At 36.7% G+C, this 57,671-nt stretch carries 48 protein-coding genes, 3 pseudogenes and 1 CRISPR repeat array (2 of these 52 running past the window's edge); of the genes and pseudogenes, 31 read left to right on the top strand and 20 right to left on the bottom strand.

The genetic code is table 11. The annotated features are described in order from the left end of the window. The 3 genes in view from AAHI02_RS20905 to AAHI02_RS20895 are tightly spaced (at most 29 nt apart) and all read left to right on the top strand, a layout consistent with a single transcriptional unit that may run on beyond the window. Positions 1–262 carry the 3' portion of a cytochrome ubiquinol oxidase subunit I gene (locus tag AAHI02_RS20905; protein WP_346984814.1) on the top strand. It extends 1,082 nt beyond the left edge of the window, so the window shows 262 of its 1,344 coding nt (coding positions 1,083–1,344); the start codon falls outside the window, past its left edge; its stop codon occupies positions 260–262. Next, positions 259–1,263: a cytochrome d ubiquinol oxidase subunit II gene (locus tag AAHI02_RS20900; protein ID WP_346984813.1), complete on the top strand. Its 1,005-nt coding sequence runs from the start codon at positions 259–261 to the stop codon at positions 1,261–1,263. The genes AAHI02_RS20905 and AAHI02_RS20900 overlap by 4 nt, the downstream gene beginning before the upstream one ends. A gap of 29 nt (positions 1,264–1,292) precedes the next feature. Then, positions 1,293–1,787, top strand: a complete 495-nt coding sequence (locus tag AAHI02_RS20895) for a ClbS/DfsB family four-helix bundle protein (RefSeq protein ID WP_346986648.1) — start codon at positions 1,293–1,295, stop codon at positions 1,785–1,787. A 66-nt stretch (positions 1,788–1,853) separates the two neighbouring features. On the opposite strand, the gene AAHI02_RS20890 is transcribed toward AAHI02_RS20895, so the two are convergent. The 5 genes from AAHI02_RS20890 to AAHI02_RS20870 all read right to left on the bottom strand — a co-directional run bounded on the left by AAHI02_RS20890 (position 1,854) and on the right by AAHI02_RS20870 (position 6,134). Next, positions 1,854–2,621: an OmpA family protein gene (locus AAHI02_RS20890; protein ID WP_346984812.1), complete on the bottom strand. Its 768-nt coding sequence runs from the start codon at positions 2,619–2,621 to the stop codon at positions 1,854–1,856. Between the two features lie 161 nt (positions 2,622–2,782). Beyond that, positions 2,783–4,483 (bottom strand): lysine--tRNA ligase, encoded by a 1,701-nt coding sequence (gene lysS / locus AAHI02_RS20885; RefSeq protein WP_346984811.1) that lies wholly within the window; start codon positions 4,481–4,483, stop codon positions 2,783–2,785. Positions 4,484–4,607: 124 nt separating this feature from the next. After that, complete coding sequence (gene rlmF / locus AAHI02_RS20880) at positions 4,608–5,534, bottom strand: 23S rRNA (adenine(1618)-N(6))-methyltransferase RlmF (protein ID WP_346984810.1); 927 nt, start codon at positions 5,532–5,534, stop codon at positions 4,608–4,610. A 1-nt stretch (position 5,535) separates the two neighbouring features. Next, positions 5,536–5,910 (bottom strand): c-type cytochrome, encoded by a 375-nt coding sequence (locus tag AAHI02_RS20875; protein ID WP_346984809.1) that lies wholly within the window; start codon positions 5,908–5,910, stop codon positions 5,536–5,538. Continuing rightward, complete coding sequence (locus AAHI02_RS20870) at positions 5,910–6,134, bottom strand: hypothetical protein (protein WP_346984808.1); 225 nt, start codon at positions 6,132–6,134, stop codon at positions 5,910–5,912. The genes AAHI02_RS20875 and AAHI02_RS20870 overlap by 1 nt, the downstream gene beginning before the upstream one ends. 339 nt (positions 6,135–6,473) lie before the next feature. Between AAHI02_RS20870 and AAHI02_RS20865 the strand changes: the two are divergent. The 9 genes and pseudogenes from AAHI02_RS20865 (at position 6,474) to lipB (ending at position 14,462) form a co-directional block, all read left to right on the top strand. Continuing rightward, positions 6,474–7,902 (top strand): annotated as a pseudogene (locus tag AAHI02_RS20865) (anthranilate synthase component I family protein). Between the two features lie 16 nt (positions 7,903–7,918). Continuing rightward, positions 7,919–8,548, top strand: a complete 630-nt coding sequence (locus AAHI02_RS20860) for an aminodeoxychorismate/anthranilate synthase component II (protein WP_346984807.1) — start codon at positions 7,919–7,921, stop codon at positions 8,546–8,548. Positions 8,549–8,587: 39 nt separating this feature from the next. Continuing rightward, positions 8,588–9,604, top strand: coding sequence for an anthranilate phosphoribosyltransferase (gene trpD / locus AAHI02_RS20855; RefSeq protein ID WP_346984806.1), 1,017 nt, complete (start codon positions 8,588–8,590; stop codon positions 9,602–9,604). After that, positions 9,588–10,367, top strand: coding sequence for an indole-3-glycerol phosphate synthase TrpC (gene trpC / locus AAHI02_RS20850; protein ID WP_346984805.1), 780 nt, complete (start codon positions 9,588–9,590; stop codon positions 10,365–10,367). The genes trpD and trpC overlap by 17 nt, the downstream gene beginning before the upstream one ends. A gap of 18 nt (positions 10,368–10,385) precedes the next feature. Then, complete coding sequence (locus tag AAHI02_RS20845; RefSeq protein ID WP_346984804.1) at positions 10,386–11,057, top strand: phosphoribosylanthranilate isomerase; 672 nt, start codon at positions 10,386–10,388, stop codon at positions 11,055–11,057. Positions 11,058–11,137: 80 nt separating this feature from the next. Beyond that, entirely contained in the window at positions 11,138–11,590 is a 453-nt protein-coding gene (gene tnpA / locus AAHI02_RS20840) for an IS200/IS605 family transposase (protein WP_346984803.1), read from the top strand. 97 nt (positions 11,591–11,687) lie between these two features. After that, positions 11,688–12,866: a tryptophan synthase subunit beta gene (gene trpB / locus AAHI02_RS20835; RefSeq protein ID WP_346984802.1), complete on the top strand. Its 1,179-nt coding sequence runs from the start codon at positions 11,688–11,690 to the stop codon at positions 12,864–12,866. Between the two features lie 58 nt (positions 12,867–12,924). Next, positions 12,925–13,701, top strand: a complete 777-nt coding sequence (gene trpA / locus AAHI02_RS20830; RefSeq protein WP_346984801.1) for a tryptophan synthase subunit alpha — start codon at positions 12,925–12,927, stop codon at positions 13,699–13,701. Between the two features lie 32 nt (positions 13,702–13,733). Next, positions 13,734–14,462, top strand: coding sequence for a lipoyl(octanoyl) transferase LipB (lipB, locus tag AAHI02_RS20825; protein ID WP_346984800.1), 729 nt, complete (start codon positions 13,734–13,736; stop codon positions 14,460–14,462). A 153-nt stretch (positions 14,463–14,615) separates the two neighbouring features. Then, positions 14,616–18,358: a CRISPR direct-repeat array (repeat unit 47 nt; unit sequence GTTGTGAATTGCTTTCATTTGTCCGTATCTTTGGGATACACAACAAC). 290 nt (positions 18,359–18,648) lie between these two features. On the opposite strand, the gene cas2 is transcribed toward lipB, so the two are convergent. The 6 genes from cas2 to AAHI02_RS20795 all read right to left on the bottom strand — a co-directional run bounded on the left by cas2 (position 18,649) and on the right by AAHI02_RS20795 (position 26,043). Continuing rightward, the gene (gene cas2, locus AAHI02_RS20820; RefSeq protein WP_042721221.1) at positions 18,649–18,987 is read right to left on the bottom strand and encodes a CRISPR-associated endonuclease Cas2; all 339 of its coding nucleotides are present in this window, start codon (positions 18,985–18,987) and stop codon (positions 18,649–18,651) included. Then, entirely contained in the window at positions 18,984–19,877 is an 894-nt protein-coding gene (cas1, locus tag AAHI02_RS20815; RefSeq protein ID WP_346984799.1) for a type II CRISPR-associated endonuclease Cas1, read from the bottom strand. The genes cas2 and cas1 overlap by 4 nt, the downstream gene beginning before the upstream one ends. A gap of 4 nt (positions 19,878–19,881) precedes the next feature. Beyond that, entirely contained in the window at positions 19,882–24,132 is a 4,251-nt protein-coding gene (gene cas9, locus AAHI02_RS20810; RefSeq protein WP_346984798.1) for a type II CRISPR RNA-guided endonuclease Cas9, read from the bottom strand. Between the two features lie 284 nt (positions 24,133–24,416). Then, positions 24,417–24,545 carry a hypothetical protein gene (locus tag AAHI02_RS20805; RefSeq protein WP_346984797.1) on the bottom strand — a complete coding sequence of 43 codons (129 nt, stop codon included), beginning with the start codon at positions 24,543–24,545 and terminating at the stop codon, positions 24,417–24,419. A 308-nt stretch (positions 24,546–24,853) separates the two neighbouring features. Further along, positions 24,854–25,495 carry a DUF6266 family protein gene (locus AAHI02_RS20800; RefSeq protein WP_346984796.1) on the bottom strand — a complete coding sequence of 214 codons (642 nt, stop codon included), beginning with the start codon at positions 25,493–25,495 and terminating at the stop codon, positions 24,854–24,856. 284 nt (positions 25,496–25,779) lie between these two features. Beyond that, positions 25,780–26,043, bottom strand: coding sequence for a helix-turn-helix domain-containing protein (locus AAHI02_RS20795; protein ID WP_346984795.1), 264 nt, complete (start codon positions 26,041–26,043; stop codon positions 25,780–25,782). A gap of 604 nt (positions 26,044–26,647) precedes the next feature. Between AAHI02_RS20795 and AAHI02_RS20790 the strand changes: the two genes are divergently transcribed. The 10 genes from AAHI02_RS20790 (at position 26,648) to AAHI02_RS20745 (ending at position 39,425) form a co-directional block, all read left to right on the top strand. After that, on the top strand, positions 26,648–27,691 hold the full coding sequence (locus AAHI02_RS20790) for a hypothetical protein (protein ID WP_346984794.1): 1,044 nt from the start codon (positions 26,648–26,650) through the stop codon (positions 27,689–27,691). A 31-nt stretch (positions 27,692–27,722) separates the two neighbouring features. Next, complete coding sequence (locus AAHI02_RS20785) at positions 27,723–28,427, top strand: T9SS type A sorting domain-containing protein (protein WP_346984793.1); 705 nt, start codon at positions 27,723–27,725, stop codon at positions 28,425–28,427. Positions 28,428–28,433: 6 nt separating this feature from the next. Continuing rightward, complete coding sequence (locus AAHI02_RS20780) at positions 28,434–31,196, top strand: RHS repeat domain-containing protein (RefSeq protein WP_346984792.1); 2,763 nt, start codon at positions 28,434–28,436, stop codon at positions 31,194–31,196. A gap of 35 nt (positions 31,197–31,231) precedes the next feature. Next, complete coding sequence (locus AAHI02_RS20775; protein WP_346984791.1) at positions 31,232–34,774, top strand: DUF6443 domain-containing protein; 3,543 nt, start codon at positions 31,232–31,234, stop codon at positions 34,772–34,774. 12 nt (positions 34,775–34,786) lie between these two features. After that, complete coding sequence (locus AAHI02_RS20770) at positions 34,787–35,179, top strand: hypothetical protein (protein WP_346984790.1); 393 nt, start codon at positions 34,787–34,789, stop codon at positions 35,177–35,179. Between the two features lie 220 nt (positions 35,180–35,399). Next, entirely contained in the window at positions 35,400–35,822 is a 423-nt protein-coding gene (locus AAHI02_RS20765; protein WP_346984789.1) for a hypothetical protein, read from the top strand. Positions 35,823–36,005: 183 nt separating this feature from the next. After that, entirely contained in the window at positions 36,006–37,151 is a 1,146-nt protein-coding gene (locus AAHI02_RS20760; RefSeq protein ID WP_346986647.1) for an RHS repeat-associated core domain-containing protein, read from the top strand. Beyond that, entirely contained in the window at positions 37,133–37,609 is a 477-nt protein-coding gene (locus AAHI02_RS20755; protein WP_346984788.1) for a hypothetical protein, read from the top strand. The genes AAHI02_RS20760 and AAHI02_RS20755 overlap by 19 nt, the downstream gene beginning before the upstream one ends. Positions 37,610–37,801: 192 nt before the next feature. Further along, positions 37,802–38,806, top strand: coding sequence for an RHS repeat-associated core domain-containing protein (locus tag AAHI02_RS20750; protein ID WP_346986646.1), 1,005 nt, complete (start codon positions 37,802–37,804; stop codon positions 38,804–38,806). Then, on the top strand, positions 38,796–39,425 hold the full coding sequence (locus AAHI02_RS20745) for a hypothetical protein (RefSeq protein ID WP_346984787.1): 630 nt from the start codon (positions 38,796–38,798) through the stop codon (positions 39,423–39,425). The genes AAHI02_RS20750 and AAHI02_RS20745 overlap by 11 nt, the downstream gene beginning before the upstream one ends. Before the next feature lie 10 nt (positions 39,426–39,435). Here the strand turns inward: AAHI02_RS20745 and AAHI02_RS20740 are convergent, their stop codons facing one another. Next, positions 39,436–40,308, bottom strand: coding sequence for a YceI family protein (locus tag AAHI02_RS20740; RefSeq protein WP_346984786.1), 873 nt, complete (start codon positions 40,306–40,308; stop codon positions 39,436–39,438). A gap of 249 nt (positions 40,309–40,557) precedes the next feature. On the opposite strand from AAHI02_RS20740, the gene AAHI02_RS20735 reads away from it, so the two are divergent. The 4 genes from AAHI02_RS20735 to AAHI02_RS20720 all read left to right on the top strand — a co-directional run bounded on the left by AAHI02_RS20735 (position 40,558) and on the right by AAHI02_RS20720 (position 45,885). Continuing rightward, on the top strand, positions 40,558–42,189 hold the full coding sequence (locus AAHI02_RS20735) for a hypothetical protein (RefSeq protein WP_346984785.1): 1,632 nt from the start codon (positions 40,558–40,560) through the stop codon (positions 42,187–42,189). Further along, on the top strand, positions 42,152–42,946 hold the full coding sequence (locus tag AAHI02_RS20730; RefSeq protein WP_346984784.1) for a hypothetical protein: 795 nt from the start codon (positions 42,152–42,154) through the stop codon (positions 42,944–42,946). The genes AAHI02_RS20735 and AAHI02_RS20730 overlap by 38 nt, the downstream gene beginning before the upstream one ends. Before the next feature lie 227 nt (positions 42,947–43,173). Continuing rightward, positions 43,174–45,297 (top strand): Tex family protein, encoded by a 2,124-nt coding sequence (locus AAHI02_RS20725; RefSeq protein WP_346984783.1) that lies wholly within the window; start codon positions 43,174–43,176, stop codon positions 45,295–45,297. Between the two features lie 9 nt (positions 45,298–45,306). Further along, positions 45,307–45,885: an RDD family protein gene (locus AAHI02_RS20720; RefSeq protein ID WP_346984782.1), complete on the top strand. Its 579-nt coding sequence runs from the start codon at positions 45,307–45,309 to the stop codon at positions 45,883–45,885. Between the two features lie 66 nt (positions 45,886–45,951). Here the strand turns inward: AAHI02_RS20720 and AAHI02_RS20715 are convergent, their stop codons facing one another. From AAHI02_RS20715 to AAHI02_RS20695, 5 genes and pseudogenes are all read right to left on the bottom strand, one after another. Continuing rightward, positions 45,952–46,128: a histone H1 gene (locus AAHI02_RS20715; protein WP_346984781.1), complete on the bottom strand. Its 177-nt coding sequence runs from the start codon at positions 46,126–46,128 to the stop codon at positions 45,952–45,954. Between the two features lie 319 nt (positions 46,129–46,447). Continuing rightward, positions 46,448–46,936: a MaoC family dehydratase gene (locus AAHI02_RS20710; protein ID WP_346984780.1), complete on the bottom strand. Its 489-nt coding sequence runs from the start codon at positions 46,934–46,936 to the stop codon at positions 46,448–46,450. Positions 46,937–46,998: 62 nt separating this feature from the next. Next, positions 46,999–47,821, bottom strand: a pseudogene (locus tag AAHI02_RS20705) (alpha/beta hydrolase). A gap of 176 nt (positions 47,822–47,997) precedes the next feature. Further along, positions 47,998–49,434, bottom strand: coding sequence for an SDR family oxidoreductase (locus AAHI02_RS20700; RefSeq protein WP_346984779.1), 1,437 nt, complete (start codon positions 49,432–49,434; stop codon positions 47,998–48,000). Between the two features lie 476 nt (positions 49,435–49,910). Continuing rightward, positions 49,911–50,495, bottom strand: coding sequence for a nicotinamide-nucleotide amidohydrolase family protein (locus tag AAHI02_RS20695; protein WP_346984778.1), 585 nt, complete (start codon positions 50,493–50,495; stop codon positions 49,911–49,913). Between the two features lie 553 nt (positions 50,496–51,048). On the opposite strand from AAHI02_RS20695, the gene AAHI02_RS20690 reads away from it, so the two are divergent. From AAHI02_RS20690 to AAHI02_RS20670, 5 genes are all read left to right on the top strand, one after another. After that, positions 51,049–51,681: an NAD(P)H-dependent oxidoreductase gene (locus AAHI02_RS20690; protein WP_346984777.1), complete on the top strand. Its 633-nt coding sequence runs from the start codon at positions 51,049–51,051 to the stop codon at positions 51,679–51,681. A gap of 19 nt (positions 51,682–51,700) precedes the next feature. Further along, entirely contained in the window at positions 51,701–52,135 is a 435-nt protein-coding gene (locus AAHI02_RS20685) for a MarR family transcriptional regulator (RefSeq protein ID WP_346984776.1), read from the top strand. Next, positions 52,135–52,557: an organic hydroperoxide resistance protein gene (locus AAHI02_RS20680; protein ID WP_346984775.1), complete on the top strand. Its 423-nt coding sequence runs from the start codon at positions 52,135–52,137 to the stop codon at positions 52,555–52,557. The genes AAHI02_RS20685 and AAHI02_RS20680 overlap by 1 nt, the downstream gene beginning before the upstream one ends. 137 nt (positions 52,558–52,694) lie before the next feature. Then, on the top strand, positions 52,695–53,816 hold the full coding sequence (locus tag AAHI02_RS20675; RefSeq protein ID WP_346984774.1) for a lactonase family protein: 1,122 nt from the start codon (positions 52,695–52,697) through the stop codon (positions 53,814–53,816). 32 nt (positions 53,817–53,848) lie between these two features. Continuing rightward, entirely contained in the window at positions 53,849–55,159 is a 1,311-nt protein-coding gene (locus AAHI02_RS20670; RefSeq protein ID WP_346984773.1) for a hypothetical protein, read from the top strand. Positions 55,160–55,166: 7 nt separating this feature from the next. Here AAHI02_RS20670 and AAHI02_RS20665 read toward each other — a convergent pair whose 3' ends face one another. From AAHI02_RS20665 to AAHI02_RS20655, 3 genes and pseudogenes are all read right to left on the bottom strand, one after another. After that, positions 55,167–55,787 carry a peptide deformylase gene (locus AAHI02_RS20665; protein WP_346984772.1) on the bottom strand — a complete coding sequence of 207 codons (621 nt, stop codon included), beginning with the start codon at positions 55,785–55,787 and terminating at the stop codon, positions 55,167–55,169. A 474-nt stretch (positions 55,788–56,261) separates the two neighbouring features. Next, complete coding sequence (locus AAHI02_RS20660; RefSeq protein ID WP_346984771.1) at positions 56,262–57,011, bottom strand: ChaN family lipoprotein; 750 nt, start codon at positions 57,009–57,011, stop codon at positions 56,262–56,264. A 562-nt stretch (positions 57,012–57,573) separates the two neighbouring features. Continuing rightward, a pseudogene (locus tag AAHI02_RS20655) lies at positions 57,574–57,671 on the bottom strand (ChuX/HutX family heme-like substrate-binding protein); it runs 932 nt beyond the window's last position.

Below are 57,671 nucleotides of genomic sequence, written 5' to 3'. Positions count from 1 at the left end.
ACCTTTCGGATATATCGCACTGGAAGCAGGCTGGACAGTAACTGAAGTAGGCAGACAACCCTGGATCATCTACGGAATCATGAGAACAGTAGACGCGGTAACGCCGATGCCGGGAATACAGTATTCTTTCTATTTCTTTACGGCGGTTTTCGTTTCGCTATCTTTTGTCATTATCTTTCTTCTGACAAGACAGATCAAAATGGTTCCGAAGCTTTACGATCCTACCGATCCTCAGTTTAACGATAAACAAAAAAAATTATGATATATGTAGTCATAGGTTTTCTCTGGCTGTCGATATGCCTTTATGTGATTTTGGGCGGAGCAGATTTCGGAGCCGGAATTGTAGAACTTTTTACCAGAAAAAAGAACCGCTCTAAAACAAAGGCCATCATGTACGAATCGATAGCGCCGGTCTGGGAAGCCAACCATATGTGGCTGATTATTGCCATCGTTATTCTTTTTGTAGGCTTTCCGGAGATTTACACTACACTATCAACGTATCTCCACATTCCTTTGGTTTTAATGCTTATCGGAATTATAGCAAGAGGAACCGCATTTACGTTCAGGCATTATGATGCTGTGAAAGATGACTGGCAAAATGTATATGCACAGATCTTTTATTTTTCGAGTCTTCTGACGCCTTTTTTCTTAGGATTAATTGCAGCTGCCACAATTTCACATTCTATTAATCCTGATGCTAAAGGGTTTTTAGATTTATATATTTTCAGCTGGCTGAATTGGTTTGGGGTTGCTGTCGGACTCTTCACCATTGCGATCTGTGCCTATCTGGCTTCCATTTTTGCTTTGAGAGAAACAGCTGACCGAATGGAATTAAGTTTAATGATCAGAAAATCAAAACAGACCATGATTTTTGTAGTGATTACAGGCATATTGGTTTTCCTGACCGCTTATCTTTCTGATATTCCTTTAATTATATGGGTGTTTTCAAAACCTTTAGGTATTATGGCAACTGTTTTTGCAACGATTTGTCTTATATTAATTCTAAGGGCTATGAATAGGCAAAAGCTCCTTCCTGTAAGAGCTTTAGCAGGATTCCAGGTGATTATGATTCTGGTTGCCGCAACCTATCAACATAACCCGAATATTATTCTTTTCGGAAACGGACAGCACCTTTCTTTACTTGAACACGTTGCTGCTCCGAAAACCATTTCTGCTTTGGGATGGGCATTAATGCTGGGCTGTATATTTATTTTACCCTTTTTGTTTTATCTGATGGCATCATTCAGTAAGCTAAGGAAATAATAACTTAACAAGTTCGGAAATGCAGGAATATTCAAGTAAAAAAAGAGCTTACAGCATCAATACAAAAAGCATATATTCTTTATGATCAGGAGTTTGATGATATTCATGAGCATGAAAAAGATTTGCTTAAAGTAAATGTTGACAAAACCCCTTCGCAGAACTTATCTTATCAGATCGGATGGACTGGTTTGCTTTTAGGCTGGGAATCAGATGAGTTAAAAGGCATTGATGTAAAAACTCCGGCTCCTGAATACAAATGGAACAACCTGAAAGAGCTTTACCAGTCCTTTTATAAATCTTACGGCTCATACAGCCTCCAAGAGCAACGTAAAATATTATCTGATCAGGTAAAAGAAATTGTAGAATGGATAGAAAATCTCGACGACGACGTATTATTTCTTCCTGAAAAAAGGAAATGGGCAACAACACCGGCAAAATGGCCTGTCTGGAAATGGATTCATATCAATACTGTCGCACCGTTCAAAAGCTTCAGAACGCAGCTTCGGAAATGGAAGAAGGGATAGAAATATTATAATATGAATAATATTAATGAGTTTCGGGCGGAAGCTTCGCTTCCGCCCGAAACTTTATCACTTTTTAAGCAAAACAATTTCAACTCTTCTGTTTTTAACAAAATCTTCTTCTGTGCGTTCAGGATATGCGACAGGATTAAGATGCCCCATTCCGGTAGCTTTTATTCGCTCGGATTTTATTCCCTGTTTTTCAAGAAATTCCTTGATGGCATTTGCTCTTGTAAATGAAAGGTTGAACGTTTTCAGATCAAGATCTTCCCCATCAAAATTATCATAATCACAGCAAATATGTCCTTGTAGCTCAAGCTCTAACGATGGATTATTTTTCAAAACATCAGCAAGTTTTGCCAAAACTTTATTCCCTTTTGGAAGCCAGATGTGGCGACCTCCGATAAAATTAACGCCCGGCAAAGAGAATGTATCCTTTACTTTCATTTCATAAATCCTGCGGCTAAAGAAGCTTTCGAATGTTTTGCCTGACCTTATCTCTCCTTTTGCCATAACTCTATCAATAAAGATATCTACTCTCCTGTTTTTTTTGCGTAATTCTTCTGTACTGTTGTCATTAATTTGTTTTTCTTTTCCCAGACCGGTTACGCTTTCAAGGTTAATATTATTTTTAATTTTTGACTGTAAATATTTACCCACCGCATTGGCTCGGTTTTCAGATAATTTCTTATTGTATTCCGAACTTCCGGAAACATCACAATTCCCCAAAATTTTAAATTTTAAGTTGCTTTTTAATTGTGATAAACTGTCTAATTTTCGTTGAGAATCTTTAGTAAGCTTGTAGCTGTCATACTCGAAATAGACAGAGGTTAGCATTTGTGCTTTACAACTTATACAACAAAAAAGCAGCAATACAAGAATTTTCACTTTAAAGTTTTTGAGAGAACGTAAAATCGGCAAAAATAGTTTGTAATATTAAAAAGGTTCTGGCGGAAGCTTCGCTTCCGCCCGAACCAAAATTATATGAATTGATAAACTTAAACCAGTTTCATCAAAATATTTTCATCCGTCTTCTCTACTTTCACCAAATTATTTTTAGTCAAAGTTTTTGACGCTTTATCCCATTTTTTACCGGAAAGCTGACTTCTTTCTTTCACTTCAGCTAATGAAAACGGCTCTTCCTGGGAATTCAAAATTTCAAGAATTACTTTTTCATCTTCTCCCAATTCGATCTGCGGAGTCACTTTTTCAGGCTTCATTTGCGGGAAGAACAATACTTCCTGAATGGATGCATTATTCGTCAAGAACATAATCAATCTGTCCATACCGATTCCTAAACCTGAAGTTGGTGGCATACCGTATTCCAAGGCTCTTAAGAAATCTTCATCGATAAACTGACCTGCTTCATCATCCCCTTTTTCAGATAATTTCAGCTGATCTTCGAATCGTTCCCTCTGATCAATCGGATCGTTTAGCTCAGAATAAGCATTGGCAATTTCTTTACCGCAAACCATTAATTCAAAACGTTCTGTAAGTCCTTCTTTAGTTCTGTGCTTTTTGGTCAGAGGAGACATTTCGATAGGATAATCGGTAATAAAAGTAGGCTGGATAAAATTTCCTTCACACTTTTCACCGAAAATTTCATCAATCAGTTTTCCTTTACCCATTGTTTCATTGACATCAATACCAATAGATTTTGCAAAGTCGAACAATTCCTGTTCTGTTTTCCCTGTGATATCAAAACCTGTGAATTTCAGGATAGCATCCGTCATGGAAATTCTTTCATAAGGCGCTTTGAAATCCACTTCATATTCCCCGAAAGTAGCTTTGCTGGTTCCGTTTACCTGAATGGCACAGAATTCCAATAATTTTTCCGTGAAATCCATCATCCAGTTGTAGTCTTTATAGGCTACATAGATCTCCATCGCTGTAAATTCCGGATTGTGTGTTCTGTCCATTCCTTCATTTCTGAAGTTTTTTGAGAATTCATAAACACCGTCAAAACCACCTACGATCAATCTTTTCAGATACAATTCGTTGGCAATTCTTAAATATAAAGGAATATCCAAAGCATTATGATGGGTGATAAAAGGCCTTGCTGCCGCACCGCCAGGAATCGACTGTAAAATAGGAGTTTCCACTTCAAAATATCCGGCATCATTGAAGAAAGTTCTCATGGCATTGAACAGCTTTGTTCTCTTCACGAAAACTTCTTTCACCTGAGGATTTACCGTTAAATCTACATAACGCTGTCTGTATCTCATTTCAGGATCGTTGAAAGCGTCATGTACTACTCCGTTTTCATCTGTTTTAGCCTGAGGCAACGGTCTTAAAGCCTTTGTTAAAAGGGTAAAATTCTTTACCAAAACCGTCTTTTCACCGACCTGAGTGGTGAATAATTCTCCTTCAACACCAATAATATCTCCGATATCTAAAAGATGCTTGTAGACTTCGTTATATAACGTTTTATCTTCACCGGTACAGATTTCATCCCTGTTGAAATATACCTGAATTCTTCCTGTAGAATCCTGCAGTTCAGCAAAAGAAGCTTTCCCCTGGATTCTTCTGGACATTAATCTTCCTGCAATCTTAACCTGTTTATTATCAGCGAAATCCTGTTTTATAGATTCTGTAGTATCTGTAATTACATATTCATCTGCAGGGAACGCATTGATTCCCATTTCAACAAGCTTGTTCAGCTTTTCTCGTCTAATGATTTCTTGTTCTGATAATTGCATTGTATTTATTTAAAATAACGTGCAAAATTAGTGATTTTTAAAATGATGGTCAACGACTTTTTCCAGAAATATAATTTATTTCCGTTAAAATTAATTCAGCTTAAAAATTTTAATCTAAATTTTATCAGAACCAATCAGTGCGATTTTGTTGAGGAATGAACGTCCAGGCTAACATTCTGCTTACTTTCTGTCCCTGAGCCATATCAATTGTTTTGAATTCTATTGCCTTCACTTTTTTCAGAAGTGTCGTTAACTTATACAGGTTCTCCTTTTTTGAAACTAAGCATGTAAACCAAAGAACCTGAGACTTATACAAACAGCTTTCATGAATCATTTTTGTGATAAAAGCCAATTCGCCGCCCTCAAACCAAAGTTCAGATTGCTGTCCGCTAAAATTAAGTAAAGGTTTGCTGATTTTTGATTTGTTGAGATTTCTTGTTTTTCTGAGATTTCCTTTTATGGCAGACTCTTCAGAATCATGAAAAGGCGGATTACACATCGAGAATGTAAAACGATCTTCAGGTTGAATAATATTTTTAAATATACATTCAGGGTGAGACTGCTGCTTTAAATGAATTCCAGATAACAACTCCGGATTATGCTCTAAAATCTGTTGGGCATTCTTTAAAGAATCTTCATTAATATCCGTTCCCAACATCTCCCAACCGTAAGATTGATGCGCTATTAAAGGATACACAAGATTTGCGCCGACACCAATATCCAACCCCTTGATTTTTACGCCTGTCGGAATTTCTCCCTGCCGTTCAGCCAATACATCAGCAATGTAATGAACATAATCTGCCCTGCCGGGAATTGGAGGACAAAGATTATTCTCAGGAATATCCCAGTTTTTAACGTTATAAAAACTTTCTAATAAAGCCTTGTTAAGCAGTTTTACAGCTTTGGGAATACTGAAGTTTATGGTTACCGTTTGATAAGAATTGGTAAACACATATTGTTTCAGTTCTGGTACACAAGAAACAAGCCGATCAAAATCATAAGGATCACGATGCAGATTTCTTGTATGCAGACTGGATTTTTCGGCAGACATTTTATTTTTTCTGTCTTAGAATATATTCTACCATTTTTTTAGCTTCATCTTTCGACACCTGTGTATGAGGAGTCATCGGAACATTTCCCCAGACACCGCTTCCACCTTCTATAATTTTTGAAGCCAAGAGTTCAATATCTTTATCAGAATATTTACCTGCAATTTCCTGGTAAGAGGGTCCTATCATTTTTTCGCTTACCGAATGGCAACCGGAGCAATCCAGTCTTTCGATCAGCTGTTCCCCTGAAAGATTGGTCTTAGCAGATTCTTCGGCAGTTATTTTTTCAGAAGATGCCGTATCGACCGTTGTCCCTTCTTTTTTAGAACAGGAAAATATCAGCAGGCTAAAAATTCCTGTCAAAAATAATTTCTTCATTATTTGGTAAGCGTATCTGCTTTTGCATCTTTTGCAGGAACCGATACGGCAGCATTCACATCAGCTTCCGGCGTATCTCTTGTTGTTGCGCTTGAATCTACTACAGTTGGTGCATCCGGCTCGGGTAACATCGTGTTGCTGTCTTGTAAGTCATGATCCGGCTTTTTTGAACAGTTAGCCACTAATAAACCTCCGATAAATGCGATTGCTAATACTTTTTTCATTTTTCTCTATAAAATTATTAAGCAAAAATATAAAAAATAAAGTTTTAAAATCATGATAAATATTCATTTTAAAGATATTTTCTGATTGTCAGGTCAATTAAAATAGAATTAAATTTTTCGTTTTCATTTTTTGTATTGAAAAAAATATATACATTTGTGGCATGTTTAATATCAGCAACAATAATTGGTGGTGGCTTTCAAGCTCTTCGTCGGGTCTGAAGTTATTGTCGTGTTGTTGATTATGATACAGCGATTTTAATTTAAAATTATATAATATAAAGACTTTGACGTATGCCGTTGAAGTCTTTTTTTTGTTTAAATCATTAAAAACAAACTGTAATGTTCAGTAAAAAAATAAAAATAAAAACCGTTTCTGAAAAAACACTGGGAGATCTCCGGACTCCGATGAATATTTATCTTCAGGTACGCGACAGGTTCAGGGACACCATTCTACTGGAAAGCTCTGATTCTAAGAATATTGACAATAATTTTTCATTCATTGCCATTAATGCAGTCGCCGGAATTGAGATTAAAAACCTTCATGAATTTGAAATCAAACTTCCCGGACAGGAACCTGTAAAACAATTGATTACAGAGAAAAAAATCACAGATATTTTAGAAAGCTTTTCTCATGTTTTCGAATGCGAAAAGACCGATGATCCGATTGAAAAAACAGCGCAAAGCCTTTTCGGATATACAAGTTTTGAAGCGGTTCAGTTTTTTGAGAACTTAAGTTTTAAAGCGCAGAGTCCTGAAGTTGAGATTCCAATCCTTCGTTACCGTTTGTATCAGTATGTCATCGCCATAAACCACTACAATGATGAAATGCACATTATTGAAAATCAGATCGAAGGCGTAAAATCTGAACTCTATTTTTTGGAAAGTTTAATCAGAAACCATAATTCCGTTATTTATCCTTTCGAAAAAAATGGTGAGGAGACTTCAAATATTACCGATGAAGAATATATCGAACTGGTAAAAACAGCACAGAAACACTGCATGAGAGGCGACGTATTTCAGTTGGTTTTAAGCAGAAGATTCGAGCAGAAATTCAAAGGTGATGAGTTTAATGTTTATAGAGCATTAAGGAATATCAATCCTTCACCTTACCTGTTTTTCTTTGATTACGGAAATTACAAATTATTCGGATCAAGTCCTGAAAGTCAATTAATTATTAAAGAAAACAAAGCCATCATTCATCCGATTGCCGGAACTTTTAAAAGAACGGGACATCTTGAAACCGACCTGCAGTCTATTGAAGCCTTAAAAAATGACGAAAAAGAAAATGCAGAACACACAATGCTCGTCGATCTGGCGAGAAATGACTTAAGTAAGCTCGGAAAAAATGTGACGGTCACAAAATTGAAAGAAATTCAGCTTTTTTCCCACGTCATTCACATGGTAAGTGAAGTCACCGCAGATTTACAGGAACACACAAATCCTTTTGAAATGGTCGCCACCACTTTCCCTCAGGGCACTTTAAGCGGAGCGCCAAAGCATAAAGCATTACAATTAATCGATACCTATGAAAAAGATTCCCGCGGTTATTACGGTGGCTGTATCGGAATGATCGGTTTAAACGGAGATTGTAATCAAGCCATCATGATCCGGACTTTTTTTGAGCAAAAACAATACTTTATACTATCAGGCCGGCGCAGGATTGGTTGCAAAATCAAACCCGGAAAGTGAACTTCAGGAAGTAAACAACAAGCTGAATGCATTGAAAAAAGCAGTGGAGAAAGCAGAGAAGCTGGTGGAGAATTATTAACAAAATGAAAAAATAAATGAAACATACCATACCAACAACCAACCAACAACAATCAACTAATAACCAGCAACTATCATCCAAAGTCCTGGTATTCGACAATTACGATAGTTTCACCTACAATCTGGTTCAGATTATCGAAAGAATTCTGGGTAATAAAGTAGATGTGGTAAAAAACGACCAGATCACGTTAAAAGAAATAGATCAATATGATAAAATTGTTCTTTCTCCAGGACCGGGAATTCCCGAAGAAGCAGGAATTTTACTGGATTTAATTAAAGAATATGCACCTAAGAAAAGCATTCTGGGCGTTTGCCTCGGTCAGCAGGCGATTGCAGAGGCTTTTGGAGGAAGCTTAATTAACCTTTCAGAGATTTTTCACGGGGTTGCCACTCCTGCGGATATAGTGAGAAATAACACCAAAATTTTTAAAGATCTTTCAAGCGGGCTGGAAGTCGGAAGATACCACAGCTGGGTCGTGAGTCGTGAAAACTTTCCTGAAGAACTGGAAATCACGGCAGTAGATAAAGACGGAATGATCATGGCATTACAACATAAAACGTATGATGTACATGGGGTACAGTTTCACCCGGAAAGTATTCTGACGCCGCAGGGAGAAATTATTATTAAAAATTTTCTATTGCATTAAGAACAATACCAATTTCCATTCATCATAAAACCTCATTCAATGAAAGAAATCCTTGAATATCTTTTCAACCATTATACTTTGTCAAAATCTGAGGCAAAAGCGATCATGATTGAAATTGCTCAGAATAAATTTAATGCTACAGAAGTAACAGCTTTCATAAGTGTTTTCCTGATGCGGAATATTACCCTGAAAGAACTGGAAGGCTTCCGCGAAGCACTTCTGGACATGACAGTTCCCGTAAATATTGACTCAAAGGATGCGATTGATATTGTAGGAACCGGCGGCGACGGAAAAAATACGATCAATATTTCAACACTGGCGAGTTTTGTAGTGGCAGGAACCGGGCAAAAAGTTACCAAACACGGAAATTACGGAGCTTCAACGATTACCGGCTCATCCAATGTGCTGGAAGAAGTGGGCTATGAATTTAAAAACAATTCTGAAAGGCTGCAGGAAGATCTTGAAAAAGCCAATATCTGCTTTTTACATGCTCCTTATTTCCATCCCGCACTTCAGTCTGTCGGAGCATTGCGGAAATCTTTGGGTCTAAGGACTTTTTTCAATCTGCTCGGTCCTCTGGTAAATCCCGCAAAACCACAGTTTTCGATGATCGGCGTGTACAATCTGGAGATTGCCAGGATTTATCAGTATCTGCTCCAGAAAGATGACCGTCACTTTACTTTAGTTCACGGAATGGACGGATATGACGAGATCAGCCTGACACACGACAGCAAAATTATGACTAAAAAAGGAGAGGAAGTGTATTCACCGGAAGATTTAGGCTTCAATTCTGTAACAAATGAAAGTATAAAAGCTGCTGATACACCGCTAGAAACGGCAAAAATATTCAGGAATATTCTTCACGGAAAAGGGACGGAACAACAAAATTCTGTCGTTCTCGCCAATGCAGCAGTTGCCTTGTATCATACCGATAAATTCGGCAGCTATGATGATTGTCTCTTAATGGCCAAAGAAAGCCTGTTTGCCGGAAAAGCATTAAAAAAGCCTGGAATTATTGTTGAATTAAAGATAAAAGATCATGAATATTTTAGATAAAATCATTCAGAGAAAAAAAGAAGAGATTATTCTTTCAAAATCGAAGATCTCTGTACAGCAGCTGAAAGATTCCGAATTTTTTGGGAGAAAAAGTTTTTCTTTAAAACAAACTTTAAAAGGCAAAAGCGGAATTATTGCAGAATTTAAAAGAAAATCACCTTCAAAAGGCATCATCAATGATAAAGTTTCGCCTGTGGAAGTCGTTTCTGCCTATGAAAATTTCGGAGCAAGCGGTATTTCTGTTTTGACGGACCGGGATTTTTTCGGCGGAAGTTTTGAAGATATTCTGAATGTAAGAAATCATATCAATATCCCGATCCTGAGAAAGGATTTTATGATCGATAAATATCAGTTTTACGAAGCAAAAGCCATCGGAGCCGATGTGATATTGCTAATTGCAGCCTGCCTTTCTCCTCAGCAGGTTCAGGAATTTACGGAACTTTCGCATGAACTTGGATTGGAGGTTCTGCTGGAAATTCATTCCGAAGAAGAATTAAAACACATTAATAAGCACATTGATTTTGTAGGAATAAACAACAGGAATCTCAAAGACTTCAAGGTTGATTTACAACATTCCATTGATTTGAAAAACCAGCTTCCATCAGATATTTTTTCCGTTGCAGAAAGTGGAATTTATAATGAGGAAGATTTCAGGTTTCTGAAAGAAAAAGGTTTTGACGGATTTTTAATGGGTGAATATTTTATGAAAAATGAAGATCCCGGAGATAAATTCAGAAAATTCATTTCAAATGTAGCCGGGTAACAGTTTATTACGATAACAATGACAGATCACAAGAAACATTCAATAAACAGCCATAAGCTAAAACTCAAGGTTTGCGGGCTGACACAATTACAGCAAATTCAGGAATTAATTCCTATGAAAATTGATTTTTATGGCTTTATTTTCTATGAAAAATCACCGAGATATGTGCTCAATCATTTAAGTTTGGAACAAATTTCAACGATAAACCATAATGGCAAAACCGGAGTTTTTGTGAATGAAAATATTGAGAAAATTACTGAAACAGCAGAAACGGCAAAGCTGAATTTTATACAGCTTCATGGTGACGAAAATGAAAACTTCATTGTTGCATTAAGAGAACAATTAAATCCCGAAGTCAGAATTATTAAAGTCATAAGAATCGGAAATCAGAATCCGGATGAATTACAAAAAACCATCAACGATCAGCCATCTGCAGTTAATCATTTACTTTTTGATACCGACTCAAAGGCCTTTGGGGGAACAGGAAAAACTTTTAACTGGAATCTATTGAATGAAATTGAAATCCCCCTTCCCTATTTTCTGAGCGGCGGAATTTCAGAGGAAAATATTCAAAATATAAGTTTGCTGCATCAAAAGCCATTCGCATTGGATATCAATTCAAAATTTGAAACCGAACCGGGAATCAAAGATGTAAAAAGGATAAAAATGTTTAAAAAAACTATTGAATGAGCTAGAGTCCCGAAGGGACGATTTATAATAGAATCGGATGTCAATCCGATTTATATCAACAATTAATAAAAACACAAAAGATGTCACAATCATTGGTAAAAAATTATGTTCACATTGTTTTCAGCACAAAGCACAGAGAAGATTTCATAGACGAAAAAATAGAAAATGAACTCTTTTCCTACATTACAGCCTTATGTAAAAATTTGGAAAGCAATGTTTTACAAATCGGAGGAACAGATAATCATATTCATATTCTTTGTTCGCTTTCGAAGAAAATTGCATTAATGAAATTAGTTCAGGAAATTAAAGCATATTCATCAAAATGGATGAAAACAAAAGGTAAAGCATATGAGAATTTCTTCTGGCAGGATGGCTACGGAGCGTTTTCAGTAACTGAAGAAAATGTATTTTCAATCAAAAACTATATTCAAAACCAAAGACAACATCATCAACAGATTCATTATAAAGATGAACTGATTGGGATTCTAAAAAAACATAAAATGAAATATGATGAAAAATACTTGTGGGATTAACAGGTGATTGGATTGTATCCAATCCTGATATAAAACGTCCCTTCGGGACTTAATCCATGAAGATTATTTAAAAATTTTAATAGATAAAAAACAAAATATGAATTATAGAAATCCAGATGAATTCGGATATTACGGAGAATTCGGAGGTGCTTTTATCCCCGAAATGCTTTATCCGAATGTGGAAGAACTCCAGAAAAACTATCTTGAAATCATTGAATCTGAAGACTTTCAGCGAGAATATCAGGATTTGTTAAAAAATTATGTTGGACGTGCAACCCCGCTTTATTTTGCAAAAAATATAAGTGAAAAATATAAAACAAAAATATACCTCAAAAGAGAAGACCTCAACCATACCGGAGCGCATAAAATCAATAATGCTCTGGGACAGGTTTTATTGGCAAAACGACTTGGAAAGACCAGAATTATAGCAGAAACCGGTGCGGGACAGCACGGCGTTGCAACGGCTACAGCATGTGCTTTACTTGGTCTGGAATGCATCGTGTATATGGGAGAAATCGACATTCAGCGGCAGGCTCCTAATGTGGCAAGAATGAAAATGCTTGGCGCCAGGGTAATTCCGGCGACTTCAGGTTCAAAAACCTTAAAAGATGCTGTAAATGAAGCCTTAAGAGACTGGATCAACAATCCTGTAACGACACATTATGTGATCGGAAGTGTTGTCGGACCTCACCCATTTCCCGATCTGGTGGCGAGATTTCAGAGTGTGATTTCAAGAGAAATTAAAGAGCAGCTTTTGACACAGACCGGCAATGAAAATCCGGATTATATTATTGCATGCGTTGGCGGTGGAAGTAATGCTGCAGGGGCTTTTTATCATTTTGTCAACGAAAAGGAAGTTAAAATCATCGCGGCCGAAGCCGGAGGTTTTGGCGTTACATCCGGAAAGTCCGCGGCCACTACATTCCTCGGAACCTTAGGCGTTCTGCATGGAAGCAAAAGCCTGGTCATGCAGACGGAGGACGGACAGGTCATTGAGCCGCATTCGATTTCCGCAGGACTTGATTATCCGGGAATAGGACCTTTTCACGCCCATCTTTTTAAGGAAAAAAGAGCCGAATTCTTCAGTATTAATGATGAGGAAGCCTTACAATCAGCATTTGAGCTGACAAAACTTGAAGGCATTATTCCCGCTTTGGAAAGTGCGCACGCTTTGGCTGTTTTAGATAAAAAAGAATTTAATGAAAACGACATCGTTGTCATCTGCCTGAGCGGCCGTGGTGATAAGGATATGGAAACTTATTTGAAACATTTATAAATCATTCCCTACAAAGACGAAAATCTCATCCAGAAAGATAAATTGTTAAATCAAATTTATGAATAATAACATCCCATCTCAAACTTCAGGCATTCAGCCTCAAAAAAAACTAAATATATACTTCACTGCTGGAATACCACAATTGGAAGATACCACCGAGATCATCAAATTAATACAAAGTTCCGGAGCAGAAATGATGGAGATCGGAATGCCCTATTCAGATCCTGTTGCTGATGGTCCTGTCATTCAGGAGGCGCACGAGCTGGCACTCAAAAACGGAATGACGATTGAAAAACTTTTCTCTCAGTTAAAATCCATTAAAAATGAAATAAAAATTCCGGTGATTTTGATGGGTTATATCAATCCTGTTTTACGTTTTGGATTTGAAAACTTCTGCAGAGAATGTTCGGAGAGTGGTGTTTCGGGATTAATTATTCCTGATTTGCCACCAGTTGAATTCGAAAAAAACTACCGTGAAATTTTAAAACTATATAATTTACATTTCACCTTTCTGGTAACTCCTGAAACTTCGGATGAAAGAATTTTATACCTGGATTCTTTAAGTTCGGGATTTCTATATGCCGTAAGTTCGTCTTCCACTACAGGAAATGATAATGCTGTTTTAAAAAATGAAGAGTATCTTTCAAGATTAGCCTCTCTCCCACTGAAAAATCCTGTGATGATCGGTTTCGGAATCAAATCTAAAGAAGATTTCAACAATGTTACCGAAAAAGCTGACGGCGGAATCATCGGAACGGCATTTGTCAATATCCTTCTGCATCATAGAGATTGGAAGAAGAAGGCTATAGATTTCATCCATTCCATTAAAGCTTAAAAATCACTAAATTTGAGGAGTCAAAAAATGATATGAATACAATTCAGAATAAAGTCGTAGAATTTGAAGATTTAGGAACCCGGGAATATCAATCGGCCTGGGATTATCAGGAGTCTCTGATGAAAAACATCATTGACCTCAAAATCAAAAACCGCGATCTTCCTGCCGAACAGCACATTATAACTCCCAACCATTTTTTACTGGTAGAGCATCCTCATGTTTACACCCTCGGAAAAAGCGGTCATGAAGAGAATATGCTTGCCGGAATTGATAAATTAAAAGAAATAGACGCCACTTTTGTAAAGGTAAACCGTGGCGGAGACATCACCTATCACGGCTACGGACAAATTGTCGGTTATCCCGTTCTGGATCTTGAGAATTTCTTCACAGACATTCATAAATACATGAGAAACCTGGAGGAAGTCATCATCAGAACCATCGCCGAATATGGTCTAAAAGGAGAACGTTCTCCCGGTGAAACCGGAGTATGGCTGGATGTAGGGAAACCGTATGCGAGAAAAATCTGCGCAATGGGCGTAAAAGCTTCCCGTTGGGTAACGCTGCATGGCTTTGCTTTGAATGTAAATACCGATATGCGGTATTTCGAATACATCATTCCCTGCGGCATCAAAGACAAACAGGTAACTTCTCTGAAAAGAGAACTGGAAAGGGAACTGACTCCCGAAGAAATGGAAGATATCAAAACGAAGATCAGAAAACATTTTGAAGACGTTTTTGAAGCGGAAATTAAATTCAGTTAAGCCCTAAACTTTTCACAAGCATATTGGCATTTTGCTATAAGAATTAAAAATCCAACCGTAAAGTTCAATCTACGGTTGGATTTTTATTATTATCATTTCCGTATCTTTGGGACACACAACAACATCTAATTTGCATATCACCCTAAGCAACGGGTTGTGAATTGCTTTCATTTATCCGTATCTTTGGGATACACAACAACCCCGGAAAAAGCGGTTCGGGCTGTAAACTAGTTGTGAATTGCTTTCATTTATCCGTATCTTTGGGATACACAACAACCTCTAAGTTTTGATCTCTATAGAACTCATTGTTGTGAATTGCTTTCATTTGTCCGTATCTTTGGGATACACAACAACATGTATGAACACCTAAAAAGCCTGTCTGATGTTGTGAATTGCTTTCATTTGTCCGTATCTTTGGGATACACAACAACTCCCAGGTAAATATATGGCTGTAGCCTTTCGTTGTGAATTGCTTTCATTTGTCCGTATCTTTGGGATACACAACAACGAATAGTTAATATTGTCTTTTTGTATTTCAGTTGTGAATTGCTTTCATTTGTCCGTATCTTTGGGATACACAACAACGGCAGGCCGTATATGCTTATTTTTATCGCTGTTGTGAATTGCTTTCATTTGTCCGTATCTTTGGGATACACAACAACCGTTTGGCGCTACGCTAACGACCCTTCGTTGTTGTGAATTGCTTTCATTTGTCCGTATCTTTGGGATACACAACAACGAAAGCTTTTGAATTGGCAAAAGCATTAGGGTTGTGAATTGCTTTCATTTGTCCGTATCTTTGGGATACACAACAACGAAAATTATGATAGGTTGGTGTATCTTGCAGTTGTGAATTGCTTTCATTTGTCCGTATCTTTGGGATACACAACAACTCCTTTTTGCAAAGGATGTCTATCTGCATCGTTGTGAATTGCTTTCATTTGTCCGTATCTTTGGGATACACAACAACCCGGTGGTTTAGATCCGCATGATTATAGCCGTTGTGAATTGCTTTCATTTGTCCGTATCTTTGGGATACACAACAACGGCGTCAAACTTCACAACAAAAACCGCGAAGTTGTGAATTGCTTTCATTTGTCCGTATCTTTGGGATACACAACAACTTGTCGTTTTGTGATGAACTTCCGATCGCGGTTGTGAATTGCTTTCATTTGTCCGTATCTTTGGGATACACAACAACTTGTTCTTCTTACTTGTATAACTCCTTCTTGTTGTGAATTGCTTTCATTTGTCCGTATCTTTGGGATACACAACAACTTCACCCATAACAACTTATTACAGCGGCTCGTTGTGAATTGCTTTCATTTGTCCGTATCTTTGGGATACACAACAACAATTGAGAATATTAATCATTGCCCAAATGAGTTGTGAATTGCTTTCATTTGTCCGTATCTTTGGGATACACAACAACTTGTCGTTTTGTGATGAACTTCCGATCGCGGTTGTGAATTGCTTTCATTTGTCCGTATCTTTGGGATACACAACAACTTGTTCTTCTTACTTGTATAACTCCTTCTTGTTGTGAATTGCTTTCATTTGTCCGTATCTTTGGGATACACAACAACTTCACCCATAACAACTTATTACAGCGGCTCGTTGTGAATTGCTTTCATTTGTCCGTATCTTTGGGATACACAACAACAATTGAGAATATTAATCATTGCCCAAATGAGTTGTGAATTGCTTTCATTTGTCCGTATCTTTGGGATACACAACAACTTCCGGGAGGAAATGTTTTATTCCGCCATAGTTGTGAATTGCTTTCATTTGTCCGTATCTTTGGGATACACAACAACAATTTTTGATGGCACTATCTGGAGTCAAGCGTTGTGAATTGCTTTCATTTGTCCGTATCTTTGGGATACACAACAACTAAGTGGGATATATGGTATCCATGGTTTGAGTTGTGAATTGCTTTCATTTGTCCGTATCTTTGGGATACACAACAACGTGCGGACCGCAGCCCCTGAACGTGTTTTCGTTGTGAATTGCTTTCATTTGTCCGTATCTTTGGGATACACAACAACAAAGTTTATCACTCTTACGCTTCCGTCTGAGTTGTGAATTGCTTTCATTTGTCCGTATCTTTGGGATACACAACAACAAAGAAAGAAAATAATATAAGTATATAATGGTTGTGAATTGCTTTCATTTGTCCGTATCTTTGGGATACACAACAACCATCAATTGTTGCGTGGTTTGATGATTGTAGTTGTGAATTGCTTTCATTTGTCCGTATCTTTGGGATACACAACAACGGACGAAAAAATTTAAGATTGGTGCTCCGGGTTGTGAATTGCTTTCATTTGTCCGTATCTTTGGGATACACAACAACCCGAGATGCAGGCTACTGATGATGAGAACGGTTGTGAATTGCTTTCATTTGTCCGTATCTTTGGGATACACAACAACATCATCCCGCTATTTTATTTGTAACAGACCGTTGTGAATTGCTTTCATTTGTCCGTATCTTTGGGATACACAACAACGAAGAGGGCTCATATCCGGGAGGTATTGTAGTTGTGAATTGCTTTCATTTGTCCGTATCTTTGGGATACACAACAACACCAAGTTTTGCGGAACTTTGCAAGGCTTAGTTGTGAATTGCTTTCATTTGTCCGTATCTTTGGGATACACAACAACCCGCCTAAAAGTTTACAGGAGATCAATATTGTTGTGAATTGCTTTCATTTGTCCGTATCTTTGGGATACACAACAACTTTATTCGCTTTTTGTTGCCCATGTCTTTGGTTGTGAATTGCTTTCATTTGTCCGTATCTTTGGGATACACAACAACTTACCTCTAGTAGATGATCTAGCAGCAGCAGTTGTGAATTGCTTTCATTTGTCCGTATCTTTGGGATACACAACAACTTAAAGTCAGGTTTAAATAGTACGGGTTGTGTTGTGAATTGCTTTCATTTGTCCGTATCTTTGGGATACACAACAACATGAAGTAGTAGGGCAGCTATGGGCAGAGGGTTGTGAATTGCTTTCATTTGTCCGTATCTTTGGGATACACAACAACTAGAAGGCGTGTTAGCGTACGCCGCAAAAAGTTGTGAATTGCTTTCATTTGTCCGTATCTTTGGGATACACAACAACAGCTACGGAGTACGAGGGCCACCACTTTATGTTGTGAATTGCTTTCATTTGTCCGTATCTTTGGGATACACAACAACATGTTTGAACATTTCCACACGCGTAACCTAGTTGTGAATTGCTTTCATTTGTCCGTATCTTTGGGATACACAACAACACTGTCGAAGCTTGGGCGCGTCACCATGTTGTTGTGAATTGCTTTCATTTGTCCGTATCTTTGGGATACACAACAACGGATCAGGGGCAACCCCTTATACAGCCTCTGTTGTGAATTGCTTTCATTTGTCCGTATCTTTGGGATACACAACAACCCTTTTTACTTTTGAAAGGCGCGCCAGATAGTTGTGAATTGCTTTCATTTGTCCGTATCTTTGGGATACACAACAACAAAAGAAATAGAAATAATTATTGAACAAGAGTTGTGAATTGCTTTCATTTGTCCGTATCTTTGGGATACACAACAACGTTTGTATCTTTACAACATCAAACAACAATGTTGTGAATTGCTTTCATTTGTCCGTATCTTTGGGATACACAACAACGTCGACACGTCCTTCACGCTTGTTTTGCTCGTTGTGAATTGCTTTCATTTGTCCGTATCTTTGGGATACACAACAACACTGCGTTTAATAACTGCGTCATAACATCGGTTGTGAATTGCTTTCATTTGTCCGTATCTTTGGGATACACAACAACTCATTACGACGATACCAACGAAGAAAGGCGGTTGTGAATTGCTTTCATTTGTCCGTATCTTTGGGATACACAACAACAGGATTTGAGGGCGACGATTCATTCGACTAGTTGTGAATTGCTTTCATTTGTCCGTATCTTTGGGATACACAACAACCGGATTTTGCCACAAGAAGCGACGCTTTTTTGTTGTGAATTGCTTTCATTTGTCCGTATCTTTGGGATACACAACAACAACAAAGGAGCGAAAGCCAGTGAAGATTTTGTTGTGAATTGCTTTCATTTGTCCGTATCTTTGGGATACACAACAACCTCAAAATTTAACCCACTGAAATACAGTGGGTTTATTTATTATTTAGAATTTAAAAAATCAGAATAATTCGAGCTGCTGGAAGGTCGGTGGCGGCTCTTCTTTATTCCTGGCAAAAAAGATTTCAATGTCGCCAAACTGTTTATCCGTAATGCACATGATGGCTACTTTACCTGCCTTAGGAAGCATAAACTTTACTCTTTTAATATGTACTTCCGCATTTTCACGGCTCGGGCAATGACGAACATACATTGAGAACTGAAATAAAGTAAAACCATCATCTATAAGAGCTTTCCGAAAGCGGTTGGCATCTCTCATATTAGCTTTAGTCTCGGTTGGGAGATCATATAATACTAAAACCCACATAATTCGGTATGCATTAAACCTTTCGGCATTCATATCAGCTCAGGATAAGAGATCAGCCGCTTTTCTCCTGTATAACACTTATAAAGCGAAGATGCGGTAGTTTTCACAGCAACTAACAAGGGCCTGGTTTTATCATCAATACGCACGTCCTTTGTTGCAATCTGCAGAATATGAGCCTTAAACTCTTTTGTAAGCTCTTCAGTTTGAGGATTTAGCTTCAGCCACTGCATGACCAGTACATCTACAAACGGACGGTAAGGTTCCATAAGATCGTCCGCCAGACAGTATGGATTGTACTTATTCTTATGAAAAATCCCCATAACAGGAAGCAGTCCTGTCTCAACAATAGCCCTTGCGACAATGCTCCTCAGAACCGCATATCCGAAATTGAAAAACTGGTTGGGTGAATCCCCAAAACGCTGTCTCAAAAAATCCAGACTGATCAGATATTTCCAGTAGTGCTGCGCAGCGATGCCTTCCATATTGGTGATATCACCTGATTTTACATTTCTTTGATACTCCAGCATCGGTTCATAATAATTTCCCAACTTGATCAGAACGTTTTTCTGGTTTTCGATTTTACATTCCACCGTCTGTTTCCATAATTGTTTCTTTAACGGTTCACTGGCTTCCAGCTGGTCTTTTACCCGATCCGAATGTTCGCTATGTCCGTACAATGGCAGCATGATTCCGTGAGGTAAATGATGGGAATCACAACTTATTACCACCACATTATTTCCCATCATTTTCTGAATGAGATGGTGTGAAATGGTAATCTGATAATGATCCAACATCAGCAAACCCAGATCTTCTACCGGAACACTCCCCTTTTCCGTTTTGGTTTCCGGACAGAGGATTTTCAACTGTTCGTCTTTGAGCTTAAGATAAGCGGGGTTGCCGATGTAGATGGAGCGGGTGATCATAAAATTATGCTTTTGAAATGTTACCTAAACGGTCGACATTAATTTTGATACAGTTTTCCTTAATCATAGAACCATTTATTGCTCTTTCCATTTTATTTAATGTAGAAAATTCAGCTTTATTAACAATTGATGTAGCTATTTCTTGTCTTACAAAAAATATCTGAGTTCCAGAAAAACTCACAACTTTATAAACTCTGTTGTTTTGTTCTTTCTTAAAATTATTAAAATCAATATTGATTTTATTTTCAAGTTCATCCTCAGAAGGAATGTAAACCAAATCATTCGGACATAAATAGAAATCATTCATTCCTTTTAGGTCAACCGCAGATAACCCTTGTTTTTGCCTTTCAATCACTTCATTCAAAGGAATTGTTTCATAATTTCTCTTACCATTTTTATCTTCGTACACTGCAAAAAACAAATTGGTCCCCTTTGCAGCCTCCACATATTTATCTTTTTTATTACCAGTTTGCCCCACCTGAAACTTACTTCCCAATTCAAAAACTCTTACTTTATTGATGGGCTGATGCGGTTTTCCATCATTGTAATTCTCAATATTTTTATTCAGGTCTTCAATTCCTTCTGGTGAAAATGCAAGTTCCGGACTGCCTTTGAATTCCAAATAATTTCTGAGAATTTTCTGAATTCCTGTGTCGGTAATAGATCCTACAGACTTCAAATCAAATGATGTATCAAGACTTTTCCTCGTTGCCGTTAAAATTTTCCCTTTTGGAACTTTTACCCATGGTAAGTTTACTTTACCCGAAACAGTATCCTTATGCATTGGTTTTCTAATCGCCCAATTGGTTCCGGTCTGTTCTATTTTTTCTTTATTTTTCACACCGTCTTTCTCTACATATTTCTCGTAATAATTAGTCGCTTTATTAATGACACGTAGATTTTGTTTAAAACTTACAATGATAGATTCCAAATTATGTTTAGCATCAACTGTAAAGTTTTCCCAAGGTTTCAAAAATTGTTTAGGTACTTCCTTTTCGACTTTCTCTCCCGTTTGTACGTGATTATAGACCACTTTCTCAAACCTCATCAATTTCTTTTTCAAATCGTAACGTTTAGTATCCGATTTTGCAGATTGATTGTTGAGTAAATTTACGTGGTCTTTCGTCGCGCAAGCGATTACCAAAGCATCCATTGCGTGATGACGATGGTCAATCCTTTTCTTTGAAAAACCTTTGGAAAATTCGATTGGCACGGTTGGCAAAAACTTTTGGTAATTTTCATTCCAGGCGGTAAAATCTGCTGAATTGGTAAGTTGATTCATTCTTTCAAATCGTGGCAAAATCAAATCATTCCAAACATCATTCAATCCCCAATCTTGTTTCAGCTGAGTCGTGATTTTCCCATTTCCGGGAACAATGTTTTTAGAATTTACACCTTCATCCGAACCATCTTCTACCCTGACAATGTTGGAAAGTATGCCGGAAATATATTTACTGATGTAACGAGTATCATTCAATTGTCGTTTGATCATTTCCTCAGGAATATCTTCTAAAAGAAGCTTATTTCTCTTACTTCGGTTATTGGCATAATGTTTCTTTACAAAATCTTCATATTCTTCTGTGTCAAAAACCTTTACATTTTTCCCGAAACCAAGTTCAATAATAGTTCCTCCAAACTGTTTAATAAATCCAAGCCCAATATAATTATCCTTCAATTTATTAACCGCTGATTCACAAATAATTTTATTACTAAAACTATCATCAAAATACCGGCTTTGTGGAATAATATGTTCAATTTCATATTCGGCTGTAAATAATTTATTTAATGGAATAATTTGTCCGGTATAAGGAGATTTATATTTCTGTTCCAACCAAAGCTTGTATCTTTTTAAATCTGAAGGAGAAGGTTGTGCGGTTTTGCTAATTTTCAGAATTTCATCATCAATTTCTATATCTGATTTTAAAATTCCATCCTCATAAATTTTCAAAATTTCCTGTTGCATAGGAGAGTATGGACGAACATTTTCAACCGAATGGTCATTCATCATTTCGGCCAATAATGCTTTGATTCTTAGATTCGTATTTTCGTTTTCCGAAATCTGACGTGTCAATTGTTCTCTGTCTGCCGCAGGAAGTTTCATTTCTCTTCCTAATTCGATATGAATTTCATTAAAGAAGTTTTTCGTTCCGTTTCCATATTTTACCCAAATATCTTTTACAACACGTAAAGTTTCTGTAATCACCTGTTCTACAATAGGATTACGAAGCGAATGTTGTTTAAATTCTTTCAAAAATTCTTCCAAATCATCGGCAGAATTCCACTTTCCAATCAGCGAAGCTTCTGAATGTCTTCCATAAACAATATATTGAGCCAACCAAAGTTGAAGACCTTGGAAATCATTTTCCGATTTAAGGTGAACTGCCTTTTCTCTTACTTTATCTTTTATATTTTCATCATATTCTCCATCGATGATTTTCTGAATTCTGTCTTTTGAATATTTATCGATATCAGCATAATTCCAATATTTTCCTATTCGCATCAAAGGCAACAATTTTTTAATCGCTTTTTCTGAAAAAGAACCGTATTCACTTTTAAAAGGTGGAAATTTTTTAAAAGCTTCAAAGAAAGAAATCTCATCCAGACTATTTTTATTGGCAAACGATTTCAATGCTTTTTCATACTCCACTTTATCGTTTACGGAATAGATAATATGCCAAATCTTCTGTTCAATTTCTCTCGTGAAGAAATCATCAGAAACATTTTCAACTTTATCTAATCTCGACAAAATCATCGTCTTAGTTTCGTTGCAAGGATATTTCTTGTCTTCTACAAAGTTCCAGCGGTGTGTTTTTTCATTGAGTTTAAAATGCTTTAGCAATGCTTTTTGGTCAACTTCCTTTCTGCTATTTAAAAACTCAAACAGATCTTCGAAATCTTTTGTAGTATTTAAACACTCTTTGGTAACATTGGTTTCGTCATCTTTTCTGTAAATATTTAAATTATACATCCATTGCCAAAGGCGGAATTCCTGATAAAAAGGATTAGATTTTGGAATAGCTTTCAAATATTGTGTATGCTCTGCTTCATTTTCATCTTTGTATTTTCTGAACTCCAAAGTACAGTTGGAAACAGAAGACTTCTGGCTTCTCAAAGGTCTCTGGTAGAAAATAATATCCTCCATAAAAAGATGTACAAAATCTTTTTTGCTTAAAGTCAGTTGATGTGCTTCATTGTTTTTATATAACTCACGAATGCAGTCATTATATAAATCATCACTCTGTAATTCCTGATGAAACTCTCTTTGCTTTTCTAAAATCTGCCTGAGTTCTTCTTTGTAAAATTTTCTTTCAACCGTCCGAACCAGTTTTCCTTTTATTTTTTGTTTCGGATTCTTGAGAAGTGTTTCATAAATATAGGTTCCAACTGTTTTATGAGATTGCTCGATTTCCTGTTCGGTTTTAGTTTTTATTGCAATCCAATCTTTTTCAGAGTCAACCGCTTTAAAGGTTCTTTTAATTTCTCCACTTTTCAAAATGGACTCAGTGATAATAAACTCTTTTGTACGATCAATCCAATCTTCAGTTTTAACAATTTGCTTGTCATATTTCCACCCATTTTCAAAATATACATCATAAAGAATTTTCCCTTTTATATTCTCTCCCGAATCTACAATTTTATCAACTTTTAAGCGTACAAAAGTTTTATCTTTCTCTTCTTCGAAATCTTCTCCACGCAATTGATAATAACCGCGTTTTTGATTAAAGTTTAAAATAATCCAAGCCAGTTCCTCTTTTTCAATTTTTTGAGAAAGTGCCTTTTTGCGGAGATAATAAATCGTCCAGTCGTAAGGTATTTTTAAATCCTGCCCGTTTACTTTAAAATCTTCAAGCATCTCGTTGAAAGAATCCTGAAACAGAAATGAAAATTGTCCATCAATATTTTTCCAGGCAAGTTTGGGTTCAGTTTCAACTCTAAACTTCCCAAATCGTTTTTCAAAATCAATCTGCGAAGCATAATGCTCTGGAAGGAAATTCAAAATATTTAATACCCTGTGAAGCCTTTCTCTTCTTAAAAGAAATCTTTCGCGTAATCTTCTTACGCTTCTGTATTTTGTACGTTCCGCGGTTTGTGAGACAGAATTTCCTTTTCCAAAATCGCCCAGAATATCCTGTGACATCGGAATAATCCGGCTTCCCATACCAAGAATCTCTCCTTGCTTATTATCAAAATCCTGGTTTACTAATGCCCAACCAATCGAGTTTGTTCCTAAGTCTAATCCAAGTATATTTTTCATACTGATTATCAGTTAATTAATTTGATTATAAAAATATTATTTTATAACTCCGCACAAATATAAATATTTATTCCTAAGTTTGTATTAAATATTGGATGTAATTTGACTGACGAGTTAAATTTGATAAGGCTCCAATCTTATCTTGTAAACCTTCCAAGGGTTTTCAACTAACAATATTGTACTAACAAAACATAATTTAAAGCGATCAATGAAGTTTATATTGTGCGGAGTTAGTTGTGAATTGCTTTCACTAAGCCTGTCTAACAAAGACAGGCTTTTATATTTTAAAAACTTATATTAATCCTGCTTCCAGTACCAAGAATTTCCCATTGCTTGTTATCAAAATCCTGTTTTACTAATGCCCAGCCAATCGAGTTTGTCCCCAAGTCTAATCCAAGTATATTTTTTGTCATATCTATTAGTTTTTTGAAATTGTATAAAAATAAAAAGAAAAAAAGTAAGTATTTTGTGGAAAACCATAAAATAATTAAAAAAATAATTTTTAGATTTGTATTCGAAAGCAATTCACAATAAGGATTATTCCGTTGTGAAAACATTTAGCGCCTCGCCTATCTGCGGGGCATTTTTATTTCTAAACATAATCAAGAGATCTATAGTTTAAAATAACCTGTGTAAGTATTCAAGCCAGCGCAACTCTCTTTCTTTGATTTAACATACATAAACAAAAAAGCCGCCTCACTTTTGAGGCAGCTCATCATTTCTAGATCAGGGTAACAGCACCAATATGCACACTATTAGAAGCCGAAGTCCCTTTAAGATTATGAAAGTAACTCCAGACCTGGACCTCTTTTCCGGCATACGCTGCGGGAAGCGTGACCTCTTTCGTCAGATCGGTGCGAACGGCTATGGATTCAAAGATCTCAAAGCGGTCCAGTTCCTCGCAGTAGCAAATCACGTTGACAGTGTCGGTTTCTGCGGCATTGCCCTGAGTGGAATTATTCTCCCAGTTCAGCCGGATGATATTTCCCGCTTGCGGCTGGACGGTCATGTTCTGGAAACCGGTAAGGTCGCCTTTGGTGATCAGCACCTTGTTGTACACCAGTTCGGGAACATCGCCCGCCATCTGTACCGCCTCACTGATGGTGTAGGATACCGCCATATTTACCCTGGATTTTGATCCGCTCCCCGATCCGAAATATTTCGTCTGAATACTTTTGAGCGGCTGGAGAAACGTGATGACCATTTTAAATTTCTCCTGCTGAAGCTGCTGCTTCTCACTTGGTGGTCTGTTGCTGGGTTTGGGGATACTCCTGATGATATCCTGTCCGCGCCAGCTGGCTCCTACAATCGTTCCTACTTTGCCTGAAAATCCTCCCAGGATTCCTTTCGTTATTCTTGCCATCTTTTTGTATTTTTAAGATTAGTGAAACGAAGATAGAACGGAATTTTCCATTTTCAAGCACTTGTGAAAGCGATGACCGGTTTTGACGCTTTTTGACCGGTTTTGACCGGTTTCCGAGGTACTTTCTTCGGGTCTTCTTAGGATCACCTTCGGGTCGGCTTCGGAAAAACGGTACTTTTTCCGAAGAGCTTCCGAAGAACGCCCGAAGGATTGCAGGAAAATATGACTGGTTTTGACCGGTGACTTACGAACCCTCACCTCCCATTCAAATAAAAAAAATACCCTCATTTTTTGAGGGCACTGTTGAAAAACGATTTTGGATAAAATATTTTCCGTCCGATCCGGACATGTGGAATACTCTGTGATTTCCTGATCCGGAACAAAGTACTGTCGCTGATATTAAGCATTCTTTTGACATCCGCACTGTCGTAATACAAGGAATCCTTCCCCTGCGGTTTTTGAAGATTGGCCAGAATTTCTGAAAAAACATCCAAAACAAAACGCATCAGATGATCGTCATACAACGGAACATTGGGTTTATTTCTCATGTTGTGTTTTTTAAAATTAAACAAGAATAATTATCGTTATTTTTTAACTCAAACGTAAGGGATATAAAATTTATTGTTCAGGTTTTACTACAAAAAATACCGGCATTAAAGTTTCATTTTTTTCATTTAACCGCTTCTGCTTTATGGTAGAATATTATTCGTTACAACGCCCCTATTTCATCTCAAAATCATCTCAATAACTGAAGTAATAAAATTTTATTCACCGTCATTTTTTAAAGTTTTTTACCAAGATTAATTTTTAACAACGTATCATTGTTTTATGATTTTTTTTCTCTAATTTCGCCCCGGATTTAAAGAATAAGATTTTCCCCTTCTGAACAAAAACTGAATATTCATGATCATACGACACGGTTTGTCGTCTCTGAGGAATAGTTTTGTATATCTGATTGAAAAATGATGTTTTTGAATCTAAAATAATAAACAAAAAACCATGATAACAACCATTCATTTCAGGGCCTTTCTTCCTTACTACAATATTCTTATCAATAAGTATTCAGGGATGAGGTTTTCCTTATTTTCTTAAGAAAAAACCTTTCTAATTTCGCCAAAAAGATCATAACAGTTTAACCATTCAACACTACGTATGAAAAGACTCTATTCCAGTGCATTGTTTGTATGCACATTCCTGAGCGTTTCTGCCCAGGAAGTCATCTGGCAGAAAGATATCCAATCTTCAACACAGGATTTTCTTTCCCAGATCACCACAACCATCGATCAGCAGTATCTGATAACCGGGAGTTCTATCCCTTCGACAGGCTCAGGGACCACACCTTCGAGAACCTCAGGGACCACTCCTTCGAGAGCCGCAGGCAAAAGCCAGCTGCCAGCAGCCAACAGCCAGCAACAAAATAACGGTTACGATTTCCATTTGGTTAAATTAAACCAGCAGGGAGAAGAAGTCTGGGAAAAGTATTTCTCGGGACAGAATCATGATTTTCTATCAGCAACGGTCAATACACAGGAAGGTGGGTTTTTATTAGCCGGTACTTCTTTCAGTGGGAAAGGCTTGGATAAAAAAGAGGATTCCAAGGGCGGATCTGATATCTGGCTGATCAGAATCAACGAATTCGGCGATGAATTATGGCAGAAAACCATTGGCGGCGCTTCGGATGAAGAAGCAAGAGCGGTAATTCAGACCACCGATATGGGATTTTTTGTGGCGGGGAATGTTGCCTTCGGCTCTGCTCAGGCAACGGGCGAATCAACGGATCAAAGTTCCCTGAGGCTCTCGAAGGGAACAGCAGGCTATGGTTCTAAAGATGTTCTGGTGGTACGACTGGATAAAAACGGAAAGGAATTATCACAATTGATTTTAGGCGGAAAAGGATTGGATGAGGTGGAGAAAATGATTCCGACGAAAGATGGCGGGGCTTTGCTGGGAGTGTATTCAAGAAGTGCATCCTCCCCCAGCCCCTCCAAAGGAGGGGAGCAAAACGCTTCAACCCAAAATTCAAAATCACTTTCCGGTTATGCAAAGTCTACCGAAAATTTCGGAGAAGGGGATTATTGGATCATCAAGCTGAATAAAGATGGGAAAGTAGAATGGGAAAAGAATTTCGGCGGAACAGGAGATGATCATTTAAGAACGTTGGCTCTGACTTCCACAGGATATTTAATCGGGGGGTGAATCAAGATCGGAAAGGTCAGGAAATAAAACGGTGGGTATTGAAGAAGGAACCGATCTGTGGTTGATTTCCCTCAATGAAAGAGGGGAAGAAATCTGGCAGAAATCCTACAATTTTAAAAATAGGGATGTGCTGATGGGAATGAGTGTGATATCCTCCCCTAACCCCTCCAAAGGAGGGGAATCCGGCAACCTGACCAAGGGCATTTTGCTGGGCGGTTACACGCAGGCGGAAGGAAGAATAGAAAGTGATGATGAAACATTCTGGATGCTGTACCTGGACCAGAACGGAAATGAGCAGTGGAGAAAGCATGTAACGGGAGACAAGAGACAAAGAGAAGAGAGATTATCCGACATAAAACTGAACCGGGACGGTTCGATTGTATTGGCCGGAACGAGTGCTGAAGAATTAGGAAAAGAGAACTGGAAGATTGTGAAGCTGGGAGATAAACAGATCGACCAGCTGATCGAAAAGCAGGATATTAAGATCTACCCGAATCCGGTGAGTGAGTATGCGTATGTGGAGTTAGGAACCTCCCCCAGCCCCTCCAAAGGAGGGGAGCCTCCGTTTGAAGCAGAGATTACGGTGTATGATATGGGTGGAAGGCAGCTGCAGAGTCTGAAAACCAAAAATAAAGTGACCAAAATTAATACGCAGGCGCTGGTTCAGGGAGCGTATCTGGTAACGGTGAAAACTAATGATAATAAAACAGCAAGTGCTAAACTAATTAAGAAATAATAATTCATGAATAAAAATATAAAAACCGTATTTTTTATATTGTCTTTACTTTTAGGTAAACACAGTATGTATGCGCAGTCCAGTGTGGGGGAATGGATAGATGTACCTATTGCTTCTCCATCCATGGCTTCTCTGGCTGGATTTTCAGATACCCCCGTTTCCATCCAGACCGGGCAGCCTTCCATCGATATTCCATTACTTACGCTTCCCGGCAATACAGGAAACTTCAGCTATCCTCTTGGAATAAGTTATAATACGCTTGATATTGGCAACAATATTTCTGATGTTGGAAGCGGATGGTCGCTGGCCGCAGGAGGTGTTATCTATAAGAAAGTAATGGGTGATCTTGCCGATGAATCCTATATTGACGCTTCGGCTTCCTATTACAAGAAAAATGAATTTGATGATATCTACTACTACAATCTTCCGGGCTATGCGGGGAAATTCATGATTAAAAGGGATACTATCCATGATACCTTTACCCTGATAAAAATGACCGCTGATAACATGAAAATCAGCTATACAAGAGATAATAGTATAACAGCCACCCTAAAGATCAAAAATTTTACGCTTACTGATGACCAGGGATACCAGTACTTCTTTAATACGGTAAACGTCAACCGTTATAAATTCCCGGATGATCTGTTCGGTGCCGAGTATCATTCTGCCTTTATGCTTTCAGAAATAAAAACCCCTTCAGGAGCTTCAGTTATAACGTTTACGTATGATAAAAAAGACAAGTATTCTGTCAATACACGGCTTTATGAGATCTACCGTCTGAAAGGGATCAAAAGCCGAAAAGGTGAAGTCATATTCACTCAGACCTATAACGAGACCCTTGAAGGGTCAAAAAATGATCCTTATACGCTGGAAGGAATTACGGTGAAGAATCCGGCAGGAGAAACGGTTTACAGTTATGCTTTTAATTCATCGATCAACGCCAGCAAAAGAACTCTCAATTTTATTGAGAAAAAAGATAAGAACGGAAATGCAACTGAACGTACAAGCTTTATGTATCAGGACGGAAAGCTTGAAAAAGTAATCTCTCCGCAGGGAGCTGTTACCCAATATGAATATGAAGAAGGGGATGTGTTTTCTAATCGTAATGATCCTGATTATCTTGCAGGTCTTGAAAGCAGTTTAAACTTTAATCCTGAAATCCAGTATGAAAGTGACATTTTCACCAACCAGGTTAATACTTTAAGCACAACAAATTATAATTTTACCATTCCAGGTGACGTATCAAAGCAAAAAAGGTTTGTATTTAAGCTGGATATTTCAAAAAACTATAATGGTAATGATCTGCCAACTTTACCGGGAGCTCCCAAGCCTCCTAAAAATCTGAAATTTGTATTAAAGAAGAACAATCAGGAAATATTTACGTTTGTCGATTATTACAATGAAAAAAAAGCGCTATTGCTTTATCCGGGATCATACACCTTACAGGCTGTATTCGATCCGGATGTAAGCGGTGTGGGTACATTCACCGTCGCTGAAACTAAATTCCTTCCTCCACCTTACAGAAATGCACAAAAGGTATCAGATAAGAGACTGAAATATGTGAAATATTACTCCAGAATAAATGAAGCGGCTCCTAGTAAAACCATACACTATGAATACGATTCTTTTGATTTGCCCAACTCTGCCAGCGGTTACAGTTTTGATAATGAAGAAGGCCCTGTCAACAGCTATATATTATACCGGAATGTAAAAGTATCCGAAACCGGCCTGGGATCTATACGATACTCTTTTGGAAACCCGGATGATTATCCTAAGCAGCAGGTAGGGGGCACGTCACTGCAACCTGTTTACTTCTGGCCTTATTATAATGTAACCAAACAGGGACTGATGACGAGAAAAGAGGTGTATGACGAACAGAATGTGCTTCTGAGCTCTGAAAGCTACACCTATGAACCTGACCATTATTTTAATGAAGAATACGATTTCACACACGGTAAGATTAAATCTAAAACAGCCTACATCAAAAAAGCTGCTTCTGTAAATAAGGCTTTCTACGCTGACGGAGGAAGCCTGGAAACAGCCTCTGAAAAGCTTATTAACATTTCCAATCTAAAGCCTTCTTATATTAAAAATACAGCTGACGCTGAAATCTTCGAACAAATCATTACCTATGCTGAAGGACAACCTGATTACACTCATCTGGTTACTGCGAATATGACAGGAGTTCCCATTATCGTGGAAGAAAAGAAAAATGGAAAAACCATTGCCAAAAAGGTTACCAAATTTGAGAACCTATCCCTTATGCCGACTTCTGTTTACTCGGCAAGCATAGCGGACGGAAACATGAGAGAAACTCTAAAAATGGATGCTTATGATTCCCAAACCAATCCTGTACAGATCTCGTCCGGAAAAGGAAAAACAGTGGCATTTATATTCGGGTATGATACCACCCAGGTTATTGCGAAAATAGAAGGTGCCCAATATGATGATGTTAAAAACAATCCTCTTGTCATTGCGGCAATACAGGCTTCAAACAATGACAATCTTAACCCTGCTACCGAAAGTACCCTGATCACCGCCCTGGAAAATCTGCGTACACATTCTTCCATGGCCGGATATCAGATTACGACTTACACCTGTGATCCGTTGGTAGGACTCACCACGACCACCTCTCCGAACGGACAGCGGGAACTCTACGAATATGACAGCGCAGGAAGGCTGAAGAAAGTGAAGGGCGCAGAACGGAACAATGCGGGAAGCATCGTTGAAAAAACGCTGAAGGAATATGAATATCATTATAAGCCTTAGCCATCGGTTTTTTTAATTTTAAAATGATAAAAAGAATGAAAAAATTTCTAACTATACCGGGGATCTTATTAGCGATAAGCATCTCTGCCCAAACTAATCTTACCCCTACCGAAAATTATATTTATACCAAAACCTGCCTGACCGGCGACTGTACCAAAGTATCCGAAACCGTACAGTATTTTGACAGTTTTGGAAAACCGTTTCAGACGGTGAGCATCAAATCCACTCCTGCGGGAAAAGATATGGTACAGCATATTCCTTACGACCGTTTCGGAAGAAGCGTCGACAGCTGGAATCCAGTTCCGATGACTTCCCTGGGAGGTGCCATTCAGGACAGCAGTGCCGTAAAAAGCACCGCCGTATCCGTATATGGAGACAGCCGGCCTTTTTCGCATACCGTGCTGGAAAAGTCACCGCTTGGCCGTCCGCTCAGCAGCATCTCTTCAGGACAAGAATGGCAGAATCATCCCGTAACCATGGGCTATTACGCGAATAAAGCCAATGAGGTCAAAAAATATACTGTAATCACCGGCTGGGCCGAAGGAAGAACAGATGATGCGCTTTCATCGCCCGGGTTTTACCCTGCTAACACGCTCGTTAAAACTTCAGTAACCGATGGAGACGGAAACAAAAATATCGAATATAAAAATAAAGCCGGGCAGGTAGTACTTGTTAAGAAAGCCGCCGGAAAACCTGAGGAAACAGATACGTATTATGTGTACAATGAGTACAACCAGCTTGCTTTTGTAATCCCTCCGCTGGCCGTGAATGCGCCGATGAATCAGACTACCTATGACAATCTCTGCTACCAGTACCGGTATGACGGCTGGAACCGCCTGGTAGAGAAGAAGGTTCCGGGGAAAGGATGGGAATATATCATTTATGATCAGCAGGACCGGCCGATCATGACCCAGGATGCCAACCTGAGAACCATAGACAATACGTTTGGAGCAAAAGGCTGGATGGTCACCAAATATGATAAACTGGGAAGAACCGTCTACACCGGATTTTTCCCAAGTACCGATTCCAGACTGACACTTCAGAACAATGTAAGTAATCTTACGGTAAATGCGGAAAACAACGAGATAAGAAGTACCTCGTCATTTACCACCAACGGAATAGACGTTTACTATACCCAAAATGCTTTCCCTGCAGGAGCGATCACAGTGCTGTCGGTCAACTATTATGACACCTACCCTGCCTATAGCTTTAACCCTTCTTTTCCGGCTTCCGTATTCGGGCAGGAAATTATGACGGATGCCTCCAATGCCCCGGTAAGCACGAAAACCCTGCCTACCCTGAGCCTGGTTAAAAATATTGAAGATAACAACTGGACCAAAAGCTATGTATGGTATGATACCAAAGGGAGATCAGTGGCTTCCTACTCCATCAACCATCTCGGGGGTTATACGAGAACAGAATCTGAAATCAATTTTGCAGGATGGGTAAAGCAGACCAAAGTCTACCACAAAAGGCTCTCGACAGATACTGAAAAACAGATCACCCAGACGTTTGAATACGACGACCAGGGAAGACTGAAAAAGCAGTACCACCAGGTGGGCAGCAATCCGCAGGAGCTGCTGGCTGAAAATACCTATAATGAGCTTTCACAGCTGATCAATAAGAAAACAGGAAATAATCTCCAAAGCATCGATTATACCTACGATATCAAAGGTACTCTGAAAAAGATCAATGACCCGGCCAACCTGAACGGGAAACTCTTTGCCTATGAAATGAAAACTACCGCCCCGGTTACTGCTTTGGCAAAGTATAATGGCAATATCACGGAGGTCGACTGGAGAACTTCTTCCGATGATGTCCTGAAAAGATATGCCTACCAGTATGACGGGCTGAACAGAATGCAAAAGGCAGTTTATTCTGAACCCGCCTCTTCCGTCCCGCAGAATGATCTTTATAATGAAGAGCTCACCTATGACCTGGGCGGAAATATTCAGACCCTGAAAAGAAACACCAAAGGGTTTTCGGGAATGGAAGAGCAGATTGATAATCTTGTGTACACGTATGACGGAAACAAGCTTCAGACGGTTATGGATGAATCTGCCAACTATGGGGGATATCCCGATACTTCAGGGAATGTAATTTCCTATGATGACAATGGGAACATGACGAGCCAAGCAGATAAAGGTATTCTGGAAATAAAATATAATTTTTTAAATCTTGCTGATAACATAAAGTTTGATAAGACCTATAAGCCGAGAATGGTTGGCTTCGAAACGGATTATCATGTTAAAACAAAATATGTTTACAATGCGATGGGGGTAAAGCTCAAGAAAATTTACACGTATGGAGTGGGGAGGAATAATCTTGAAACCAGTACCATAACTGATTATCTGGATGGCTTTCAATATGAAGAGGTTTATATAGGAAGTTTAACAAATCCGGTGCTAAAATTTGTTCCTACTTCAGAAGGCTATTATGATTTTGAAAAAAATCGATATATTTACAGCTATACAGACCATTTGGGAAATGTACGCCTGAGCTATTTAAGAAATACAGCCGGTGGCAGCGCAGAAGTTCTTGAAGAAAATAATTATTATGCTTTCGGGCTTAAGTATGATGCCAATTTTATTTCGTCCAGAAATCCTTCTTCTTATAACTATCAATATAACGGTAAGGAACTCCAGACAGAAACCGGCTGGAATGACTTCGGCGCCAGGATGTATATGCCTGACATCGGCAGATGGGGTGTAATTGATCCGTTGGCAGAGCAGATGAGAAGGTATTCTCCGTATAATTATGCGTTTAATAATCCTGTGAACTTTATTGATCCGGATGGAATGGCAGCGACTAAATGGGATATATACGGACATTGGGATTTCGATCCTAATACCACTATCATGGGAGGTAATTTCTTTGAGGGAATGATTACTGGTGCCAACAGAATGTCATTATGGAAGAATCCTGGAAGTGGTGGAAGTGGATATACCGTAACAGGAAACGCAGCGGGTTCTATGTTTAGTTATTTGATGGGAGGTGGAAATATAAACGATATCTCTTTTAATAATGGATATGCAATATGGGGTACACTCGATAACTCAAATAATGCAATGTTTTACGACAACGATACAATGCTTACAGGTAATACTGGCGGGGTGACTTTGCATAAAGTTAAAGTGAACGATAACACATTTTGGGATGAACTTAATGAAAAACTTGGAGCCATTGGATTTGGTAATGATATAAAAACACAACTTATTGATTATGGTATATTAAAATCGTCAGGATTAACATATAGTGAGTTTAAAGCATTAAATGGAGCCGCTCAAGAATTAAGAATTTTAGGAACAATAGGATCTACAGGAAGTAAGTATCTTAAAGCTGCTAAAGGTTTAGGAAATGTTATTACTGTAGCTACAACAGCTTATACAACATATAAAACTTATGATTATTATGTTAATAAAGGAGGCACTGATTGGAAAGTTGGTGCTAAAGCAGCTTTAGATGTGACAATGACTGTAGTTGGATTTTTAGGTCCAGTAGGTTTTGGAATTAGTGCAACATATTTTCTACTAGATGCAGCTACCGACGGATTTGGTGGGTTTGGTAAAATTGAGTAAAAGAAATAACAGATGAAATATATTATAAATTTTTTAGAATATCTATATAACAAATATTATTATTTGCAAATAAAGATGGGAAATAGTGATGTTGCAAAATATACATCAATAATGATGATAACCTTTTTCCTCAATTTTTATTTTATAGTTTTCTTAATATTTTTGGATATTTTATTTAAACTGGATCTTCCTACAATTCCAAAAATTATTTATTTATTAGTTATTTTTCTTACGATGATATTATTATATTTAATATTAGTTTATAAAAATTTTGATAAAATAATTGATAGCGAAGAAATTAAAAGAAAAAGCAATTTTTTTGCTATTCTTTTTCCAATCATAGGATTCATTTTATTTGCCGGTTATTGCATTTTTAAAATGTTGCAAAATCAAGGAAGAATATAATAATGCAAGAATATAATATAAACGTTTTTAGACAGTCAAGAGTTTTACTGAGTCTTTTTTTATTTCCAGTAATATTGTTAATGGCGATTTTCATTTGTGCAGAATATAATTCATTAATATTTCCAGTTTTATTTTTAGTAATTGTTTTTTTACTAATTTATTATTTCATAATTGGAAATCTTAAAATTATTATTAAAGATGATATTGAGTTACATTTTGTGTGGAAAAAAAAGTTTTTTTTAATTATAAACCTATTAAACCTATTAAGATAAGTGAAATAAAAACTATTGTTGTAGATGAAGACCAACTAATACGTAAAATAAAGACAGATAATAACATAATTTACATAAACAATTCTAAAATTAGGTCTAAAGATGCTATTAAATTTATACATATTCTTAAAAGTAATACGGATAAATATAATTTTAGAATAATTGATAGTTGGGATGAATTTGCTGAGAATGGATATCTAAAAATAGCTTATAAAATCAATTCATTTGTATTAATTGGATCTATAATTGTTGCGGTAATTTTTATAATTCTAAAAGGATTTAAACCTGCTTTATTATCTATTTTATTATTATTTATACCACAAATGATTTTGTATAAAAAACAAATGAAAAATAAAATTGATACTCAATAATGATTTATAAATATATGGTCGTGTATCAAAGTTAGTGATGGCATAATTCCACAGTCATTAACCTATTGAAAATCAATAAAAATTAAAAATACATTAATAGAAAATAAGAGTAGGATTTCTCCTACTCTTGTTTATTTTTGTCGATAAAAACATATGCAAATGATTGAAGATCACTCCTAATGTATCAACTTCAGAAAGTATAATAATTTAAAAAATCAATATATTTACAGCTATACAGACCATCTTGGAAATGTACGCCTGAGCTATTTCAGGAATGCAACCAGTGGCAGCGCAGACGTTCTTGAAGAAAACAATTATTATGCTTTCGGGCTTAAGTATGATGCCAATTTTATTTCGTCCAGAAATCCTTCTTCTTATAACTATCAATACAACGGCAAGGAACTACAGACGGAAACAGGATGGAACGATTTCGGGGCCAGGATGTATATGAGTGATATCGGTAGATGGGGTGTCATTGATCCGTTGGCAGAACAAATGAGGAGATATTCTCCGTATAATTATGCATTTAATAATCCTGTGAACTATGTTGATCCGGATGGAATGGCTGCGACTAAATGGGATATATACGGACATTGGGATTTCGATCCTAATACCACTATTATGGGAGGCGATTTCTTTGAGGGAATGAATACAAGTGCCAACAGAATGTCATTGTGGCAAAATCCGGGAAGTGGTATTGGAGGAACTACTTATTATGGTCAGGAAGCCTATAATGTCTTGCAAAGTTTTTTAAATCCGCAAAATTACTTTGAAGGGATTGATTTTTCGCAGTTTGGAGAAGGAACAAACAATGATGGAAATCCAGCAGCTTTTTGGTATTTTGATAAAAAAGGAGAACAATTAATGAATCATTGGTTAGGTGGATCAGGAAAAAATCTAAGTTTTTCATATGATAAAAGTTGGACTAATTATGTGAGTAAAAATGGATTTGTACAGGATGAATTGTATAAACGGGCTTTAGCAAGAAGCTATATGATGTATTCTGAGAAGAAAGGCACATATTCCGAAACATCTGGTAATTTTCATTTTGAAATAGATAATACATATAATACAGGATATGGTATGCTACATGGCACTAAATATTTTAGTTACGTGCTAAATGGAACTTATGATAAAAAGAGTGACTCATATATTTTTAAATATAATTTAAAATGGACTGATCAAATAAATCATAATCAAAACGTTTTACTAGACAGAGCTTTTAATAGTTTTACAAGAGCAGTTGCACATCCCAAAGATTATTGGATAACGATTAAATGGACTCAAACAATTATAATAAAAAGTAAAGAATGGGAAGAATTACATTAATTATAATGTTATTTCTGGTTATTAGTTGTAATAAAAATTCTAATTTAACTAGAAATACCAATAAAGATAGAGCAGTATTTGTGAAAAAAAATACATTTATAAATTCTCCTGGAATATATTATTTTAGGGATATTAGTATTATTGTAAAAGAATTTAAAGATAATACTATTGTTTATGGAATTTTTGATTATTATAATAAACTTATATATCAAAGAAATATTAATAATTCGATTAGCAATTATATGAAGTGGACTATTTATGTTGATAATCAAGGTCAAGTATGGTTCTATAATGTAGATTATCAAGAAACAAACGTTTTCGTTCCAAAGCAAAACGGAGGAGTTTTCCTAGATGATTACAAGAAACTTCCTACTATTCCTAAACAACTTAAAGATTTTATAGATAAAAAAATAGGTCATGTTCCAGATGTGTTGGTTTTCTTTATTGATCAATATTAAAGGAGAAAATTTTAAATAAAATTAATAGAAAACAGATGGTCATTTGGATCATCTGTTTTATTTTATGTTAATACAAAAATCTTAAAATAATCAATATATTTACAGCTATACATACCATCTGGATAAAACACCACTGGCAGCGCAGAAGTTCTTGAAGAAAATAATTACTATCCGTTTGGATTACGACATGATATTAATGTTCTTTCGGTCAACAGTACTTCTTACAAATACCAGTACAATGGTAAAGAGTACCAGACAGAAACCGGCTGGAACGACTTCGGAGCCAGGATGTATATGCCTGACATCGGCAGATGGGGTGTAATTGATCCGTTGGCAGAGCAGATGAGAAGGTATTCTCCATATAATTATGCATTTAATAATCCTGTGAACTTTATTGATCCGGATGGAATGGCTGCGACTAAATGGGATATATACGGACATTGGGATTTCGATCCTAATACCACTATTATGGGTGGTAATTTCTTTGAGGGAATGATTACAGGTGCCAACAGAATGTCATTGTGGAAGAATCCTGGAAGTGGCGGTGGGGGAAGTCTCACTTTTGGGAAAACCCAAGCCTACAAAGATCTAATGTCTGCTTGGCAAAACGGACAAAGCTTCGGATTATATAATAATTTCGGTGTTTTAAGTTGGTGGACTGATGCAGACGGGGCGCAATATGGACAATATAATATGATGAAATTTGCAACCCCTTCAAATGACAAATGGGAAGGCGGTTCTTATGTAGCTATCACAGGACTTTCGTCTTATTTAGCAAGTCTGATTAGTAGCACTAATGAAACTTTTTATAGTTTTTCAGGAGGGGTAAATGATCCTGATAAAGAAACACTGAATAAACTTAGACCAAGAGATAATATTGAAATTAACGATATGTTCGAACAAATATTTATGTTTTATGGAAGAAACACAAAACTTACTGGTGGAAGTACAGGTTTTCAAGAAGCTCTTGTTCAATTTGGTCTTGATGCAGAAGGTGTTGGAAATCCTTTCAATTTCAAGAGTAATGACAGCATAAACATTAGCGCTACTCTCTATTATCCTTATCCGCATGATACTATAAAAACAGTTCTTGAAAAAAATATGAGTAAAGGAAGAGAAAATCTTCAGAACAAAGTTGATTCAATTAACGAAGTTGAATATAAAAAAGGATGGCATTATAAAACATATGGATGGTAAAATTAAAATAATCGCAAGTATTTTTATTCTATTAATTCTTATTAATTGTAATAAAGAGAAAAAGGAAAATTTATTTCAGTTAACTGAACTAAATAATTATAAAATTATTAAAACAAAAATCAATGATTCTATAATAAAGATTAATGGTAGTAACAAAGATTATACAATAGAAGGTAACATGAATATTCATGATAATTCTAAGCACGGTTGGTGGAAGATTAATAATGAGATTATTGGGGAAAAGTATGAAATAGAATATATATATCTTGATAAACAGATTGAAAATCAAATTAAAGTATATAAAAACGGGCAACTTGATAAAAATGTGAGTAAATTTTATACTAAATCATTTGATAAGAATAAAGTAAGTTTTTATTTCTATTTTCCTATTTCAAAATTTAAAACAAATCAGGTGTACTTTGATTATACTATTTCTGACACAGTTAAAAGAAAGATAATTAAAGAAGGAAAATTAGATTGTCTCAAAAATATTGATCATTATTATTGCTCAATACCAATTAATAAAAATGAAAGTGTAATTGGTATAATAAATAATTTTTCAGATTTTAAAGAGAAAGATAGTGTTACACTTGCTGTAGATAGAATGTTTATAAAGTAATAATAGTTCGCTATCTATTAACCAAATAAAAATCTAATCTTATCCGCAAGCAATAATAGAAGAGGCTGTCCAAAAAAGTTTGGTCAGCCTCAATTTTTTTGTTGAAATTGTAAACTACCCTGAAAATTTCTGGGCAAAAAACTAAAATGTATAAAAAAAGCCACCTTAAAAAAGGCAGCTTCAACGATTTTATATCTAACAATATTATTTTTTTTGCTTTTACGTCAACAGCGATTTCGATGTCTTTGCTGATCATCCATTCTGCCGGATCGGCTTCGGAAGTTCCGAACTTGATCCCCCAATCAGCTCTGTTTACCGTGAACTTAGCCTGGATGGAAGCAGAAGTCTCCGTTACGTCGACCTTTGCAGGGAAGGTTACATTCATTGTTTTTCCTGATAAAGTCAAATTTCCGCTAACGGTTTTATTGGCTCCGGCAATTGCATCTGCAGGTGCTTGTTTAAGATCCGCTACATTCGTGATTTTAAATTCTGAAGTAGGATTTTTTGTTGTATCAAAGAAATCAGGGTTTTTAAGATGTGCTTCAAGATCTGCCGGCTTTTTATCTTTTTCGGTTACTGAAGCCGGATCTACTTTAAGAGAATTCATATCGATCACGAAATTTCCCGCTGCAACATTTCCGTTTTCAATGTTTAGATCACCGGATTTCACCATCAAAGTTCCCCAACGTGGCGCCATACCGCCTTTGTGGAAAGCTTTCCAGTTTACGACAGATGCCGCCGTATCGACAGCCAATACTTCCCCTTTGCTTTCCGCAACTTTCTGTTCTGTAGATGTTGCTGCGTTTTCCGCAGATTTTTCTTTGTTACAAGATGCTGCAAGCAATCCTACTCCTACCAATGCAATGACGCTTAATTTTTTCATATTATCTAATTTGTTTTAAAAGTTTATTATGATGAACAGCTGAAAATAATAAATATTTTTTGCTTCTGATATTCAAAAATAGAGAACTTCATGCCTCATCCCATTAACATACATCAATAAAACAATAATAAATTTATAATACACTGATTAACAAACTAAAAACTTTACTCCTGATATTTACATATCACTTGTAAAAAGTTTGGGAATGTTGTAATTTTGTGCGCTCATAGAGCACAAATAATAAATTTCATGATCAAAAAACTAATACCGTTATTAATTGTTGTCAACACTGTCAGTTCAGTGTGTGCACAAAACAGCGCTGAGAAAGCCATTGCAGCATTTTCTGAAAAATATCCACAGGAGAAAATACATATTGTACTCAATAAAAACAGCTATATCGCCGGTGAAAATATCTGGTTTAAATCCTTTGTTTTCGATGGGTACAGTCCTTCTCAGGTATCAACTACTTTATTTGCAGAACTGTATGATCATAATAAAACATTGATCGCTAAGAAATTCCTCCCCCTGATCAACGGAGAAGGTAACGGAAGCTTTACCCTGCCTGAAAACTTGAAAGAAGATGTATACTACATAAGAGCATACACCACATGGATGAGTAACTTCAGTGAAGAATTTCAGCCCTTAAAACCGATCACGGTATATAATCCTTCGTCAGATGAAAAGCTGGTGAAGACTACTGATTCTCCATGGTCTGTCTCCGCCTTCCCCGAAAGCGGAACTTTTATTGAAGGAATACCTACCAAATTTGCTGTACGCCTAAAATCCGAAGGCTCCACTCCTACGGACTGGTCGGGTTACGTAATCGATACTCAAAAGCCTGAGGTAAAAATAGTTTCTTTTAAAGGTTTTGACCAAAATGTAGGCTCATTTACCATGACGCCCAATGCGGGCTCTGCCTATCAGCTGATCGTTACAGATTCTAAAGGAAAACAACAGACGGCTGCTTTGCCAGAGGTAAAGACTTCCGGTGTCAATCTCCAGGTGGCTGTAACCAATGATGCTATAAAATTTAAACTGAAATCAAAAAATATAGGAACTGCAACCGCTTATAAAATAATTGGAACTTTAGGCAACGAAATGGTTTTTAAAGTAAATTCTGATAAGGTCTTGGAACGCGTTTACTCTATTCCTACCCAGCAGGTCATCAATGGAATTCTTCAACTAACTGTTTTTGATGATAAAGAAAATGTCTTGGCTCAACGACTCTGCTTTGTAAAGCCTGATATTCTGAAGATAAAAAAAACAATAATGAAGGCTTCTTTTCAGGAATCACCCAAAGCTTTGAATAATTTTAGCATATCTGGAACTGATTATACCCCTTATACTGTCCTTGTGATGGATGGAACCTCTGAAAGTTCAGAAGATGAAAACAGCTTGCTGAGCACCCTATGGCTTACAGGCGATCTCACTTCTAAAATAGAAATGCCGTCGCAATATTTTAAAGAAAACCATAACTCGGAAGCTTTAGATGCTCTTTTAATTTCTGAAAAATGGAAAAGATTTGACTGGAAAATGATTATAGCGGGAAATTATCCTACCATCAGATATGATCCAAAGCCTTATATAGCTTATAAAGGTAAAGTAACAATTAAAGGAAAATCTGCTGATTCCGCAGATCTAAATATACTTTTTGAAATGCCTGACCATACTACAGGATTTCAACAGGTAAAGACAGATACCAATGGTTTTTTCTCTATGAGCGGACTTACATTTGAGGATGCTATAAAAATTTCTTATCAGCTCAATGATCCAAAAATTCCGAAAGAACAGATACAGGTGATTTTCCAACCGGATTTTAACTTTATTTCCTATAAAAAAAAGTATGCCATCAGTAGGCTACATTTTAGAAAAAAGGGATAAGAACGAGCCATTATCTTCTCAGGTTCAAAGATATATAAACGAAAAGCAAACACAAAATTCTATTAATGAAAAAGTTACATTAATTGAAGAAGTAAAGTTGAAAGTTCAGAAAAAAGACAAGACCCGCCAACTCAATGAAAACTTGAGTAGCTCTATCTTCAGAGGCTCAGACGAAAAGATCTTTGATTTTGTAAACGATAATAATAACTCTTTACTTGGCTTCACAAATATAATTCAGTGGCTGCAAACTAAGGTAGCAGGATTATCAGTTTCATCAAGTATAGGAAATTACGCGGTAAAATTCAGAGGGAATATTATTTCTGTATATTTAGATGAAATGCCACTTAATCCTTCACTAATATCTTCTATTTCACCTTCTGAAATTGCTATGGTAAAAATTATTACAGGAGGATTTGGTATCGGACATGAAGCTATTGCTATTTATACAAAAAAAGGAGGAACAACAGGAGCCGTTTATATTACCGAAAGTCATTCTGCACTTAAGAAAATTACTTTAAATGGATTTGATAAGGTAATACCATTTGTAACACCAGCCTACAACGATGAAAACTTTAAGAGCATTTCTGATGATGTACGCAGCGTTCTGTACTGGAATCCGTATCTGCTCACTGATCCGGGAACACCTGCTAATGTAAAGTTCTACAATAATAACGACGCAAAAAACTATAAGATCATTATCATGGGGTATGACAATAAAGAAAATATACCTGTTTATTATAATGCACTAGTACAGTAAATAATAAATTGATACTTTAAATAAATAACAGTCTTAAGGAGGCTGTTTTTTTGTTTTAGGTACTATACTTTTCCGCCAGGATAAATCAAATTAAAGATGCTATTTACTGATAACTTCAGTTTTAAATCCGACATTACAATTGCTCAGTCTATAAAAATATGGCATTCATTTACACAGATCACCGCATTTTTCTAAAAAGTCAGTATTTTAGCCGTTTAAATTTTAAGATGAACGCGACTCATTATATACAGCAATCTCTCAATATATCAGAAAAAAGCATCTCCTCTACCCTTCAGCTGCTTGCAGAAGACTGCACGATCCCTTTTATTGCCCGATACAGGAAAGATAAAACAGGAAATCTCGATGAAACACAGATCGAGCAGATCTTAAAAATCAATAAGCAGTTTGAAGAGATTGTCAAAAGAAAAGAATCTATTCTGAAATCTATTGACGAACAAAATGCCCTGACACCGGAATTAAAACAAAGAATTCAAGAAAGCTTTGATCTGCAGGAGCTTGAAGATATGTATTTGCCTTTTAAGAAAAGAAAAAAAACAAAAGCAGATGCTGCCAAAGAAAAAGGTCTGGAACCTTTAGCTAAAATCATCATGAGCCAGAAAGCCCAGAACTTGGATTCTTTAGCTTCCAGATACCTCAACGATCAGGTCGGGACGGAAGAAGAAGCCCTTCAGGGGGCAAGAGATATTATGGCAGAATGGATCAATGAAAATATGTATGTCCGCAAAAATCTCAGAAGGCTATTCCAAAGGAAAGCGGTAATCACATCAAAAGTGGTCAAAGCGAAAAAAGATGAAGAAGACGCCCAGAAATTCTCACAGTATTTCGAATGGGAAGAAAGCCTGAACAGAACGCCGTCACACCGTCTTTTGGCTATGCTAAGGGCTGAAGCAGAGGGTTTCGTCAAAACCAATATCGGAATCGATAAAGATGAAGCCATCGAATTCATTGAAAATGCCATTATTAAATCAAACAACGAAACAGCCGGACACATTTCACTTGCTATAAAAGACAGCTACAAAAGATTACTGGAACCCGCCATCTCCAATGAAACACTGCAGGAGGCCAAAGAAAAAGCAGATAAAAAAGCCATCGAGATTTTTTCTGAAAACCTTACGCAGCTGCTTTTAGCACCTCCTCTCGGGGAGAAAAGAATTCTGGCGATCGATCCTGGTTACAGAAGCGGATGTAAAATAGTCTGCCTGGATGAAAAAGGCGATCTTCTGCATAATGAAACCATTTATCCGCACGCTCCACAGAATGAATCTGGAATGGCGATGAAGAAAATACGGTCGATGGTGAATGCCTATCATATTGAAGCCATCTCCATCGGAAACGGAACCGCAAGTCGCGAGACAGAGTTTTTCATTAAAAAAATCGCATTCGACAAACCGCTGCAGGTTTTCGTAGTTTCGGAGGCTGGCGCTTCAGTATATTCCGCAAGTAAAATTGCGAGAGAGGAATTCCCAACATACGATGTGACCGTTCGCGGAGCCGTTTCCATCGGAAGACGATTATCAGATCCTCTGGCAGAACTTGTGAAGATCGATCCGAAGTCTATCGGTGTCGGACAATACCAGCATGACGTGGATCAGACCCAGCTGAAGAACGAACTGGATTCCACGGTGATGAAATGTGTAAATTCTGTAGGGATTAATTTAAATACTGCCAGCAAATCTTTATTAAGCTACGTCTCCGGGATCGGTGAAAAAATGGCAGAAAATATCGTGAATTACCGCGCAGAGCATGGCGCTTTTGAAGACCGCAAACAACTGAAAAAAGTTCCGAGGCTGGGCGAGAAAGCGTTTCAGCAGGCGGCAGCTTTCGTAAGAATCAGCAATCCTAAAAATCCTTTGGATAATTCAGCCGTACATCCTGAAGCTTATGGAATTGTCGAAAAAATGGCTAAAGATCTAAATATTACCACTCATGAACTAATTGCCAACAAAGAGAAAATTTCTCAGATCAATCCTGAAAAATACATCACGGAAGATATTGGAATTTTGGGAATTAAAGATATTTTAAAAGAGCTTGAAAAGCCCGGATTAGATCCCAGAAAAGCTGCCAAAGTTTTTGAATTTGATCCGAGCGTTAAAAAAATCACTGATCTCAAAACCGGTATGATTTTACCGGGAATCGTTAATAATATAACCGCTTTTGGATGCTTTGTAGATCTGGGCATTAAAGAAAGCGGACTCGTACACATTTCCCAACTGAAAGACGGATTTGTTTCTGATGTGAATGAAGTGGTAAAGCTCCACCAACATGTTCAGGTAAAAGTAACCGAGGTCGATGAGGCACGAAAAAGAATTCAGCTGAGTATGATTCTGTAAAAAATTGTTGTGAAAATATCAGAAATTAAAGAAAGAAAAGTGATTTACAGACCGACTCCTGATTTTGACAGGTATGGGAAAAGAATCTATCATGCTTACGAGTATTATTTGCCTTATAATCCTGGATTTAAAGGAAATGAGACGATAAGGCTATTTGCAAAATGGATAGATATGGCAATATTCGCTATCATTTTCTTTTATCTGTTTAATAAAAATCCTGTTGAAGCCGTTCTGCTATCAATTCCCTGTGTGATTGTTTCGGGTGCAATAACCGAATATTATTACGGAACAACATTAGGTAAGAAAATATTCAGAATAAGAGTAATTGACGATGAAGGAAACAATCCTTCGCTTTTTACCTCATTAAAAAGAAATTTTCTGTGCCTGGCAAACTTTTATCCTGTTTTTTCTGAGTACACATCAAAAACCGTTGCCATGGGGTGGAGAAGAGGACCACAGGTTAATTTCAGCATGAACCTCAACAATAAAATCTGTACAACCTATATTGTAAAAGAAAGCAGGATGGAGGAAATCAGAAGTCTATTGGATAGCGAACAGCCTGAAAATAAAAAACAGATAGAATCTTAACGTAATTGCAATACAAATGCAATATCCATTAAAAAACAAAGCCGGCTTCGTGAGCCGGCTTTATTATTATTTTTTAGATTCTTCAACAGAAACTTTTCTGAATTCTTTGAAAAGTTTGCTTAGCTCTAAAGCTGATTTACGAGCTCTTGTTCCAGCTGCTTTGTTTCCTTTTTCTGCTTGTTGGTGTGCTTCAGCTGCAAAAGCTTCAAATTCCGCGTTGATTTTTTCAATTAATTCTTTCATTATTTTTAAAATTTAGGCTGCAAATATATGTTTTATGGTAATTCCAGCCTAATACAGAAGAAAAAATTTATGATAATTAATTAAATTTAATAGTTATCCCCTCCTTTCAGTTTAATTTTTAAATGAAATACTGATTTTTAATGGTTTTTTTACAGCATTCACCGAGCCATTTTGCCCCATTCATCGAAATTTTATCATTCCGCCGATTTCCTACATTTTAACTATAAAAACAAGCGATTCCCGCAGTCCGTTTCGAATCAAAAAAATAAAGTCTTTAAAACTTAATTTAAAGACTTTAATCATTTTTAGTTTTCAGGATTTATCTCTTCAGCAAGTATTTGTGCTGACCTTCCAGTACAAGCTCCGATTTTTGGTTATACACCGTCACCCTTGTTGTTACCACTCCTTTATCTCCCTGAGGTTCCAGATTGGTAATCGTAAGAGACGAATACAGCGTATCTCCGGAATGAACTTCTTTCAGAAAGTGGCAGGAAAGCTCTAAAAAACTGATAAAGACATTTCCAAAATAATGCGGAAGCAACGTTGCACCCGGCGCAGTGAATGAAAGAACCTGCAAACCGTGTACTACCGGCGCCTCATGGCCATACCGTCTGGCATACTCCGCATCATAATGAATAGGATGATTGTCGCAGGATACCGTCTGAAAGGCTGATGCATGAGCATCCGTAAGCGTTCTGCTCGGCGCTCTGAACACCTCTCCTACCTCCAGCTCGTCGAAACCACGTTGCGGAACAATAGAGAAATCTTCAGGATCAAAATTTGAATTTTCAGTATTTGAATTTTCCATAAAACCTGGGTGTTTGAATAAACAATTGTCTTACATATGACCAATCGCCATAATCTTAAGAATTACTTTTTAATAAACTCCAAAATATCTTTGTTGATTGTTTCGTGCTCTGTAGTCGGCATTCCGTGGGGAAATCCCGGATACGTAATCAATTCGCCGTTCTTTAATAATTTAGCTGATTTTATCGCAGAATTTTCAATCGGAACAATCTGATCATCTTCACCGTGTAAAACAAGAACCGGAATATCAACAGCTTTCAGATCTTCAGTAAGATCAGTTTCAGAAAAGGCTTTTATTCCATCATAATGCGCTACGATTCCACCCATCAGTCCCTGTCTCCACCAGTTTCTCTGAACACCGTCTTTTACATTCGCACCTTCTCTGTTGTATCCGTAGAAAGGGAAAGTAAGATCATAATAAAACTGATTTCTGTTATTTAAGGTCTGATCTCTGATGCCATCGAAAACCGACATTGGTACGCCATCAGGATTGTTTTCACTTTGTACCATTACCGGAGGAATAGCACTGATCAAGACTGCTTTTTTTAGCTCTTCCGTTTGCATATTTGTTTACATAACGGATCACTTCACCGCCACCTGTAGAGTGCCCGATGTGTACTACGTCTCTCAAATCTAGGAATTCAACCAGTTCAGCGGCATCGGAAGCATATTGTTCAATCGTATGATTGTAGATATTCTGACTTGAACGTCCGTGGCCTCTTCTGTCGTGTGTTACGACTCTGTACCCTCTCTGCAGGAAGAAAATAACCTGTGCATCCCAATCGTCAGCAGATAAGGGCCAGCCGTGGTGAAACATCAATACCGGTCCTTCTCCCTGGTCTTTGTAAAAAATCTCTGTTCCGTCTTTTAATTTTAGTGTACTCATTGTTGTAATTTGTTTTTGATTAATAATTCAACTCAAACTCATAATTACAAAAACTGGCACTAAGGAAATAAAACACTTAAAACCAACAATTTAAGCAAATACACAATAGAATTAAAATACGAAATACCGTAATATTATGATGCCGTTATTTTAATATGGTAAATTTCATTTAAAAATCATCGGGAATCGCTGGTGAGCCTTTTAAGCATACCTTTAAAAATAATTCCATGAAAAGGCAGAACTGCGTACCAATATAATCTTCCGGAAATTCCGTGTGGACGAAAAACGGCTTTCTGCCAAAGCTTTCCCCTGTATATTTTGAACATAAGCCAGGCTTCTCCCGGCAGTTTCATTTCGGCAAAAAGAATTAATTTTCCTTCTTCACGGTCGGCATACAATACTCTCCAGAAATCCAGCGCGTCACCTTCATGAAGCCTGTCAGGATGAGTACGTCCGCGCCTTAATCCAGGTCCGCCAACCATAAGATCCATAAAACCCCGGATTTTCCATAAGCCCTGTCCGTACCAGCCATTATTTCCGCCGATCCTGAAAATTCTTTCAATACATTTTTCACGGTCGTCATACACTGCGCTTCTCAGATCCGTAAAGCATCCGTAATGGGGAACTTCCATAAAATCTTTCAGGCTGGTATCTCTCCGACTGCTGATAAAGCTGTCTTTCCAGCTGGAAACAATCTCATTTGCCTGAATCTTTGCTAAGGTTCTTTCTAAAGCTGTCTCATAAGAAAAAGGCTGTACACCGGTAATTCGTTTTATTTCGGCAAGGCTTTCGGGTCTGCAGATCACCTCGATCTTCATACTTCCGACCAGGGCTGTTGCGAGATTGTATGAAGTGGAAGTAATAAAGTAAAGCCAATATGATGAAAGTTTAGGAGTCATCACCGGCAAGGTAAAAATCTTTCTTTTTAGATGCCTTATCCTGGCAAATTCCAGAAGCATTTCTTTATACGTAAGGACATCATCGCATCCGATATCAAAACTTTTCTGATAGCTTTCTTCTTTAAAGAGAACAAAAATCAGGAAATCAAGGACATTTGCAATCCCAATGGGCTGACATTTGGTATCGAGCCATCTTGGAGCCACCATTACCGGCAACTTTTCGACAAGATCTCTGATAATTTCAAAAGAAGCACTTCCTGATCCTATAATGATGCCTGCCCGCAGCACCGTAACCGGTACTTTAGATTTCATCAATGTTTTTTCAACCTGAAAACGTGAATTGAGATGCCTGGAAAGTTCTTTTTCATTCACAAGTCCTGAAAGATATACGACATGCCGGCATTCCGTGGTTTCAATAAAATTGGCAAAGTTCTGTGCGCATTCTCTTTCCGAGTCTTCATAATCGTTTGAATTGCTCATAGAATGCATCAGATAATAAGCTCCTGAAATATCCTGAGGGATGTTTTTAAGCGTTTCGGGCTGCAAAAAGTCTACCTCCACAACTTCTATGAGCGATTCGTCTATATTCACATCTTTCGAAAAGCGGCTCGCATCTCTACAGCAGCAAACGACCTTATATCCCTGCGCAGCAATTACGCTTATCATTCTTTTGCCAATATATCCGGTGGCTCCTGTGAGTAGTATTTTTTTCATAGTAAGTTGCGTAGATTAGTTTAAATGCTTTTTGAAAACGTTTAATTTCAACAGATTAAAAGTATTATAAAAACCGAGCCAAGTGTGAAGAATTTATAGAGCTTGTATAAATTCTGAATATATTTTTAACATTAAGTAATTAAGGTGTAATTTCTCAATTAACTTAATTTAAATCAATTTATTGATTCCTTATTTTTTAAAGCTCAATAAACTGAATTTCTTAATGGTAAAATTAAGAATAAACTTCGTTTATTTTGATGAAACAACATTAAGTAGAAATCCTAAAAATTATTAAGTAAAATCTAAAAAGGTTCATAGAAATAAAAATACATATAAAAAAGCCCCTCATTAAACGAGGAGCTTATAAAATGACTGCAAAAATGAAGTTATAGATAGATCAAATTTATCTGATATGTCATTAGCAGTTTATGATTATTGTCATAATAACGTACATTTTATTAGTTTTTTCTGCAGGATTAATTCATGGATTCAGATCGTTTTTCAGCATGCTTATCCAGCTCAAGCTTAAAACATCCGAGTATAAATTCAGTATAGTACAGCTGAGCGTTTACCTGTTTTGTTCTGGAATGAAGATCAAGCTTCTCCGACAGAATAACTCTGCCTTTGTACACAATGGAAAAATAGGCAAACAACCTTTGCTTTGATTCCGGAACCGGCGTTGCATAGCCTGTAACAGCAATTGACCAATCGGTTTTAAAAAGCTTTGAAACATTCAGTGCCATTGTTTCTGAAATATGCGGCGATACACAATCGCAGGCACTTGCCTCAGCCTCGTCGACATTCAACAAGCTTACTTTTTCATCCAGTGTATAAGCGGTGACCCCTCCTTTGAAAAATTTTGAGGCTTCTTTCATCTGTGAAAACGAAAACTGCAGAAACCCAGAGGTCACACTTTCAGCTACGGTTATTGTTTCGTCTACCGAAAGTAAATATTTGCCGATGTAATCAAAAAGGTTCTGCAGTTCTATAATAAAATTTATAAGAGATCTCACGGAGAGTTCTTCTGAACTTACCCCGATGCGTGATGGTTTTAAAATCATTAATTCTTTTTATTTGTAACATTTTTATTTAAAATAAAGAGCTTTTCATCTTCATTTTTCTGCAAGTAGTCTTAATTTTCATAAAAATTATCCATCTGCTCCAACGCTTGTATTAATTTATGCTAATACATTCTGACCAATCAAACATGAGGCCAGCAACAATGTAAATAACATTAAAAAAAGCCTGCTTTCATACAATCAGTACAACAAAGATTAAAATATACGGGCTGGTTTATAAAACTCAATCCAGATTATAGTATTGATCTTAATATAATGGAATATGCATCAGATTAATCGAAATTACTCAATATCAGATATAATTTTTATGATCTTAATCAACCGGAAAAAATGTTTCAATTATTTATTTTGAAGAAAGTATGAAAGCATTACAAAAAAATAAAACACAGCAACGCACAGAAATAAAATAGAAATTGAATAAGTTTTGGCACTAACTATTTTAATTATTTAAATAAAATTTAACAAAATTAAATTGCACACAATTTAATTTGGTAGTATTTTTGCAATGTAGAATTCAAATAAAATAATTAACAAAATGTCATTAATAGAAGATTTAAACTGGAGACATGCAGTAAAAGCGTATGATCCGTCAAAAAAAGTTTCAGAAGAAGATTTAAATAAAATTTTAGAAGCAGCAAGGCTCGCTCCTACGTCATCAGGTTTGCAGCCATTCCGCGTGATTGTTGTGGAAAATCAGGAGCTCAAAGAAAGAATGGTTCAGGGAGCATTGAATCCTGAAGTGATGAGAGATTCTTCCCACGTGCTGGTTTTTGCTGCCTGGGACAGCTATTCTGATGAAAAAATTGACAAAGTTTACGATCATCACACCGATGTAAGAGATTTACCAAGAGGCCGTTTCTCCAGCTATACCGATAAAATTAAAGAAATCTATGGAGCGCAGACTCCTGAACAACATTTTATCCATACGGCAAGACAAACTTATATTGCTCTGGGTCTTGCCATGGCACAGGCAGCCGAACTGAAAATAGACAGTACTCCTGCGGAAGGTTTCAGCAACGAAGTGGTAGATGAGATTCTTGGACTAAGAGAACTGGGTTTAAAAAGCGTAAGTTTACTTTATCTTGGTTACAGAGACGAGAAAAACGACTGGCTTTCCCACATGAAGAAAGTAAGGATTCCGATGGAGGAATTTATCATTAAAAAATAGTAAACATTTAATTTCGATTATGGAAAATCAGGAATCTTTAAAACTGGAAAATCAGCTCTGCTTTCCACTTTATGTGATCGCGAAGGAGATTACGGGATTGTACCGCCCGTTTCTTGACGAGCTTGATCTTACGTATCCTCAATACCTCGTGATGATGGTATTATGGGAGAATGACGGGCTTCCTGTAAATCATATCGGAGAAAAGCTTTACCTGGACAGCGGTACACTGACACCACTTCTGAAAAGGCTTGAAGCCAAAGGTCTTATCCTTAGAAAACGAAAAAAAGAGGATGAAAGAGTCGTTGAAGTATTCATCACGGAATCCGGAAAAGCTCTTCAGTCAAGGGCCTGCGAAATTCCTGAAAAAATGTACAGAAAACTGGATCTGTCTCAGGAAGAGTGGCTTGATCTGAAAAAAAGCGTCCAGAAAATATTAACTAAAATAGAAAAATAATGAAAACCTTATATACAACAAAAGTAACAGCAACCGGCGGAAGAAACGGCCATGTAAAAAGCGACAACGGAGTTCTTGATCTTGAAGTAAAAATGCCAAAAGCACTCGGCGGAGCTAATGATGATTTCGCTAACCCTGAAATGCTTTTTGCAGCAGGATATTCAGCATGTTTTGACAGTGCATTGAGCAGAGTGATCTCTTTATCGAAAATCAAAACAGGAGAAACAACGGTAACAGCAGAGGTAAGTATTGGCCAGCTGGAAAACGGAGGTTTCGGTCTGGCTGTTCAGCTTGACGTGAATATTCCGGGAGTTTCCATTGAAGAAGCTCAGTCTTTAACAGAAAAAGCCCATGAGATTTGTCCTTATTCTAATGCTACTAGAAATAATATTGAGGTAAAACTTTCGGTAACTAATAATTAGAATTATTTCTTATCCCTATAATAAAATCTGCTTCCAAGGAAGCAGATTTTGTTTTTTAAACCAATATTGGCTGAAGCCATTATTTGTATTCTACGGAAATCATTTATATGTTTGCGCTTTTAAATAGTATTAAAAAGTTGAAAAATATTTTAGCCTTATTTATTACCGCCTGCAGCTGGGTTACTTTGTATTCTCAACATACATACGCTTTTTTTGGTTCATTTAATTGGGACAAGGATACAGAAGGAATTTACGTTTATGAATTGGATATTATTAAAGGAAATTTATCAAAAATTACTTCTTTTAAAGGTATAGCAAATCCTTCTTTTCTTACAATATCGCCGGATGGAAAATACATTTTCGCCTGCACAGAAAGCAAAACCGAGAATGGAGGAAGTGTAAGCAGTTTTGAATTCAGTCCTGAAAAAAAAACGTTGACATTCATTAGTACACAAAAAAGTGGTGGTGAAAATCCTGTATATCTTACAGTACATAGAAATGGAAAATGGCTTATCAACGGAAATTATTCGGAAGGAAGTGTTTCAGTTTATCCTATTTCAGACAACGGAAAGATTGAACCTTATGTCCAAAATTTTCAATTTTCAGAGGGAAGTATAAATCATGACAGACAAGATCGTGCACACATCCACTCCACTGTTTTTTCTCCGGATTTTAAATACATTTTTATGCCGGATTTAGGCGCTGATAAAATAAGAGCTTATCAATTTCAAGATGAAAAAGAAAAACCGTTACAGAAAGCAGAAACTCCTTTTGTACAAACTTTTCCTGGAAGCGGACCGAGGCATTTGACCTTTCATCCGAATGGAAAATTTGCCTATTGCATTGAAGAAATGGGTGGAGCAGTAAGTGTATATTTCTATGAAAATGGAAAACTTGAAAATATTCAACGGATTGATACTCATTCAGCAAAATATAAGGAGGGTTTTGAAAGTTCAGATATTCATATTTCGCCGGACGGAAATTTCCTTTATGCTTCCAATCGTGGAAATGAAAATAATATCGCTATATTTTCCATTCAAAACAACGGGACATTAAAAACCATAGGCTATCAATCTGTTAAAGGAAAACATCCGAGAACATTTAATATTGATCCCAGTGGAAATTTTTTGATTACGGCCAATACGGGAACTAATGAAGTAGTCGTTTTTAAAAGAAATCCTGAAACAGGTTTATTGAAAAAAGTTGGAAAGAAGATTAAAATCAAAGGTGTTTCGTGTGTTGAAATTAAAAGATATTAGCTATTTTTAAGCAATCCAATAACTTTTAAACCATGAAAAAAATTGCGATATGCTTTATTATATTGGTAGCCAATAATCTATTTTCCCAAAAGATGAAAATTATTAATAAAGATAAACAAACGATAAAGGTTTCTGTCGTTGACAGTGCAGAAATATCGCACTTAATTAAGACATTTCAAGGAAAAAAGAATATTTCAAAGCATAAAAATCTAACATCTAAAACATATGTTCTGGATGATCGACGTATCATTATTGAATTTTTTGACAGACAAGGAGTTTTAGTAAACAATGATGATGATTTTAATAAACTGAAAGACATACAATTTGTAAAAAATCAAATCTGGAATCTAAAGAAAAATATTTCATACAAAAATAAGCTGGACTACGTCCAGGGATTAAATATTCTGAAAACTGAAAAGCCTCAAAAACTGCAGCAATTCAATTCTATTTATGGAAATTCGGATTTTGGCGTTTATAAATTAAAAACGGATCAGATTTTATTTTTAAGTGATAAAGCAACAGAAAAATATGCGGGAATATACCCTGATCTTAAAACCTTAGCCTCAGATAACTATATTATTGAAGAAGAATACTACAGCTCAAATGACGAAGAGAATATAATGAGAGAACTTGCCGGAGGTAACCCTCTGGAAGATTATGAACCCAATGAGCACTTAATTTACCCCAAATATGTTGATGCATTGATAAAAAATCATAAACTTAAGCTTTTAGAAGAAAAGGTCTACATTAAAACGTTTTATGGCAACTTATATAAATCTGAAAAGAATGGTTTTTATTTTTTAATTGATGAAATTAACCAAAAAAATGGCGCCGGAGATAAAATGCAAATTTTAGAAGTTAATATTTTCAGCAGTTTGGGCCAGGTACGGGAGGCACAGAAACAATATGAAAATTTCAGAAATGAACCTGATGTATCCGAATACTTCTATCAAAAAATTTCCGATCGATATGGTAAAGATTTTCCAAAGTATATTCCCGAACTCATCGACCAGCTTTCTCAAGTTTTAAATATCGAAAAAGAAGAATTAACCTTCGATCGTAAAGGACTTGAAATTGTAGATGAAGCCATAATATGGAATAAAGATAATGTAGAAATATTTAATAATTGGTTTCCTTCTGTTATCGCATTCTACGGTCAATATTATATAGAAAATAAGAAGGAAGGAAAATGGATAACTGTATGGGATGAAGAATCACATCTTTGGATTCCACAATTGCAGCTTAACAATGGATCTTTTGCCTGGAATGCAGGAAAATTTTATAAAGACTTTTATGAAGGATCAATACGTTTACAATGGATCGAAGAAATGAATAGGAAATGAGTTAACCTTAAAACGTCACTTTCTTAAAAGCATCCACCTTCTGATACCTGTCGTTCTTTTCCTTTTCTTTTTTATCAGAAATTAAAACACCGAAAAGATGGTCAATTTCATGCTGGAAAATGACAGCGGTAAAGCCTTCTACCATTTCTGAATATTTCTGCCCTTTTAAGTCAACATATTCCAACTGGATAACTTTGCTTCTGTAAAACTGATCTCTGAAATCAGGAATCGACAAATCGCCTTCCGGCCCCAGATTCTGTAATTCTGATCTCCAGACAATCACAGGATTGATAAAATATTCCAATGGTTCGCCCGGCTTGTCAAAACGCTGAACCCAAATCACTTTCCTGTTGATGCCGACCTGAGGGGCTGCAATTCCTACCCCGCCATCAGTTGACAGTAAAGATTCTTTCATTCTTTTAACTAAAATTTCCGTGTTTTTATCCAACGGATCGATTTCTGCGGAAAGACTCAATAAAGTTCTATGCTGATGTTCATCAGTGGTCTGGTAGATCGGTAAAGCAGTACTAATGTCTCCCCGATTGATAAGAGAAATTTCTGATGGCGTGAGCTTTTGAGCATTGATGACACTGATGAAAAGTATGAATATGAAAGACAGTTGTTTCATTGTAATGGAATAAGTAACAAAGATAAAGGATGTTTTCAGGTTTTGGCTAAAGCCTATTGAATTTTTTCAAGAAAAAACGGGCTAAAGCCCGTTCCTATCGATACCCCCCCTGCATTTTATTGGAGAATTGTACGTAAAGATTTGCGTCTGGATTCTTTCAGAATGACAAAATTTGTGGATAATTGTGTTCGGTTATTTACTTTGCGATAAAGAATTCAGTAATGATCTATCTCAAACTATTGCAGTTATCTTAAGAGATTCTTCACTCCGCTTCGCTTTGTTCAGAATAACAAAATGTTGGCAATTTTGTTCGGTTATAATTCTTACTTTTAACTTTTAATTTAGCTCTTCTAATACGTTTTCGTCATATCCTCGGGAATCACAAGATTAAAATCTGTTGGTACATAATCTTTTTCAGGGATTTTAAGCTCAGGGGTTTCAGATTCAAAAACAGAGATTACAGCCATTTTCAGGTTAGGGTTTTTCTGTTTGATGTACCAGTAAATACCGCCGAATTCTTTGCTGTGGTAATTTCCGTTGTAATGGATGAATGTTTTTCCGGATTGAAAATTTTTTTAGGATCGATTCTGCCATGGTAGCATCTTTAATAGCCTGGGCGGAAATGAAATTCATGACCTTCATCTCTTCCGCATGATCGCCCATCATCTTTTTCATTTCAGGATAGCCGGGCGTTTCGAGGGTCACTTTGATTGGCAGTTGGGCGATGTAGATTTTGTCTTTCGCCGGTAAATTTTTCACCGATTCCAGTCCTTCTTTTGAAGTTTGAGAAGCGTATCTCCTGGGAACATTGGTAGCAATGAAAGGTATTTTCTTATCTTTTGCAAAATCAACCAACGGTTTATAATCGGTTGAGAAGTTATTCCATAATCGTGCAGAGTCTTTTAATGTTTTAGCATTGAATTTCCCGCTCAGATAATCATTTAACTGAGATTGATTGTCTCTTTCAAACATTTCGGCCCCAAGGATAAGCTGCCCGCTTTTCTTTTCAAATAAAGCTTCTGTAACTTTTAGCTGCAGCCAGTGGTTGATGGAACTGTTGTGGTTTTCTCCAAAGAAAACGATATCGTAATCAGCGAGGGCTTTGACTAATTTTTCGGTGTTGATTTCTTTTCCTTTCTGGTTATAGAATTGATAGGCCTTAAAATCCTGCGCATTGAATGAACAGAAAAGGGCAAGCAATAGTATTGAGAGAATATTTTTCATTCTTAATTAGGTTATTTAATGTATCGCAAAGGTCGGAAAGATTATTCTAAATTCACTTTCATAACCAATACCTTTTTTTGAAATATTTGATATATGATTCATCAATTCGAGTGTTTTTTTCGTAACAAAGTGAAGAAAAAATGTATAGAGAATTATCTCAAAAAACACGAACTTCTCGATACGACTTCTTCAAAGTCTACTCGAAGTGGCGTGTGCGGTAATTACACAATACGAATGTTCGTCCGTCTGTTCGAGTAAAATTCTGAAAGAATTTTTTATCGAGAACCTATAAGTATGAAAACTCGCAGTATAACTTCTCGATACGATTTTTTTCAAAAATCTACTCGAAGTGACGAAAAGCACAACAAGTGACAAATTGCATTGTCTTATATACTTCGGACAAGGCTTTATATAATTTGGACAATTCTTCATTTATTTCAGACGAAGCTTTATTTATTCCAGACATTGTCTTATATACTTTGGACGGTGTTATTATTTCTTCTTATTAAAAAAAAGCCGCCCTGCACTATACAAAACGGCTTTAAGAAAATGATCTAACTATTTATTTTTCAAGATCTGCTACAAGATCTTTCCATTCCTGCAATTCAGGGATTCCGGGTTTTCTTTTTCCGAAGAGCTGAACGATGAAATCTCCTTCTT

It is taken from the genome of Chryseobacterium sp. POE27, assembly GCF_039727685.1.
GTDB lineage: Bacteria > Bacteroidota > Bacteroidia > Flavobacteriales > Weeksellaceae > Chryseobacterium.
The sequence above is the reverse complement of the archived record's forward strand: the minus strand, read 5'-3'. Positions and strand labels throughout refer to the sequence as shown.

What these genes read in the sequence shown, in the direction of transcription:
- AAHI02_RS20900 (WP_346984813.1), top strand. Translation starts at nt 259, where the DNA reads ATGATATATGTAGTCATAGGTTTTCTCTGGCTGTCGATATGCCTTTAT.
- AAHI02_RS20890 (WP_346984812.1), bottom strand. Translation starts at nt 2,621, where the DNA reads ATGCTAACCTCTGTCTATTTCGAGTATGACAGCTACAAGCTTACTAAA.
- lysS (WP_346984811.1), bottom strand. Translation starts at nt 4,483, where the DNA reads ATGCAATTATCAGAACAAGAAATCATTAGACGAGAAAAGCTGAACAAG.
- rlmF (WP_346984810.1), bottom strand. Translation starts at nt 5,534, where the DNA reads ATGTCTGCCGAAAAATCCAGTCTGCATACAAGAAATCTGCATCGTGAT.
- AAHI02_RS20875 (WP_346984809.1), bottom strand. Translation starts at nt 5,910, where the DNA reads ATGAAGAAATTATTTTTGACAGGAATTTTTAGCCTGCTGATATTTTCC.
- AAHI02_RS20870 (WP_346984808.1), bottom strand. Translation starts at nt 6,134, where the DNA reads ATGAAAAAAGTATTAGCAATCGCATTTATCGGAGGTTTATTAGTGGCT.
- AAHI02_RS20860 (WP_346984807.1), top strand. Translation starts at nt 7,919, where the DNA reads ATGAAACATACCATACCAACAACCAACCAACAACAATCAACTAATAAC.
- trpD (WP_346984806.1), top strand. Translation starts at nt 8,588, where the DNA reads ATGAAAGAAATCCTTGAATATCTTTTCAACCATTATACTTTGTCAAAA.
- trpC (WP_346984805.1), top strand. Translation starts at nt 9,588, where the DNA reads ATGAATATTTTAGATAAAATCATTCAGAGAAAAAAAGAAGAGATTATT.
- AAHI02_RS20845 (WP_346984804.1), top strand. Translation starts at nt 10,386, where the DNA reads ATGACAGATCACAAGAAACATTCAATAAACAGCCATAAGCTAAAACTC.
- tnpA (WP_346984803.1), top strand. Translation starts at nt 11,138, where the DNA reads ATGTCACAATCATTGGTAAAAAATTATGTTCACATTGTTTTCAGCACA.
- trpB (WP_346984802.1), top strand. Translation starts at nt 11,688, where the DNA reads ATGAATTATAGAAATCCAGATGAATTCGGATATTACGGAGAATTCGGA.
- trpA (WP_346984801.1), top strand. Translation starts at nt 12,925, where the DNA reads ATGAATAATAACATCCCATCTCAAACTTCAGGCATTCAGCCTCAAAAA.
- lipB (WP_346984800.1), top strand. Translation starts at nt 13,734, where the DNA reads ATGAATACAATTCAGAATAAAGTCGTAGAATTTGAAGATTTAGGAACC.
- cas2 (WP_042721221.1), bottom strand. Translation starts at nt 18,987, where the DNA reads ATGAATGCCGAAAGGTTTAATGCATACCGAATTATGTGGGTTTTAGTA.
- cas1 (WP_346984799.1), bottom strand. Translation starts at nt 19,877, where the DNA reads ATGATCACCCGCTCCATCTACATCGGCAACCCCGCTTATCTTAAGCTC.
- cas9 (WP_346984798.1), bottom strand. Translation starts at nt 24,132, where the DNA reads ATGAAAAATATACTTGGATTAGACTTAGGAACAAACTCGATTGGTTGG.
- AAHI02_RS20805 (WP_346984797.1), bottom strand. Translation starts at nt 24,545, where the DNA reads ATGACAAAAAATATACTTGGATTAGACTTGGGGACAAACTCGATTGGC.
- AAHI02_RS20800 (WP_346984796.1), bottom strand. Translation starts at nt 25,495, where the DNA reads ATGGCAAGAATAACGAAAGGAATCCTGGGAGGATTTTCAGGCAAAGTA.
- AAHI02_RS20795 (WP_346984795.1), bottom strand. Translation starts at nt 26,043, where the DNA reads ATGAGAAATAAACCCAATGTTCCGTTGTATGACGATCATCTGATGCGT.
- AAHI02_RS20790 (WP_346984794.1), top strand. Translation starts at nt 26,648, where the DNA reads ATGAAAAGACTCTATTCCAGTGCATTGTTTGTATGCACATTCCTGAGC.
- AAHI02_RS20780 (WP_346984792.1), top strand. Translation starts at nt 28,434, where the DNA reads ATGAATAAAAATATAAAAACCGTATTTTTTATATTGTCTTTACTTTTA.
- AAHI02_RS20775 (WP_346984791.1), top strand. Translation starts at nt 31,232, where the DNA reads ATGAAAAAATTTCTAACTATACCGGGGATCTTATTAGCGATAAGCATC.
- AAHI02_RS20770 (WP_346984790.1), top strand. Translation starts at nt 34,787, where the DNA reads ATGAAATATATTATAAATTTTTTAGAATATCTATATAACAAATATTAT.
- AAHI02_RS20755 (WP_346984788.1), top strand. Translation starts at nt 37,133, where the DNA reads ATGGGAAGAATTACATTAATTATAATGTTATTTCTGGTTATTAGTTGT.
- AAHI02_RS20745 (WP_346984787.1), top strand. Translation starts at nt 38,796, where the DNA reads ATGGATGGTAAAATTAAAATAATCGCAAGTATTTTTATTCTATTAATT.
- AAHI02_RS20740 (WP_346984786.1), bottom strand. Translation starts at nt 40,308, where the DNA reads ATGAAAAAATTAAGCGTCATTGCATTGGTAGGAGTAGGATTGCTTGCA.
- AAHI02_RS20735 (WP_346984785.1), top strand. Translation starts at nt 40,558, where the DNA reads ATGATCAAAAAACTAATACCGTTATTAATTGTTGTCAACACTGTCAGT.
- AAHI02_RS20730 (WP_346984784.1), top strand. Translation starts at nt 42,152, where the DNA reads ATGCCATCAGTAGGCTACATTTTAGAAAAAAGGGATAAGAACGAGCCA.
- AAHI02_RS20725 (WP_346984783.1), top strand. Translation starts at nt 43,174, where the DNA reads ATGAACGCGACTCATTATATACAGCAATCTCTCAATATATCAGAAAAA.
- AAHI02_RS20715 (WP_346984781.1), bottom strand. Translation starts at nt 46,128, where the DNA reads ATGAAAGAATTAATTGAAAAAATCAACGCGGAATTTGAAGCTTTTGCA.
- AAHI02_RS20710 (WP_346984780.1), bottom strand. Translation starts at nt 46,936, where the DNA reads ATGGAAAATTCAAATACTGAAAATTCAAATTTTGATCCTGAAGATTTC.
- AAHI02_RS20700 (WP_346984779.1), bottom strand. Translation starts at nt 49,434, where the DNA reads ATGAAAAAAATACTACTCACAGGAGCCACCGGATATATTGGCAAAAGA.
- AAHI02_RS20695 (WP_346984778.1), bottom strand. Translation starts at nt 50,495, where the DNA reads ATGATTTTAAAACCATCACGCATCGGGGTAAGTTCAGAAGAACTCTCC.
- AAHI02_RS20690 (WP_346984777.1), top strand. Translation starts at nt 51,049, where the DNA reads ATGTCATTAATAGAAGATTTAAACTGGAGACATGCAGTAAAAGCGTAT.
- AAHI02_RS20685 (WP_346984776.1), top strand. Translation starts at nt 51,701, where the DNA reads ATGGAAAATCAGGAATCTTTAAAACTGGAAAATCAGCTCTGCTTTCCA.
- AAHI02_RS20680 (WP_346984775.1), top strand. Translation starts at nt 52,135, where the DNA reads ATGAAAACCTTATATACAACAAAAGTAACAGCAACCGGCGGAAGAAAC.
- AAHI02_RS20670 (WP_346984773.1), top strand. Translation starts at nt 53,849, where the DNA reads ATGAAAAAAATTGCGATATGCTTTATTATATTGGTAGCCAATAATCTA.
- AAHI02_RS20665 (WP_346984772.1), bottom strand. Translation starts at nt 55,787, where the DNA reads ATGAAACAACTGTCTTTCATATTCATACTTTTCATCAGTGTCATCAAT.
- AAHI02_RS20660 (WP_346984771.1), bottom strand. Translation starts at nt 57,011, where the DNA reads ATGAAAAATATTCTCTCAATACTATTGCTTGCCCTTTTCTGTTCATTC.